Annotated in this window: 45 protein-coding genes and 1 pseudogene (2 of these 46 only partly in view); 17 read left to right on the top strand and 29 right to left on the bottom strand. The window is 65.7% G+C overall.

The features are described 5' to 3' along the window. Positions 1-310, top strand: the 3' portion of a protein-coding gene (gene ubiA / locus G3N59_RS04705; protein ID WP_205981386.1) for a 4-hydroxybenzoate octaprenyltransferase. The gene continues 554 nt to the left of window position 1, outside the view; the window shows 310 of its 864 coding nt (coding positions 555-864); its start codon lies beyond the left edge, outside the window; the stop codon is at positions 308-310. Between the two features lie 91 nt (positions 311-401). Here ubiA and proC read toward each other — a convergent pair whose 3' ends face one another. From proC to G3N59_RS04675, 6 genes are all read right to left on the bottom strand, one after another. Further along, positions 402-1,217 carry a pyrroline-5-carboxylate reductase gene (proC, locus tag G3N59_RS04700; RefSeq protein WP_205981385.1) on the bottom strand — a complete coding sequence of 272 codons (816 nt, stop codon included), beginning with the start codon at positions 1,215-1,217 and terminating at the stop codon, positions 402-404. 22 nt (positions 1,218-1,239) lie between these two features. Then, on the bottom strand, positions 1,240-1,938 hold the full coding sequence (locus tag G3N59_RS04695) for a YggS family pyridoxal phosphate-dependent enzyme (RefSeq protein WP_205981384.1): 699 nt from the start codon (positions 1,936-1,938) through the stop codon (positions 1,240-1,242). Positions 1,939-2,196: 258 nt separating this feature from the next. Beyond that, the gene (gene glcF / locus G3N59_RS04690) at positions 2,197-3,426 is read right to left on the bottom strand and encodes a glycolate oxidase subunit GlcF (protein ID WP_205981383.1); all 1,230 of its coding nucleotides are present in this window, start codon (positions 3,424-3,426) and stop codon (positions 2,197-2,199) included. A gap of 18 nt (positions 3,427-3,444) precedes the next feature. Next, a complete protein-coding gene (gene glcE, locus G3N59_RS04685; RefSeq protein ID WP_205981495.1) occupies positions 3,445-4,533 on the bottom strand; it encodes a glycolate oxidase subunit GlcE in 1,089 nt (362 codons plus the stop codon). Between the two features lie 243 nt (positions 4,534-4,776). After that, complete coding sequence (locus tag G3N59_RS04680) at positions 4,777-6,330, bottom strand: FAD-linked oxidase C-terminal domain-containing protein (protein WP_205981382.1); 1,554 nt, start codon at positions 6,328-6,330, stop codon at positions 4,777-4,779. Between the two features lie 27 nt (positions 6,331-6,357). Further along, a complete protein-coding gene (locus G3N59_RS04675) occupies positions 6,358-7,782 on the bottom strand; it encodes an FAD-linked oxidase C-terminal domain-containing protein (RefSeq protein ID WP_205981381.1) in 1,425 nt (474 codons plus the stop codon). A gap of 205 nt (positions 7,783-7,987) precedes the next feature. Here G3N59_RS04675 and G3N59_RS04670 point away from each other — a divergent pair, with 205 nt between their 5' ends. Then, on the top strand, positions 7,988-8,575 hold the full coding sequence (locus G3N59_RS04670; RefSeq protein WP_205981380.1) for a cob(I)yrinic acid a,c-diamide adenosyltransferase: 588 nt from the start codon (positions 7,988-7,990) through the stop codon (positions 8,573-8,575). A 108-nt stretch (positions 8,576-8,683) separates the two neighbouring features. Next, a complete protein-coding gene (hmpA, locus tag G3N59_RS04665) occupies positions 8,684-9,898 on the top strand; it encodes an NO-inducible flavohemoprotein (protein WP_205981379.1) in 1,215 nt (404 codons plus the stop codon). An 89-nt stretch (positions 9,899-9,987) separates the two neighbouring features. Here the strand turns inward: hmpA and aroG are convergent, their stop codons facing one another. From aroG to G3N59_RS04645, 4 genes are all read right to left on the bottom strand, one after another. Continuing rightward, positions 9,988-11,061 (bottom strand): 3-deoxy-7-phosphoheptulonate synthase AroG, encoded by a 1,074-nt coding sequence (gene aroG / locus G3N59_RS04660; protein ID WP_205981378.1) that lies wholly within the window; start codon positions 11,059-11,061, stop codon positions 9,988-9,990. A 432-nt stretch (positions 11,062-11,493) separates the two neighbouring features. Continuing rightward, on the bottom strand, positions 11,494-12,960 hold the full coding sequence (gene tldD, locus G3N59_RS04655) for a metalloprotease TldD (protein ID WP_205981377.1): 1,467 nt from the start codon (positions 12,958-12,960) through the stop codon (positions 11,494-11,496). Positions 12,961-13,050: 90 nt separating this feature from the next. Further along, the gene (locus tag G3N59_RS04650) at positions 13,051-13,902 is read right to left on the bottom strand and encodes a carbon-nitrogen hydrolase family protein (protein WP_205981376.1); all 852 of its coding nucleotides are present in this window, start codon (positions 13,900-13,902) and stop codon (positions 13,051-13,053) included. Between the two features lie 127 nt (positions 13,903-14,029). Then, positions 14,030-18,415 (bottom strand): AsmA-like C-terminal region-containing protein, encoded by a 4,386-nt coding sequence (locus G3N59_RS04645; RefSeq protein ID WP_205981375.1) that lies wholly within the window; start codon positions 18,413-18,415, stop codon positions 14,030-14,032. Between the two features lie 285 nt (positions 18,416-18,700). Here G3N59_RS04645 and glnE point away from each other — a divergent pair, with 285 nt between their 5' ends. Further along, positions 18,701-21,535 (top strand): bifunctional [glutamate--ammonia ligase]-adenylyl-L-tyrosine phosphorylase/[glutamate--ammonia-ligase] adenylyltransferase, encoded by a 2,835-nt coding sequence (gene glnE / locus G3N59_RS04640; protein ID WP_205981374.1) that lies wholly within the window; start codon positions 18,701-18,703, stop codon positions 21,533-21,535. Between the two features lie 22 nt (positions 21,536-21,557). Here the strand turns inward: glnE and recN are convergent, their stop codons facing one another. Then, positions 21,558-23,240, bottom strand: a complete 1,683-nt coding sequence (recN, locus tag G3N59_RS04635; RefSeq protein ID WP_205981373.1) for a DNA repair protein RecN — start codon at positions 23,238-23,240, stop codon at positions 21,558-21,560. Positions 23,241-23,364: 124 nt separating this feature from the next. Further along, positions 23,365-24,285, bottom strand: coding sequence for an NAD kinase (locus G3N59_RS04630; RefSeq protein ID WP_205981372.1), 921 nt, complete (start codon positions 24,283-24,285; stop codon positions 23,365-23,367). Positions 24,286-24,551: 266 nt separating this feature from the next. On the opposite strand from G3N59_RS04630, the gene hrcA reads away from it, so the two are divergent. From hrcA to G3N59_RS04590, 8 genes are all read left to right on the top strand, one after another. Next, on the top strand, positions 24,552-25,571 hold the full coding sequence (gene hrcA, locus G3N59_RS04625) for a heat-inducible transcriptional repressor HrcA (RefSeq protein ID WP_205981371.1): 1,020 nt from the start codon (positions 24,552-24,554) through the stop codon (positions 25,569-25,571). Positions 25,572-25,785: 214 nt separating this feature from the next. Continuing rightward, positions 25,786-26,853 (top strand): ferrochelatase, encoded by a 1,068-nt coding sequence (gene hemH, locus G3N59_RS04620; protein ID WP_205981370.1) that lies wholly within the window; start codon positions 25,786-25,788, stop codon positions 26,851-26,853. Between the two features lie 53 nt (positions 26,854-26,906). Next, complete coding sequence (locus tag G3N59_RS04615; protein ID WP_205981369.1) at positions 26,907-27,314, top strand: RNA-binding S4 domain-containing protein; 408 nt, start codon at positions 26,907-26,909, stop codon at positions 27,312-27,314. 506 nt (positions 27,315-27,820) lie between these two features. Then, complete coding sequence (grpE, locus tag G3N59_RS04610; RefSeq protein ID WP_205981368.1) at positions 27,821-28,381, top strand: nucleotide exchange factor GrpE; 561 nt, start codon at positions 27,821-27,823, stop codon at positions 28,379-28,381. Positions 28,382-28,725: 344 nt separating this feature from the next. Continuing rightward, positions 28,726-30,678: a molecular chaperone DnaK gene (dnaK, locus tag G3N59_RS04605; protein WP_205981367.1), complete on the top strand. Its 1,953-nt coding sequence runs from the start codon at positions 28,726-28,728 to the stop codon at positions 30,676-30,678. A gap of 277 nt (positions 30,679-30,955) precedes the next feature. Continuing rightward, positions 30,956-32,089: a molecular chaperone DnaJ gene (gene dnaJ / locus G3N59_RS04600; protein ID WP_205981366.1), complete on the top strand. Its 1,134-nt coding sequence runs from the start codon at positions 30,956-30,958 to the stop codon at positions 32,087-32,089. A gap of 51 nt (positions 32,090-32,140) precedes the next feature. After that, positions 32,141-34,081 carry an aminodeoxychorismate synthase component I gene (pabB, locus tag G3N59_RS04595; RefSeq protein WP_205981365.1) on the top strand — a complete coding sequence of 647 codons (1,941 nt, stop codon included), beginning with the start codon at positions 32,141-32,143 and terminating at the stop codon, positions 34,079-34,081. A gap of 160 nt (positions 34,082-34,241) precedes the next feature. Then, positions 34,242-36,047, top strand: coding sequence for a tetratricopeptide repeat protein (locus tag G3N59_RS04590; protein ID WP_205981364.1), 1,806 nt, complete (start codon positions 34,242-34,244; stop codon positions 36,045-36,047). 52 nt (positions 36,048-36,099) lie between these two features. Here G3N59_RS04590 and panB read toward each other — a convergent pair whose 3' ends face one another. From panB to G3N59_RS04555, 7 genes and pseudogenes are all read right to left on the bottom strand, one after another. Next, on the bottom strand, positions 36,100-36,915 hold the full coding sequence (gene panB, locus G3N59_RS04585; RefSeq protein WP_205981363.1) for a 3-methyl-2-oxobutanoate hydroxymethyltransferase: 816 nt from the start codon (positions 36,913-36,915) through the stop codon (positions 36,100-36,102). 73 nt (positions 36,916-36,988) lie between these two features. After that, positions 36,989-37,669, bottom strand: a complete 681-nt coding sequence (locus G3N59_RS04580) for a deoxynucleoside kinase (RefSeq protein ID WP_205981362.1) — start codon at positions 37,667-37,669, stop codon at positions 36,989-36,991. Next, complete coding sequence (gene folK / locus G3N59_RS04575) at positions 37,666-38,253, bottom strand: 2-amino-4-hydroxy-6-hydroxymethyldihydropteridine diphosphokinase (protein WP_205981361.1); 588 nt, start codon at positions 38,251-38,253, stop codon at positions 37,666-37,668. Before folK ends, G3N59_RS04580 begins: the two co-directional genes overlap by 4 nt. A 72-nt stretch (positions 38,254-38,325) precedes the next feature. Beyond that, positions 38,326-39,948 carry a polynucleotide adenylyltransferase PcnB gene (gene pcnB, locus G3N59_RS04570; RefSeq protein ID WP_205981360.1) on the bottom strand — a complete coding sequence of 541 codons (1,623 nt, stop codon included), beginning with the start codon at positions 39,946-39,948 and terminating at the stop codon, positions 38,326-38,328. Next, positions 39,945-40,631, bottom strand: a complete 687-nt coding sequence (locus G3N59_RS04565) for an HAD family hydrolase (RefSeq protein ID WP_205981359.1) — start codon at positions 40,629-40,631, stop codon at positions 39,945-39,947. The genes pcnB and G3N59_RS04565 overlap by 4 nt, the downstream gene beginning before the upstream one ends. A gap of 728 nt (positions 40,632-41,359) precedes the next feature. Then, positions 41,360-42,046, bottom strand: a pseudogene (hda, locus tag G3N59_RS04560) (DnaA regulatory inactivator Hda); the annotation flags it as partial. Between the two features lie 59 nt (positions 42,047-42,105). Continuing rightward, positions 42,106-43,185, bottom strand: a complete 1,080-nt coding sequence (locus tag G3N59_RS04555; protein WP_205981358.1) for an AI-2E family transporter — start codon at positions 43,183-43,185, stop codon at positions 42,106-42,108. A gap of 239 nt (positions 43,186-43,424) precedes the next feature. Here G3N59_RS04555 and purM point away from each other — a divergent pair, with 239 nt between their 5' ends. Then, a complete protein-coding gene (gene purM, locus G3N59_RS04550) occupies positions 43,425-44,486 on the top strand; it encodes a phosphoribosylformylglycinamidine cyclo-ligase (protein ID WP_205981357.1) in 1,062 nt (353 codons plus the stop codon). Between the two features lie 99 nt (positions 44,487-44,585). Here the strand turns inward: purM and kynA are convergent, their stop codons facing one another. From kynA to kynB, 3 genes are all read right to left on the bottom strand, one after another. Next, positions 44,586-45,554, bottom strand: coding sequence for a tryptophan 2,3-dioxygenase (kynA, locus tag G3N59_RS04545; RefSeq protein WP_205981356.1), 969 nt, complete (start codon positions 45,552-45,554; stop codon positions 44,586-44,588). A 10-nt stretch (positions 45,555-45,564) separates the two neighbouring features. Next, entirely contained in the window at positions 45,565-46,815 is a 1,251-nt protein-coding gene (gene kynU, locus G3N59_RS04540; RefSeq protein ID WP_205981355.1) for a kynureninase, read from the bottom strand. Positions 46,816-46,881: 66 nt separating this feature from the next. Next, the gene (gene kynB / locus G3N59_RS04535) at positions 46,882-47,514 is read right to left on the bottom strand and encodes an arylformamidase (RefSeq protein WP_205981354.1); all 633 of its coding nucleotides are present in this window, start codon (positions 47,512-47,514) and stop codon (positions 46,882-46,884) included. 131 nt (positions 47,515-47,645) lie between these two features. Here kynB and G3N59_RS04530 point away from each other — a divergent pair, with 131 nt between their 5' ends. Then, positions 47,646-48,149 carry an Lrp/AsnC family transcriptional regulator gene (locus G3N59_RS04530; RefSeq protein WP_205981353.1) on the top strand — a complete coding sequence of 168 codons (504 nt, stop codon included), beginning with the start codon at positions 47,646-47,648 and terminating at the stop codon, positions 48,147-48,149. Positions 48,150-48,233: 84 nt separating this feature from the next. Here G3N59_RS04530 and G3N59_RS04525 read toward each other — a convergent pair whose 3' ends face one another. Further along, complete coding sequence (locus tag G3N59_RS04525; protein WP_205981352.1) at positions 48,234-48,746, bottom strand: flavin reductase family protein; 513 nt, start codon at positions 48,744-48,746, stop codon at positions 48,234-48,236. 205 nt (positions 48,747-48,951) lie between these two features. Here G3N59_RS04525 and msrA point away from each other — a divergent pair, with 205 nt between their 5' ends. After that, positions 48,952-49,497, top strand: coding sequence for a peptide-methionine (S)-S-oxide reductase MsrA (gene msrA / locus G3N59_RS04520; protein ID WP_205981351.1), 546 nt, complete (start codon positions 48,952-48,954; stop codon positions 49,495-49,497). A 99-nt stretch (positions 49,498-49,596) separates the two neighbouring features. On the opposite strand, the gene G3N59_RS04515 is transcribed toward msrA, so the two are convergent. The 3 genes from G3N59_RS04515 to pdxH all read right to left on the bottom strand — a co-directional run bounded on the left by G3N59_RS04515 (position 49,597) and on the right by pdxH (position 53,114). Continuing rightward, positions 49,597-50,889 (bottom strand): DUF72 domain-containing protein, encoded by a 1,293-nt coding sequence (locus G3N59_RS04515; protein ID WP_205981350.1) that lies wholly within the window; start codon positions 50,887-50,889, stop codon positions 49,597-49,599. Positions 50,890-50,957: 68 nt separating this feature from the next. Continuing rightward, entirely contained in the window at positions 50,958-52,172 is a 1,215-nt protein-coding gene (locus G3N59_RS04510; RefSeq protein ID WP_205981349.1) for a cyclopropane-fatty-acyl-phospholipid synthase family protein, read from the bottom strand. Positions 52,173-52,466: 294 nt separating this feature from the next. Beyond that, complete coding sequence (gene pdxH, locus G3N59_RS04505; protein ID WP_205981348.1) at positions 52,467-53,114, bottom strand: pyridoxamine 5'-phosphate oxidase; 648 nt, start codon at positions 53,112-53,114, stop codon at positions 52,467-52,469. A 194-nt stretch (positions 53,115-53,308) separates the two neighbouring features. Between pdxH and tcdA the strand changes: the two genes are divergently transcribed. Beyond that, positions 53,309-54,202 carry a tRNA cyclic N6-threonylcarbamoyladenosine(37) synthase TcdA gene (tcdA, locus tag G3N59_RS04500; RefSeq protein WP_205981347.1) on the top strand — a complete coding sequence of 298 codons (894 nt, stop codon included), beginning with the start codon at positions 53,309-53,311 and terminating at the stop codon, positions 54,200-54,202. A 132-nt stretch (positions 54,203-54,334) separates the two neighbouring features. Here the strand turns inward: tcdA and trxA are convergent, their stop codons facing one another. Beyond that, positions 54,335-55,183, bottom strand: coding sequence for a thioredoxin (gene trxA, locus G3N59_RS04495; RefSeq protein WP_205981346.1), 849 nt, complete (start codon positions 55,181-55,183; stop codon positions 54,335-54,337). A gap of 99 nt (positions 55,184-55,282) precedes the next feature. After that, a complete protein-coding gene (locus G3N59_RS04490; RefSeq protein ID WP_205981345.1) occupies positions 55,283-56,167 on the bottom strand; it encodes a pirin family protein in 885 nt (294 codons plus the stop codon). Positions 56,168-56,395: 228 nt separating this feature from the next. Here G3N59_RS04490 and G3N59_RS04485 point away from each other — a divergent pair, with 228 nt between their 5' ends. Then, on the top strand, positions 56,396-57,295 hold the full coding sequence (locus G3N59_RS04485; RefSeq protein ID WP_205981344.1) for an EamA family transporter: 900 nt from the start codon (positions 56,396-56,398) through the stop codon (positions 57,293-57,295). 100 nt (positions 57,296-57,395) lie between these two features. On the opposite strand, the gene G3N59_RS04480 is transcribed toward G3N59_RS04485, so the two are convergent. Then, a protein-coding gene (locus tag G3N59_RS04480) for an N-acetylmuramoyl-L-alanine amidase (RefSeq protein ID WP_205981343.1) crosses the window boundary here: on the bottom strand, positions 57,396-57,671 show its 3' portion. 1,254 nt of this gene lie beyond the right edge of the window; the window shows 276 of its 1,530 coding nt (coding positions 1,255-1,530); its start codon lies beyond the right edge, outside the window; its stop codon occupies positions 57,396-57,398.

Genomic DNA, 57,671 nt, shown 5'->3' with positions numbered 1-57,671 from the left:
CGATCGCGACGACGATATCAAGATCGGCATTCGCACTTCGGCGCTGACGTTCGGCCGCTTCGATGTGCTTGCGATCATGCTCTGCTACGCGTTCACGCTGGGCATCTACGTCTGGGTGGGCATCACGCAGCAGTTCGGCGTGCTTTACTGGCTCGGCTGGGCGGCAGCGGTGGGATGCGCGATCTATCACTACACGCTGATCAAGAACCGCGAGCGCATGCCGTGCTTCGCGGCGTTCCGTCACAACAACTGGCTCGGCGGCGCGCTGTTCGTGGGCATCGCGGCGCATTACGTCGCGGCGGGGATGTGAGCGAACCGCTCCGGTTTCAGACGTAAAAAAAGCGCCCATTGGGCGCTTTTTTACTTGAGCATGACGCTTTCTGAGCGGTTTATCGAGCGCCTTACTGCGCGCCGAATTCCTTGCCCATTTCCGTCGCACGCGCGTCGGCCGCGAGCGCGCCGCGCACGATGGCGTCCTTGATGCCCGAAGCGTCGAACGAAGCGAGCGCCGCCGCCGTCGTGCCGCCCTTGGAGGTCACGCGCTCGCGCAGCACGGCGGGTGTTTCGTCCGATTGCAGCGCCAGTTGCGCCGCGCCGGTGAAGGTGGCGATGGCCAGCGCGCGGCCTTGCTGCTCGTCCATGCCGAGCTGACGCGCGGCTTCTTCCAGCGCCTCGATGAAATAGAACACGTAGGCCGGGCCGCTGCCCGAAATCGCGGTGACTGCGTCGATCTTGCTTTCATCGTCGAACCACACCGACTGGCCAACCGCGCCCAGCACGTTCGACGCCAGTTCGCGGCCCGCCGCGTCCACGCCGCTGCTTGCGACCAGACCCGTTGCGCCCATGCCGATCAGCGCGGGCGTGTTCGGCATCGTGCGCACCACGCGCGCATGACCGCCGAGCCAGCGCGACAGATCTTCGATACGGATGCCGGCCATGATGCTGATGACGACCTGATGCGCGCCCAGATGCGGCGCGAGACCTTCGGCGACGGCTTTGGCGATCTGCGGTTTGACGGCGATCAGCACGGCGTCGTAGCCGGCGAGTGCGCCATCCGCCGCTGCGCCCGTGTTCACGCCGAACTGGTCGGCGGTGCGCTTGCGGGCGTCTTCGTTCGGATCGATTGCGTACAGATTCCCGGCCGGGACGCCCTTGCGAATCAGGCCGCCGATGAGTGCAGCGGCCATGTTGCCGCCGCCGATGAAGGCAATTTTCATGGTGTTGGAGTGCGTCAGTGAATCAGTGAGAGTAATCGCGGGCGCCGAAGATCGCGGTGCCGATGCGCACGATGGTGGCGCCTTCGAGCACGGCCGCTTCGAGATCCGCCGACATGCCCATGGAGAGCGTATCGAGTGCGAGGCCGTCGGCGCGCAGCGCGTCGAACAGCTCGCGCAGGCGGCGATGGGGCGCGCGTTGCGCGTCGAGCGTTTGCGCGGGTTCGGGAATCGACATCAGCCCGCGCAGGCGCAGGTTCGGGAGCGCGGCGATCGCGTGGGCGATCTGCACGGCTTCTGCGGGCGCCACGCCGCTCTTGGAGTCTTCGCCGCTCACGTTCACTTGCAGGCAGACGTTGAGCGGCGCCATGTCGGCCGGGCGCTGTTCCGACAGGCGTTGCGCGATCTTCAGGCGGTCGACCGAATGCACCCAGTCGAAACGCTCCGCCACGGGGCGCGTCTTGTTCGATTGCAGCGGCCCGATGAAATGCCATTCGAGGCTCGCGCGCAGGTCTGCCAGTGTCTCGATCTTGTCCACCGATTCCTGCACGTAGTTCTCGCCGAACGCGCGCTGGCCGGCCGCGTGGGCGGCGCGGACGTCTGCGGCCGGGAAGGTTTTCGATACCGCGAGCAGCGCGACGGATTCCGGCGCGCGGTCCGCATTGCGGGCGGCAGCGGCGATGCGCTGATGAACGGCTTCGAGGTGATGAGCGAGATCGGTCATGAGAATTCTGGCCGGCCGCGTCGCGCTGCCCGCGGCCGCGCACTGGGTTAGGCGCACTTGAAACGAACGAGGGCAATTATACGGACTGCGTGGGGCGCCAGACACCCGCCAAAAGTCATAGGCCGAATGGCCGACTGTTGCGGCGCACGGCGAGTCTGTAGGCTGGAAGCGTCACCTGCGAGTGTTACCTGCGCGAGGTGAAAGTGCAACCATGGTTCCACCGAGGTGCAACCCTGGTTTTCGCTCCGTTTCTCTCCGTTAATTGGCCGCCAGCATATGCTCGACCAGCTCGATCCAGTGCGTGACCGGAATCTTCGTGCCGCTTTGCAGATGGGCAATGCAGCCGATATTCGCCGATACGATCAGTTGCGGCTCCAGCGCCTTGAGCCGATCGACCTTCTGGTTGCGCAGCGTGTACGACAGGCGCGGCTGCGTGATGGAGTAGGTGCCGGCGGAACCGCAGCACAGGTGGCTGTCGGCAGGCAGACGCACGTCCAGTCCCAGCGCGCCCAGCACCTTTTCCACGCCGCCGCGCAGTTGCTGGCCGTGCTGCAGCGTGCAGGGCGGGTGGTACGCCACGGTATGGATGCCGCGCCTGCGCGTGGCGGCGGTCAGCGCTTCTTCGAACGCGGGCAGGATTTCGGACAGATCGCGCGTGAGACTGGCGATGCGCCGCGCTTTTTCCGCATAGACCGGATCATTGCGCAGCAAGTGCGCGTATTCCTTGACCGTCGCGCCGCAGCCCGAGGCATTCATCACGATGGCTTCGGCGCCTTGCTCGACGTAGGGCCACCAGGCGTCGATATTCGCGCGCACGTCTTCGAGCGCATCGTCGGTATAGCCCATGTGCAGACGGATCGCGCCGCAGCAACCCGCCTGCGGCGCCACGATGGTTTCGATGCCGATTGCGTCGAGCACGCGCGCCGTCGCCGTGTTGATGTTGGGCATCATCGAAGGCTGCACGCAGCCCGCGAGCATCAGCATCTTGCGCGGATGCTTCGCCGTCGGCCAGGCGAGCGGGCGCTGTCGCACCGGCACCTTGTCGCGCAGGCGGCGCGGCAGCAAGGCGCGCATCTGCTGCGCCGTGCGCATGGCCGGCGAGAACAGCATGCGGCGCGGCAGGAAACCCGCGAGAAAGCGGCGAATCAGGCGCTGGCGCAACGGTCGCGACACGCGTTCCTCCGCCAGCTTGCGGCCCACTTCCACGAGCCGCCCGTATTGCACGCCGGACGGGCAGGTGGTCTCGCAACTGCGGCAGGTGAGGCAGCGGTCCAGATGCGTGAGCGTGCTTTTCGTGACCGGCGCGCCTTCCACCATCTGCTTCATCAGATAGATGCGACCGCGCGGGCCGTCCAGTTCGTCGCCGAGCAACTGGTAGGTCGGGCAGGTCGCGGTGCAGAAGCCGCAATGCACGCATTTGCGCAGGATCGCGTCGGCTTCGTCGCCGTCGGGAGTGTTGCGAATGAAGTCCGCGAGGTTCGTCTGCATCGCCGCGTGGGGTTCTCGTCAGAAGTCGGAATACAGGCGGCCGCGATTGAAAATGCGGGCCGGGTCGAACGCGGCTTTCAGGCCGCGATGGATCTTCATGAGTGGCGTGGGCAACGGTGTGAACACGCCCGCGCTGCGGTCGTAAGCGTGACCGTTGCGGAACAGGGTGGCGTGGCCGCCGGCCTGCTTGGCGGTGATGCGCACGGTCTGCGCATCGGTTTCGGTGATCCACCAGCGCTGCGCGCCGCCCCATTCCATCAGTTGCGTGCCGGGCAATTGCAGCGGCTCGGCGATCGAGGGGAGTGCGAGGCGCCAGAGCGCGGCGTCGGGGGCGATCGAGGCGAAGAACGGATCGGTCTGCTCGCGCAACCCGGCCCAGAAGCGCTCGGCTTCCACGGCATCCACGACTTCGCCGCCCAGCGATGTGCGCGCAGCTTTCACGCCTGCTTCGGCGCCAGCCAGCCGCACGGCGAGCGTGCCGTTGCGCCAGGCGCTGGCGGTCATCGGCAAGGGGCGGCCGCCCCATTCGTTGAGCTTGCGCACGGCGTCGGTGCCGTTCATGTCGAAGCGCAGCGTGGCTTCCGCCTGCGCGACCGGCAGCACTTTCACGGACAGTTCCAGCATCAGCCCAAGCGTGCCGAGCGAACCCGCCAGCAGGCGCGAGACGTCGTAGCCCGCCACATTTTTCACGACCTGACCGCCGAAGTGCAGCACCTCGCCGCGACCGTTCATGATCACGGCGCCCAGCACGAAGTCGCGCGCCGCGCCTGCGCTCGCGCGGCGCGGTCCGGCAAGACCTGCTGCGATGCAGCCGCCGAAGGTCGCCTGCGGGCCGAAGTGAGGCGGCTCGAACGCCAGCATCTGGCCGTGCGCCGCCAGAGCGTGTTCGATTTCGAGAAGCGGTGTGCCGGCGCGCGCCGTGATCACCAGTTCGGCGGGGTCATACGCAATGATGCCGCGATGCGCGCGGGTATCCAGCACCTCGCCTTCGAGCGCCTGGCCATACCAGTCCTTGGTGCCGCCACCACGGATGCGCAGCGGCTTGCCGTCCGCGCTCGCGGCGCGGATGCGCTCCGACCAGTCAGCGACGATGTCGTCCTCTTGCATGCTTCCCATAGCGCGTGTCTTGGCGCGTTTGCTGGCGCGGTTGTCGTTGTGGTTCGCCTGATTGTACTGACGCGTTTCGTGCTGACAACCCGGGGCAGGCCCGCATGGCGGTGCGCGCCGAAACCCGGCGGTGGGCCGCAGCGGAGCGCGATTCGCAGCAGGCTTTGCAGCACACCGCCCGGCGCGCCTCGCGTCCTGCAAAAAATCATGCAAAACGCAACGCGCGTGGCGGGAACGCCTGGATCAGAACCGTGGCAGGTCGGGATGCGGCAGCAGATTGCCGCGCACGTGCATGCGCCCGTACTCGGCGCAGCGCGCGCGCGTGGGAATGCCCTTGTCGGGATTGAGCAGATTGGCGGGGTCGAAGGCGTGCTTCACCGCATGAAAGGCGTCGCGCTCTTCGGGCGAGAACTGTACGCACATCGAATTGATCTTTTCGATGCCCACGCCATGTTCGCCCGTGACCGTGCCGCCCAGTTCGACGCAGGTTTCGAGGATGTCCGAACCGAAGGCCTCGGCGCGATGCCATTCGTCCTGATCGCTGCCGTTGAAGAGAATCAGCGGATGCATATTGCCGTCGCCCGCGTGGAACACGTTGATGCAGCGCAGCCGGTACTGCTGCTCCATCTCGTGGATGCGCGCGAGCAGCGGCCCGATCGCGCGGCGCGGCACGGTGCCGTCCATGCAGTAATAGTCGGGAGATATGCGGCCCGCCGCCGGGAACGCATTCTTGCGGCCCGACCAGAAGCGCAGACGCTCTTCTTCGGTGCGCGAAATCTGGATGCGTGTTGCGCCGTGCTCGCGCAGCACGACGGTCGTGCGGGCGATTTCGTCGGCGACTTCCTCGGGCGTGCCGTCGGACTCGCACAGCAGGATGGCCGCGGCGTCGAGGTCGTAGCCCGCGTTGACGAACTCTTCGACCGCGCGCGTCGCCGGCTTGTCCATCATTTCCAGACCGGCCGGAATGATGCCGGAGGCGATGATCGCGGCCACGGCGTCGCCGCCTTTCACGACATCGTCGAAGCTCGCCATGATCACCTGCGCGGTCTGCGGCCGCGGGATCAGCTTGACGGTGACTTCGGTCACGATCGCGAACATGCCTTCGCTGCCGATCATCACGGCGAGCAGGTCGAGGCCGGGCGCATCGGGCGCGAGCGAGCCGAATTCGACAATCTCGCCGTCCATCGTCACGGCGCGCACGCGCAGCACGTTATGCAGCGTCAAGCCGTACTTGAGGCAGTGCACGCCGCCCGAATTCTCGGAAACGTTGCCGCCGATCGTGCAGGCGATCTGCGAGGACGGATCGGGCGCGTAGTAAAGGCCGTAGGGCGCCGCCGCTTCGGAAACGGCCAGATTGCGCACGCCGGGCTGGACCGTGGCCGTGCGCGCGTACGGATCGACTTCGAGAATGCGCCGAAAGCGCGCGAGCGACAGCACGATGCCATGGCGGATCGGCATCGCGCCGCCGGAAAGGCCGGTGCCCGCGCCACGCGGCACGACGGGCACATCCAGACGCCGGCAGATCTGCACGATGCGCTGCACCTGCGATTCGGTTTCCGGCAGCGCCACCGCGAGCGGCAGGCGGCGATAGGCGGCCAGCCCGTCGCATTCGTAGGCGACCGTGTCTTCCTCGCGATGCAGCAGGCAATGCGCGGGCAGCACAGCCATCAGCGCCTGTACGACTTCGCGCTGGCGCTGCGCGAGCACTTCGGGTGTGAGTTCGAGGGCGTCCGCATGTTTTTGCGCGTTCGTGGGCGCATTGTTCGGCTCAACCAGCTTGGCGTCCGGTCCGTTCATGTCTCCTCCAGGTTCAGTGCGCCCGGATCAGGCGGCCCAGCTAAAGATCTTGCCCGGGTTCATCAGGTTCTGCGGATCGAGCGCGTGTTTGATCGCGCGCATGGTGTCGATGGTATCCGCGCCGTGTTCCTCGATCAGGAAATCCATCTTGTGCAGGCCCACGCCGTGCTCGCCCGTGCAGGTGCCGTCCATGCGGATCGCGCGCTGCACGATGCGGTGATTCAGGCGTTCGGCTTCATCGATTTCCTCGGGCTTGTCCGGGTCGATCAGGATCGCCACGTGGAAGTTGCCGTCGCCCACATGGCCGACGATCGGGCAGGGCAGCGGCGAAGCCTTGAGATCGGCTTCGGTTTCCACCACGCATTCGGCGAGGCGCGAAATCGGCACGCAGACGTCGGTGGTCACGGCGCGGCAGCCGGGCTTGAGTTGCAGCATCGCGAAGTAGGCGCTGTGGCGCGCGTTCCACAGGCGGCTGCGATCTTCCGGGCGCGTGGCCCATTCGAAGCCTTCGCCGCCGTTTTGCGCGGCGATTTCCTGCACCAGTTGCGCCTGCTCGGCCACGCCCGCTTCGGTGCCGTGAAACTCGAAGAACAGCGTGTGCTTTTCGCGCAGCGTCAGGTTCGAATGCTTGTTGATGGCGCGCACCGCAAGCGCGTCGATAAATTCCACGCGGGCGATCGGCACGCCAATCTGGATCGTCTCGATCACGCTGCGCACGGCTTCGGCCATCGACGGAAACGCACAGATGGCCGCCGACACCGCTTCAGGCTGCGGATACAGCTTCACGGTGATTTCGGTGATGACGCCGAGCGTGCCTTCGGAGCCCACGAACAGACGCGTGAGGTCGTAGCCCGCCGACGATTTGCGCGCGCGCGTGCCGGTCTTGATGACGCGGCCGTCCGCCAGCACGGCGCTCAGGCCCAGCACGTTCTCGCGCATCGTGCCGTAGCGCACGGCGTTGGTGCCCGAGGCGCGCGTCGCCGACATGCCGCCGATGCTCGCGTCCGCGCCCGGATCGATCGGGAAGAACAGGCCCGTGTCGCGCAGCGCTTCGTTGAGCTGCTTGCGCGAGATGCCGGGCTCGACGGTGACGGTCAGGTCTTCGGCGTTGATCGAAAGCACGCGGTTCATCTGCGAGAGATCGATCGACACGCCGCCCTGCACGGCCAGCAGATGGCCTTCGAGCGAGGAACCGTTGCCGTAGGGAATGATCGGCACGCCGTATTGCGCGCACAGCTTCACGATCGCCTGGACCTCTTCGGTGCTCTGCGCGTAGACAACGGCGTCGGGCAGTTGCGGATCGAAGCGCGATTCGTCGCGGCCATGATGGGCGCGCACGGCTTCGGAAGTGGAAACGCGCTCGTTGAAGGCGGCGCGCAGGCTGTTAAGGAGATCGGCGGGGAACGGGCGGCGTGCGGGTTGGGCAACGGCCGGCGGCGCGGGATGATTCACGCGGGGTGTCTCCTTGTTGGGCTTGATCTTTGGTGCGATGCTCGTCGGAAATCATTCTACGCTCAACGTTCCGGGCGCAAAGGCGGGGCAGCCCGGAGTTCATGCGCCATGCTGCACTGCATGATCCACGCTGGGCGCGGGCAAGCGACAATCCCGGCTTCGAGCAACAGCTTCAAGCACGTTCACGTTTCTGGAGAGACACATCATGGGCAACCGCCTGAGCAAGATCGCCACGCGCACCGGCGACGACGGCACGACCGGACTCGGCGACGGCAGCCGCGTGCGCAAGGACGATGCGCGTATCGCCGCTATCGGCGACGTCGACGAACTCAATTCGAACATCGGCGTGCTGCTTTGCGAGCCGCTGCCCGACGACGTGCGTGCCGCGCTCATCGCGATCCAGCACGATCTGTTCGACCTGGGCGGCGAGCTGTGCATGCCGGGGCACACGATCGTCACCGATGCGCATCTTGCGCGCCTCGACGCCTGGCTCGCCGATTACAACGCCACGCTGCCGCCGCTCAAGGAGTTCATTTTGCCGGCCGGTTCGCGCGCAGCGTCGCTCGCGCATGTCTGCCGCACGGTCTGTCGGCGCGCGGAACGCTCGATCGTCACGCTGGGCGATGTGCAGGACGCAGAAGCGCAACTCGCGCAGACGCCGCGCCGCTACGTGAACCGGCTATCCGATCTGTTGTTCGTGCTTGCGCGCGTGCTCAATCGCGCGGCGGGCGGCAGTGACGTGCTCTGGCGCCATGATCGCGGCCAATCTGACGTTGCCGCGGATATCGAATAAAGGGCACGATGCGCACCCCGACCTTTTGCTGGGGTGCGACAAAATGACCAGACAGTCCGTGCCGTTAAAGATGTATCTTGTGTACATCTTTAACGAGGAGAAGCCGCAATGACCGCGCTCACCGCCGACCAGATCGCCCGCGTCAAGGCCACCGCGCCCGTGTTTGCCGAACATGGCACGACCATCACGAAGCATTTCTATCAGCGCATGTTCAATGCGCATCCTGAGTTGAAGAACCTCTTCAACCAGACGCATCAGAAGAGCGGCAGCCAGCCCGAAACGCTGGCGCGCGCGGTCTATGCGTACGCGGCGAACATCGACAATCTGGGCGCGCTGAGCGGCGCGGTCACGCATATCGCGCACAAGCACGCGAGCCTGAACATTCGCCCGGAACACTATCCGATCGTCGGGCGCCATCTGCTGGGCGCCGTGGTCGATGTACTCGGCGACGCCGTCGATCAAGCCACGCTCGACGCCTGGGCCGTGGCCTACGCGCAGCTCGCGCAGATCATGATCGGCGCGGAATCGAAGCTCTATGAAGCGGCGCCGTGGAGCGGCTTCCGTCCGTTCAAGGTCGTGCGCAAGCAGGTGGAAAGCGACGAAATCACCTCGTTCTATCTCGCACCCGCGGACGGCGCGCCGGCTGGCGGTTTCGAGCCGGGTCAGTACGTGAGCGTGACGCGCTTCGTCGATCAACTCGGCGTCGATCAGCCGCGTCAATACAGTCTTTCGGATGCGCCGCACGGCCGCTGGCTGCGCATTTCGGTGAAGCGCGAAGCGGGCAACAGCGCCGCCGCAGACGTGCAGCCGGGCCTCGTCTCGAACCTGATGCACGACGGCGTCGAGCAGGGCGCGATTGTCCACGTGAGCGCGCCGATGGGCGAATTCACGCTCGATCGCAACAAGAGCACGCCGGTCGTGCTGATGAGCGGCGGCGTCGGCATTACGCCGATGGCGTCGATGCTCGCCACGCTGCTGGCCGCACGCAGCGAGCGCCAGATCACCTTCGCGCATGCCTGCCGCAACGCTCGCGTGCATGCGTTCAGCGACTGGCTGCGCCGCAGCGCCGCCGAGCATCCGAACCTCAAGCGCGCGGTGTTCTATGAGGCCGTGAGCGCGGACGATCAGCCCGGCAAGGACTATGACTTCGAAGGCCGCATGGACATCGCGCGCATCGAAGCCGACGTCATGCTGCCGGATGCCGATTACTACATCTGCGGCCCGGTCGCCTTCATGCGCGCGCAGCGCGAAGCGCTGTTGGCGCGCGGCGTGGACGCGGCGCGCATCCACACGGAAATCTTCGGCTCGGGCATGCTCGACTGAGCGAACCCGAAGCGATCGACGTAAAAAAGCCCGGCCAGTGATCGACAGAACTGGCCGGGCTGTCCACATCATCGAGCGTCAGCGAACCATCAGTTGCCGCTGCCGCGCGCGATACGGCGCTGCTTGACCGCTTCGGCGAGCCCTTCGAGCACGCCCACGCTTTCGTCCCAGCCGATGCACGCGTCGGTGATGCTCTGGCCGTAGGTCAGCTCGCAGCCCTCCTTCAGATCCTGGCGGCCCGCCACGAGGTGCGATTCCACCATCACGCCGACGATGCGCTCGTCGCCGCCGGCAATCTGGCGGCCGATATCGGCGCAGACCGGAATCTGGTTCTCATGCTTTTTCGAGCTGTTCGCGTGGCTCGCGTCGATCATCAGACGCGCGGCGAGACCCGCCTTGCCGATGTCGTTGCAGGCCGCGTTGACGCTTTCCGCGTCGTAGTTCGGCGTCTTGCCGCCGCGCAGGATCACGTGGCAGTCCTCATTGCCCGCCGTCGAGACGATGGCCGAATGGCCGCCCTTCGTCACCGAGAGGAAATGGTGCGGCTGCGACGCGGCCTTGATCGCATCGACGGCGATCTTCACGTTGCCGTCCGTGCCGTTCTTGAAGCCGACCGGGCAGGAGAGACCCGAAGCCAGTTCGCGGTGCACCTGCGATTCGGTCGTACGCGCGCCGATCGCGCCCCACGAAATCAGATCGGCGATGTACTGCGGGCTGATCATGTCGAGGTATTCGGTGCCCGCCGGCAGGCCGAGTTCGTTGATCGACACGAGCAGTTCGCGCGCGGTGCGCAGGCCGTCGTTGATCTTGAAGCTGTTGTCCATGAACGGGTCGTTGATGAGACCCTTCCAGCCCACCGTCGTGCGCGGCTTTTCGAAGTACACGCGCATGACGATTTCCAGCTCGTTCTTGAAGCGTGAGCGTTGCTCCACGAGCTTCTTCGCGTAGTCGACCGCGGCCTTGGTGTCGTGAATCGAGCACGGCCCGACGATCACGATCAGACGATCATCCATGCCGTGCAGGATGCGGTGCATCGCGCGGCGCGATTCGTAGATCAGCGTGGAAGCGGCTTCCGAGCACGGGAATTCGCGGATCAGGTGTGCGGGCGGCGTGAGTTCCTTGAGTTCGCGGATGCGGACATCGTCGGTGTTGTGCGGGGGCATGTTGTTTTCTCCTGATCCTGTGTAGCGTGCTTCGCGATGCGAAACGTCGGCAATCTGCTAGATGAAAGTGAGGCTCGTATGAGTGGGGGGCCAAAGAAGCCGGGCGAAAAAAAACCGCCAGGCTAGGCTGGCGGTTTTCGTTTGTTCGGGGTCCTGCGCGTACTATCAACCCTCTCGATCCGCCAGCGGTCTGAGATACCAAAAGAAGTAAAAATAAAACTTCGTGGCGAACATGGCGGATTCGGTTCGTTGCGTCGAAAAGGGTGATTGCCTTTATAACCCGGCCTTCTTCAGGCTGGCAAGCGGGTCGCGGCGAAAAAGCGGATGTTCCGCGGAAATTCTCGCTTCAGTGCGGGAAATCCGCATGGCGATGCGGAATTTCCGCATCGCCATGCATGAAGCCTGCGTAGCGGCTTCAGGTCAACAGGGTCGTCAGACCGTGCCGCCGACCGTCATGCGGTCGATGCGCAGCGTCGGCTGGCCCACGCCCACGGGCACGCTCTGGCCCTCCTTGCCGCACACGCCCACGCCCGAATCCAGGCGCATGTCGTTGCCGATCATGCTCACGTACTTGAGCGATTCCGGGCCGCTGCCGATCAGCGTCGCGCCCTTCACCGGGTAGGTGATCTTGCCGTCTTCGATCATGTAGGCCTCGGAGGCCGAGAACACGAACTTGCCGTTGGTGATGTCCACCTGACCGCCGCCGAAGTTCACCGCATACAGGCCGTTCTTCACCGAAGCGAGAATTTCCTGCGGGTCCTTGTCGCCGTTGAGCATGTAGGTGTTGGTCATGCGCGGCATCGGCAGGGCGGCGTAGGATTCGCGGCGCGCGTTGCCGGTCACGGGCATCTTCATCAGGCGCGCGTTGAGCGAATCCTGGATATAGCCCTTGAGAATGCCGTCCTCGATCAGCGTGGTGCACTGCGTCGGGTTGCCTTCGTCGTCGATATTGAGCGAGCCGCGGCGGTTCGGCAGCGTGCCGTCGTCCACCACGGTGACGCCCTTGGCCGCCACGCGCTGGCCGATCTGACCCGCGAACGCCGACGAACCCTTGCGGTTGAAGTCGCCTTCCAGCCCGTGGCCGATCGCTTCGTGCAGCAGCACGCCAGGCCAGCCCGGGCCGAGCACGACGGTCATCGCGCCAGCCGGCGCCGGACGCGCTTCGAGGTTCACGAGCGCCGCATGCACGGCGTCGTCGACGTATTTCGACAGCACGTCGTCGGTGAAATAGCTGTAGTCGTAGCGACCGCCGCCGCCGCCGTTGCCCACTTCGCGACGGCCGTTCTGTTCGGCGATCACGGTGACGGACACGCGCACGAGCGGGCGGATGTCGGCGGCGAGCGCGCCGTCGCTGCGCGCGACCAGCACCACGTCGTACTCGCCCGCGAGCGCCGCCATCACCTGGGTGACGCGCGGATCGCGGCCACGCGCCATCTGCTCGATGCGTTCGAGCAGCTTGACCTTTTCGGTGGCGTCGAGCGAAGTCAGCGGATCGGAAGGCAGATACAGATCGCGGCCCGCGACGCCCTTGAGCGAGGTGGCCACCTGGATTTTCTGCTTGCCGCCGCCAGCCTTGGCGATCGAACGCGTGGCGATGGCCGCCTGGCGGATCGCTTCGGGCGAGAGGTCGTCGGAATAGGCGAACGCGGTGCGCTCGCCGGATACCGCGCGCACGCCCACACCTTGATCGATGCTGAAGCTGCCCGACTTGACGATGCCTTCCTCCAGGCTCCATGCCTCGCTGCGCGTGGCCTGGAAGTAGAGATCGGCGTAGTCGACGCGGTGCGTGAAGATCTCGCCGAGCGTGCGCGTGAGCAGCGCCTCGTCGAGGCCATAGGGCGCGAGGAGCACTTCCTTCGCGGTCGCCAGATTGCGGATGCCGGGTTCGATGATGTTCATGCGCTCAATATGGAAAGTTTCAGATGGCAGATTCGGGCGCGGTACGGCGAAATCAAGACGCCCTGGTCGATGGTTGGCTCGGGAAGCGTGTCAGTTGCAGTCGAGCACGCGATGCCGCCACGCGGGCAGGCTGGCGCGCACGGCCGCGATGCGTTCGAGGTCGATATCGCCGATCACCACGCCGGGATTCTCGTCGAGCACATCGACGATTTCGCCCCACGGATCGATCAGCATGCTGTGGCCCCACGTGCGGCGGCCGTTTTCGTGCGTGCCGCCTTGCGCTGCGGCGAGCACGTAGCACTGGTTTTCGACGGCGCGCGCGCTCAGCAAGGTTCGCCAGTGCGCGCGGCCCGTGGTGTAGGTGAACGCCGATGGCACGACCATCAGCGCGCAGTCGCCCATGCGCCGGTACAGCTCGGGAAAGCGCAGATCGTAGCAGACCGACAGGCCCACCCGGCCGAACGGCGCGTCGAAGGTGCGCACCTGCGTGCCGGGGCGGATCGTGCGCGCTTCGTCGAACGATTCGGCGCCTTTTTCGAAGCTGAACAGATGGATCTTGTCGTAACGCGCGCGCTCGGTGCCGCTCGGATCGAACACGAGCGTGGTGTTGAGCACGCGGTTTTCTTCCTCGGCTTTCAAAGGCAGCGTGCCGCCGATGATCCACACCTTATGACGTTGCGCGGCATCGGCGAGAAAGCGCTGGATCGGGCCGTCGCCGTAGGGCTCGCGCACGCCTAGTTTGTCGATGTCCTTGTGACCCATGAAGCAGAAGTATTCGGGCAGCAGCACGAGTTGTGCGCCCTTCGCGACGGCAGCGGCGATCAGGCGTTCGGCTTCGGCGAGATTGCGGGCGGGCTCGGGCGTGCTGACCATCTGCAAGGCGGCCACGCGGAACGGCGTAACCGGGGCGCTGGATGTTGCGCGGGAGGAAGATTCGCTCATCGACGGCTCTTGTTTGGACAGTGGTCGGGCCCGGAGCGCTGCATGTTGTGCGATTGCGCGTTGCTGGATCGCTGCGAGGCGCGCACGGCGCGTGCCTCGCAGCGATCATCGGCAGACGATGTGGAACTCAATGCGCCGCCGCCGGAACCTGCGCGTCCATCTTACCCTGATCGCCCAGCAGTCGCTCAACGTGCGGTTTGGCCCAGGAACCGGTGATGGCGTAGTTGCGCGCGAAGGTGGTTTCGACCGTGTGCGAGAGCGCGATGTCGCCGAGCAGCGCGCCCAGGCCGAGCAGCGGATTGATCACCGCCGCGACGATCACGCCCGCGCCCGCGCTCACCGTCGGGACCACGTGCACGCGCAGGTCCTGGGTTTCATGCGCGAGATCGACGCTGCCCATCATCTGCGCGCGGCCCGGTGCGGTGACGAGCTTGAAGTCGCTGGTGCGGCCGATGCCGTTCTGAATCTGCGCGCTGCCCGTGACGCTCGTGAACGGCAGACCTTCGCCGATCACATCGCGGAAATCCATGCTCGCGTAGCGCGCGAGACTTTGCAGGCTCAGCACGCCGAGCAGCGTCGCCACGCCTTGATGGATCTTCAGGATTTCGCCGTGGCGCAGGTCGAGCGCGAGGCTGCCGTTGAGCGTCGGATAGTCGAGTTTGCTGGGGCCGCCGCGCCACACGAGGTTGCCGCTGAGCGTGCCCGAACCGCCCTTGATCGCGTGCGCGACGCCCGCGCGCTCGAGCAGGTCGCCTGCATCCTTGATGTCGAGATGGAAGTCGAGCGCGGTGCGGCGCGGCGTCTGCGCGGCGCCGCCTGCGGTATCGGCCGGAGCGGTTTCGTCGCCGATGGCGCGCCAGTTCTCCGTCGCCGTGAAATGACCAGCCGGATTGACGATGTCGAGCGTGTCGAGCTGCCAGACCGGCACGCCGTTTTCGTCGAAGTTGTGCGCGTTGATCTGCAGACGGCCGAAGTCGCGTCCGCGCACGATCAGCTGGTTCACGACGAGGTCGATCGACGGCATGTTCTGCGCGGGCTGCGAGACCGCCTGGCCGAGCAGATCGTTTTCGGTTGCGGCGGGCACGACGAGGCGCGCGAGGCGCGCTTCGAGCGTGCCGGGCGATCCCGGCACCGCGCCCGGTTTCCACGAGACGTGGCCGGAGACCTGATTGGAGGCGACGTTGGCCTGCCACTGGTTGGCGTCGCGCGACGCGCCGACGATCACGTTTTCCCAGTGGCGCTTGAGCAGCGTGAGCGTGCCGACGTGGACCGCGAAACGCGAGGGCACATAAGACGCGAATGCGCCGCCCGGCGCGAGCGATGACGCAGGCGGCGTGGCGGTCGATGTCGCGGTGGACGTTATCGTTTGCGAGGCAGCTTGAGGAGCGCTCGCGGTCGGGCCTGTCTGCGCGGACGCCGCAGCGCTGGCCGGCGTCGCACCCGCAGCGACTGCAGCAACGGCAGGATTGGCCGCCGCCGTCCCACGCAGTTCCTGCACCACACGACGCCACGCATCGGCATCGAACGAGGGCAGGTCGACGGCTGCGGTCACGCCGTCCGACGGCAGATCGGCGGGCTTGTTCATGCCGATCGCGCCGCGCACGACTTGCGGCACATGACCGGGATTGCGCCGCAGCACGTAACGCGCCGCCAGCGGCCCGAGCGTGAGCTCGGCGTGCTGGAACGCGGCGGCGTCGCTGGCCGAAAGCGGGGCGGCCTGCGCGTTGGGATCGTCGCCGGGACCGGGCTGCAAGGCGAAGCGCAGCGGCATCTGCGTGCCCGCCGTCTTGCCGAAAGGCGCGGGCAGGTCGATGGCCAGATCGGTCAGGTCGGAACTGGCCTTCACGTCGGGCAGATGGCCGCGCGTGCCCGTCACCGAAAGCGAGTAGGGCGCCGCGCCCGAGAAGCGGCCGAGCACCGCTGCCGCCGTGCCATGCAAATTGAGCCCGCGCGCCGCATCGACGGCCACATTGCCCGCGACGTTGACGTCATAGTGTCCGTCCTCGCGCATGCCGCCGTTGGCGCGCAGATCGCCGCCGAGGAAACGGCCCGTGAGCCGCTCGACCTGGGCGCTGCGGTTGGTGAAGCGCACGCGGCCGTTCAGGTTCGACAGCGGCGGTACGTTGTGCGCCGAAAGCGTGTTGTTCTCGAAACCGACCGCGCCCGCCACGGCCACCTTCGGCATCGGCTTGCGCGGGATCGTGAGCTTGAGCGCGAGCGTGGCCGGCCCTTGCGCCTCGACCTTCGCGGCCGCGTGCTTCGACATCGCGCCGAGCGCGCTGTTATCGGCGTAATCGAGCAGATCGGCGAGCGGCCCGCGACCCGCGCCTTCGATCACCAGATCGGAACCCTTCACGCCGAGTTCGTCGATACGACCGCTTACGTCATGCAGCACGAAGCGGCGGTAATGACCGTGCGCCACATCGAAACGCAGCTTGTTTTCGGACAGCTTGAACACGCCGTCGATGCCGTCGAACGCCGGCCAGACATTGGGCGCGCCGTTGCGCATCTTCTTCGGCGGGAACGGCGACGGGTCGAAGCGCCCGTTCGCGAACGGCGCGACGATGCGGAACTGGCCCGCGCTCGGGTCGCGCGAGTAGGGGAACTGGGCGAGATCGCCGTGAATCTCGATCGTCGCGCCCTTCGAAAGACCGGCCTGCAAACCGTGGCCCAGATACGTGCGGGTCTTTTCGCTGATGCTGGTGGGCAGATAGCGCGGAATCGCCTTCACCTGCGCCTGATCGAAATGCGCGACGAGATCGAGCGCGCCGCGCCCGTGGCCAGGGTTGCGGTAGTGCGCGGTCATCTTGGCGCGCGCGTCGGCGTTCTGCACGCCGAGTTCGGTCACGTTGACGTCGAAGCCCTTGATCTTGTCGCCAGGCTGGCGCTGCGCGGCCACCGTCCACTTCGCCGCGCCCCACAGGCGGTCGAAGTGCAGACGCGGATCGTCGAATACGCCCGGCAGCGTGATGGCGGCGTCGGCGGTATCGAAGTCGATCGTGCCGTGCGATTCGTCGGCGTCGATGCGCCCCCAGAGGTTTTCGACGCCCGGCAGGCCCGCGCGCGGATGGTTGCGCGGCGTGAGGCCCGGCCCCGGTTCCTGGGCCGCGACGCTGAAGCCCTGCAGATCGCCCTTGAAACGGTAGTGGAGCAACGGCTCGGCGCTGGTGCTGCGCTGCTCGGCGGCGGCTTCGCCCGAATCGGGTTTGCTGCGCTCCATCGCCAGATCGTAGTTGGCGACCAGCCCGCGCGGATTGAAGCGCACGAGCGCGGTCTGCACGCGGCTCGGCAGCGGCAGGCCGCGCATGAATTCGGCGAGGATGCCCAGATCGATGCGGTCGCCCTTCACCGAAATCAGCTGGCCGTTCTGCAACGTCTGCTGGCGAAAACGCGCGTCGAGCGTGGTGAAGGCGAGCGAGCGCGTGAGCGGCGTGCCGTCGTCGAGCGGCGGCTGGCCGAGTTCGGCGCGGAAGTCGCGCAGTTGCAGCGTGTAGTCGCCGGGCGCGAGACCCATGCGCCAGTTGAATTTCGCGATCGGTAGATCGAGACGCGGCTGGGTGGGCTTCACGCGCAGCGCGACATCGTTGCCGTTGAGCACGCCATCGGCGGAAACGATGCGGCCGGCTTCGAAATTCGCCCAGATTGCGTTGTCGATGCGGCCTGCATACGTGGTGATCGGCAGGTTGATATAGCGCGCGAGCGTGGGCAGATCGACGGGGCCGGCCGAGACATAGGCGCTGCCGCTCCAGGCGTTCGGCTTGCCGGCCTGGGCGAAGCGCGCGTGCTTGAACTGGGCGCGGAAGTCGAGCGGGCCGTGCAGCACCGTGCCCTCGGCGGGCGCCTGCAGGGCGAGGTGATGGTCGTAACCGTCGTTAAGAATCGCCAGACGGATGTTGCTGAGCTTGAGTTCGGGCGCGTCGCGCGTGGCGTCGCGCCAGCGCAGCGTGCCGCCGCGCAGCACGATGGCCTGCTGGCGCATCAGCCAGGTCGTGAAGGTGGCGTTGCCGGTGTGGGCGGTCGGCACGGGCACGCCGGCGACGGTGAGCGTGCCGTCGTCTTCGCGGGCGATTGCCACGTCCGGGTTCTCGACGATCACGCTGGAGAGCAGCGGCTCGAACGTCACGAGCGAGCGCCAGGCGACCGAGGCGGTGGCGTGCGGAACATTGAGCGCGAGCTTGCCGTGACGGTCGCGGATCGTCAGATTGGCGACGTCGATGCCCGGCTGGAAGCCCGACCAGTGCGGCGAAAGCTTGCCGATGCGGAAGTCGGCGTGAATCTTGTCGGAGACGAGCTTTTCGATGCGCGGACGGAAATCGTCCACGTGCGGCAGCACGATGTAGCGCAGGCCAAGCAGCAGCGTGGCGACGATAAAGTAAAAGACGAGCGCGATGCACGCCAGCACGCGTAGCGTGTGGCGCAAGACCGGGTGATGATGTTGCGGGCCCGCGTCTGCGCTTTCCCGGCTGACTTGTCCGGTTTGAGGCGAGCCGGCGGGATCGTTACGCTCGGACATGCTGCGGCGGGTGGGGTATGGTAGCGTTGCGTTCTGACGACGAAATGTATCACACAGGGCCGTGGGACCGGCCATCCGGGGAAGCCGGAATGGTAAGCGGCAGAGCGGCGAGCGGCATTTCGGGCACGGAAATTTTGCGTTGCGACCGGCGATATTTAGCCCGGCGCGTCGAATCCATCAGCGCAGGCCGCCGTCGCGTGACTTGCCCGCCATCGCCCTTCCTCGTCATCCACTCTCCGCGCTACACGCAACATTATTAGTCGAATCAGCCGAGCCAGAGCCTTCATGACTGACATTCCTCTCCTGAGTTCCAGTTATTCGCGCTATGCAGCGCGCGTCTACGCCGCCCGTGCCGACCTCGCGCACGAAGTCGCCGCGCTGGCCACATCGCCCATCACGCGCGAGCGCATCGTCGCGCGGCTCGACGCCTTGTGTCTGCAAGCAAGCGGCACGCCCGCCGGTGCCGCCGCTGTTCCCGCCACGGTTCCCCCGCTGACCGACGAGCAACTGAAAAAAGCGCTGCGCCAGTTGCGCGCCGAAGTCATCTGCGCGGTGATGGAGCGCGATCTCGCCCGCAACGCCGATGTCGCCGAAGTCACCGGCACCATGACCGACCTGGCCGAAGTGGCGATCCAGCGTGCGCTGGCAGTCGTGAGCGCCGACCTCGAAACGCTGTTCGGCGAACCGCACGGCCCCAACGGCGAGCGCCTGACGCTGGGCGTGGTCGGCATGGGCAAGCTCGGCGGGCGCGAGCTCAATGTGTCCTCGGATATCGACCTGATCTTCGTCTACGAAGACGATGGCGAAACCACCGGCGGCCAGCGTTCGCCCATCGCCACCCAGGATTTTTTCACGCGCGTGGGCAAGCGGCTGATCGGCGCGCTTTCGGATGTGACGGCGGACGGCTTCGTGTTCCGCGTGGATATGCGCCTGCGGCCGAACGGCGATTCCGGGCCGCTCGTGTGCAGCCTCGGCATGCTCGAAGAATATTTCTACGTGCAGGGCCGCGAGTGGGAGCGCTACGCGTGGATCAAGGGCCGCCTCGTTTCCGAGCGCGAGAGCGAGAGCGCCCTGCGCCTCGCCACGCAACTCGATTCGCTGGTGAAGCCCTTCGTTTATCGGCGTTATCTGGATTTTGGCGTGATCAGCGCGATCCGCTCGCTGCATCTGCAGATTCGTCAGGAAGCGCAGCGCCGCGCCATGATGCGCCCCGATAAAGCCGACGACATCAAGCTCGGGCGCGGCGGCATCCGCGAAATCGAATTCAGCGCCCAGGTGTTCCAGCTGATTCGCGGCGGCCAGGACGCGGGCTTCCGGGTGCGCCCGACGCTCGCCGTGCTTGGCTACGCGGCCGCGCGCGGCCTGATTGCGCCCGAGGTCTGCCACGACCTGACGCTTGCCTACAACTTCCTGCGCGAACTCGAACACCGTCTGCAATATCGCGACGACGCGCAGACGCACGCCATGCCCGTCGACGAAACCGAGCGTGCGGCGCTCGCGCAGACCATGGGTTACGCCGATTACGCCGCGCTGATGGTGGCGCTCGAAGCGCATCGCGAGAAGGTCGAGCAGCAGTTCGACCAGATCTTTTCCGACAAGGTGGGCGGCGAAAGCGGCTGCGGCGCGCCCGACGACGGCGCGGCCGCGTGGGTCTGGAGCGGCGCGCTGGCCGAAGAAAGCGCGGACGGCGACCTGCTCGCGCGCCTCGCCGAACTCGGCATCGACGATCCGGCGCCGCTGCTCGCGCGTTTGCGCGGCTTGTGGCAATCGTCGCGTTACACCGGTTTGCCGGAAAAGAGCCGCGAGCGCTTCGACAGCGTCGCCAAACGCGCGCTCGAAGCCGCGCGCACGCTGGAGCCGCGCGAGCGGCGCGGCGACACGCTCGCGCGCATGTTCGACCTGCTCGAAGCGGTGATCCGGCGCGGCGCCTATCTCGCGCTGCTGACCGAATACCCGGACGCGCTCAACCGCGTGCTCAAGGTGCTGGGCGCGTCGCGCTGGGCGGCGGGCTATCTGATCCGCCATCCGCAACTGCTCGACGAACTGCTCGACGACGAAGCGATTTCCTCGCCGTTCGACTGGCCCGAGTTCTCGCGTCTGCTGCGTGCGCGCATGAGTGCCGCCGCCGATGTCGAGCAGCAGATGGACCTGCTGCGTCACGCGCACCAGGCCGAAGTGTTCCGCATTCTGCTCAACGACCTGGCCGGGCGGCTGTCGGTCGAACACGTGAGCGACCGGCTTTCCGAACTCGCCGATGCGGTGCTCGACGTCACCATCGAAACCGTCTGGAAGCAGTTCTCGAAGCGCCATCGCGACGTGCCGCGCTTTGCGGCGATCGCCTACGGCAAGCTGGGCGGCAAGGAACTGGGCTACGCGTCGGACCTCGACATCATCTTCCTCTACGACGACGAGGACGATCGCGCCGCCGAAATCTACGCGGCCTTCGCGCGCCGCCTGATCACCTGGCTGACCACGGCGACGGGCGCGGGCACGCTGTTCGACATCGATCTGCGGCTGCGGCCCAATGGCGAATCGGGCCTGCTCGTGACCGATCTCGGCTCGTTCCGCCGCTATCAGTTGCGCGAAGGCGATGCGGCCAATACGGCGTGGGTCTGGGAGCATCAGGCGCTGACGCGCGCGCGCTTTTCGGCGGGCGATGCGGCCATCGGCAATGCCTTCGAGGCGATTCGCGTGCAGGTGCTGACGACGCCGCGCGATGCGGCGCCGCTTGCGCAGGAGATCGTCGAGATGCGTCAGCGCGTGCAGGAGGGGCATCCGAATCGCACGGCGCTATTCGATCTCAAGCACGATCGCGGCGGCATGGTCGATATCGAGTTCACGGTGCAGTATTGGGTGCTGCTGCACGCGGCGCAGGACCCGGAGCTGATCCGCAACACCGGCAATATCGCGCTGGTGCGCGAAGTGTCGCGCTTCGGGCTGATGAGCGAGGAAGAAGCCGATACGATCGGCGCGGCGTACCGGCTGTACCGGAAGCTGCAGCATCAACTGCGGCTCGACGGCATGGAGACCGCGCGCGTCGACCCGGCGCGCGTGGAGCGCGAGCGCGAAGTCGTGCTGGCGCTGTGGAAGCGGGTGTTCGGGGAGCGGGGCGGGGAGTGAGGGCGTTGGCGGACGCTGAACCTCAAGCCGCCAGCATCTCCTTCGCATGCCGCCGCGTGGTGGCGGTGATTTCCAGCCCGCCGAGCATGCGGGCGACTTCCTCGACGCGGCCGGTTTTATCGAGCGGCGTGACCGCCGACACCGTGCCGCCATTGCCGTCGCCGGCTTTCGCCACCTGGAAGTGCTGATCGCCGCGCGCGGCCACCTGCGGCAAGTGCGTGACGCACAGCACCTGGCGCGCCTGCCCGAGTTGATGCAGCAGACGCCCGACCACTTCGGCGACGCCGCCGCCAATGCCCGTATCCACTTCGTCGAAGATCAGCGTGGGCGTGGGGCTCGCGGCGCTCGCGATCACGGCGAGCGCAAGGCTGATCCGCGCGAGTTCGCCGCCCGAGGCGATCTTCGCGAGCGGGCGCAGCGGCACGCCCGCGTGGCCCGCGACGCGGAACTCGATCTGCTCCAGACCGTGCGCGCCGCCGACCGGTTCGCCGTTGCCGCTATTGCCGCCGAGCGGCACCAGCGCGACTTCGAAGCTGCCGCCCGCCATCGACAATTCCTGCATGCCTTGCGTGACCGCCGCGCCGAGCGCCTGTGCGGCGCCGGCACGCGCCTTGGACAGCTTGCGTGCTTCGACGAGATAGGCTTCGTTGGCCTTATCGGCGGCTGCGCGCAAGGCGTCGAGATCCGATGCGGCGTCGAGCAGCGCCAGTTGCTGGCGGCGCGAGGCATGTTCGGTGGGCAGCGCTTCCGGCTGCAAACGGAATTTGCGCGATGCCGAATGCAGCGCGTCGAGGCGCTTTTCGACTTGTGCGAGCCGGTTCGGATCGAGTTCGAGCCGCTGCGCGTAATGCGAGAGCGAGTAGGCCGCTTCCTGAAGCTGGATCGTGGCCGGTTCGAGTGCGGCGAGCGCGTCGCCGAGCGCGCCATCGACTTCGGCCAGATCGCGCAGCTTCGAGACGATCGAATTCAACTGCGAAATCATCGCTTCGTCCGATTCCGACAACGCCACCAGCGCGCCTTGCACGCCCTCGATCAGATTCGCCGAATTCGACAGGCGCGTGTGCTCCGCGCTCACTTCTTCCCATTCGCCGGGCTGCGGCGAAAGTTTGTCCAGCTCGGCCAGTTGCCAGGCGAGGCGTTCGCGTTCGAGTTGCAGCTCGCGGTCGCGCGACTGGGCAGTTTGCACCGCGTAGCGCGCGTCGCGGGCATCGCGCCAGACGCGCGTCACGCGCGCAGCCAGTTCGGTCAGGCCCGCGTGCGTGTCGAACAGTTCGCGCTGCGAGTCCGGGCGCATCAACAACTGGTGCGCGTGCTGGCCGTGAATATCGACCAGCCGTTCGCCGATGTCGCGCAGTTGCGCGAGCGTGGCCGGCGTGCCGTTGATGAAAGCGCGCGAGCGGCCGTTGCTGTCGACCACGCGGCGCAGGATCACGCCGTTTTCGCCATCGCTGTTGGCGAGCGCCTGCTCGTCGAGCCAGGCCGCCACGTGCGGCGGCGCGTCGAATTCGGCGGTGATGTCGGCGCGGCTCTCGCCCGTGCGCACGACGCCAGCATCGGCGCGCGCACCGAGCGCGAGCGCCAGGGCGTCGATAAGAATCGACTTGCCCGCGCCGGTTTCGCCGGAAAACACGGTGAAGCCGCTGTCGAATTCGAGGTCGAGCGCGGCGACGATCACGAAGTCGCGAATCGAGAGATGACGGAGCATGGCGTCTTGAATCTGGCGGATGGCGATGGCGCCGGTTCGATGTTCTGGTTGATCGCGGCTGCGCGCACGGTTCGCCGTCATACGCACTACGGCCCGGCGCGCGATCCGCGAATCGGGGAGTGCGTCAGTCCTGCGGCTCGCTCGACAGATTCTGCAGTGCGGGCGGCTCGTTCCAGTGCAGTTTCTGACGCAGCGTCCGGTAATAGCTGTAGCCGACCGGATGCAGGAAGGGCACGGTATGGCGCGAGCGGCGCACTTCGATCACGTCGTTGAGTTCGACGGCCGTGAACGACTGCATGTCGAAGTTCACGTTGACGTCGCGGCCCGCGACGATCTGGATGCTCACCTTGCAGTCGTCGGGCAGCACGATCGGGCGGTTCGAGAGCGCATGCGGCGCGATCGGCACGAGCACGATGCCTTGCAGTTGCGGATGCAGGATCGGCCCCTGCGACGACAGCGCATAGGCCGTCGAGCCCGTGGGCGTGGCGACGATCAGGCCGTCCGAGCGCTGGTTGTACATGAAACGGCCGTCCACATGCACGCGCAGTTCCGCCATGCCCGAAAAGCCGCTGCGGTTCACGACCACGTCGTTGAAGGCGAGCGCGTGGTAGATCGGGTCGCCGTCACGCATGATGCGCGATTCGAGCAGCGAACGCTCCTCGCGCTCGAAGCTGCCCGCGAGCAGTTGCGGCACGACTTCCTGCATGTCGGAGAACGGGATGTCGGTGATAAAGCCCAGCCGCCCGTGGTTGATGCCGATCAGCGGCGTGCGGTAGGGCGCGAGCTGGCGGCCGATGCCGAGCATCGTGCCGTCGCCGCCGAGCACCACGGCGACATCCGCGCGCGCGCCGATTTCGGCGATCTGCAACGCGGGATAGCCTGCGACGCCGATCTCCTGGGCGGTCTGCGCTTCGAACACAACTTCGAAGCCGCGCTGCGAGATGGTCTGGGCGAGCGCCGTCAGCGGCTCGCCGATGCCTTGCGTATTGCTGCGCCCAACGAGCGCAACCGTTTTGAACTGGCTCTGGATCTTCTGGATCTGCATGCCGGCATTACACCATAGTCAGTGCATGAAAAGAACCTGGGAACCGCGCTCCCGCCCAACCGGGGCGGGCCGGCGGCTGATTTTCAGGCGCGCTGCGCATAACGCGGTGACACGGCGTTGACATCCGCATGACCCGCGGATGACGGCGAAGCGCACCGCATCGCTCCTGCAAAAGCCTGCGCGCGCCCCATCCGGCGCCGTCTTGCACGTGAGGGCGTGCACCCCCGACTCGCCGCCAACCCGGCATTAGGCTAGAATTTTCAGTCATGCTAGATCCCCGCGCACAAACCCTCCTCAAAACGCTGATCGAGCGATATATCGCCGAAGGTCAGCCGGTTGGCTCGCGCACGCTGTCGCGATTCTCCGGCCTCGAACTGAGCCCGGCGACGATCCGCAACGTGATGTCGGACCTGGAGGAGCTGGGACTCGTTTCCAGCCCGCACACCTCGGCCGGGCGCGTGCCTACGCCGCGCGGCTATCGTCTGTTCGTCGACACCATGCTCACCGTCGAGCCCTCGGCCGACGAAGACGCCCTCACGCGCGCGGTCAAGACCACGCTGCGCCCCGGCGAGCCGCAGAAGGTGGTGGCGGCGGCGGCCAGCGTGCTGTCGAACCTTTCGCAGTTCGCGGGCGTGGTGCTCACGCCGCGCCGCAGCCACGTGTTCAAGCAGATCGAGTTCATGCGCCTGTCGGACAAGCGCATCCTGCTGATCATCGTCACGCCCGAAGGCGACGTGCAGAACCGCATCATGGCGACGCAGCGCGACTTCACGCCTTCCGAGCTGATCGAAGCTTCGAATTACATCAACGCGCATTTCGCGGGCCTCTCCTTCGACGATGTGCGCCGCCGCCTGCGCGAGGAAATCGACGCCCTGCGCGGCGACATGACCACCCTCATGCACGCGGCCGTGACCGCCAGCACCGAGGACACCGATACCGGCGAGACCGTGCTGATCTCCGGCGAGCGCAACCTGCTCGAAGTGGCCGATCTTTCGTCGGACATGGCGCGCCTGCGCAAGCTGTTCGACGTGTTCGACCAGAAAACCAGCCTGCTGCAACTGCTGGACGTGTCCAGCCACGCGCAAGGCGTGCAGATCTTCATCGGCGGCGAATCCCAACTCGTGCCGATCGAGGAAATGAGCGTGGTGACCGCGCCTTACGAAGTCAACGGCAAGATCGTCGGCACGCTGGGCGTGATCGGGCCGACGCGCATGGCCTACAACCGCGTGATTCCGATTGTGGATATCACCGCGCGGCTGCTTTCGCTCACGCTTAGCCAGAACTGACATACCCGCGCTCCTGTCGCTTCCCGGTTTGCCGTCGCGTTTTTCATCATCGCCTGCCAGCATGATCGCCCGAAGCGGCGCGCCGCGCCATTGGCCGAATGGCCAGCGTGCGGGTTAGCGCTGGAAGCGCGCTCAGTTGGCCATCGGCGTGCCCGCTATAATGCGCACTTGTGCAACCGTTGCCGCGCCCCGCGCGTGGCGTCTCTGATCGCCTATGCGTTTCGACCTGGAGCGGCCCCTGCAGTCCGCTGTTGCGCATCGTGTCGCGGTGCTGCTGATCAATCTGGGCACGCCTGACGCGCCCACGCCGCGCGCCGTGCGCCGCTATCTCGCGCAGTTTCTGTCCGATCCGCGCGTGGTCGAGATTCCTGCGCCCATCTGGCAGGTGATCCTGCGCGCGCTGATTCTGCCGCTGCGCGGCCGTTCGTCGGCGAAGAAATATGCGGCGGTCTGGACGCCCGAAGGCTCGCCGCTGCGCGTGCACACGCAAAAGCAGACCGACGGCCTGCGCCATCTGTTGCACATCAACGATTACACCGTGCTCGTCGATTACGCGATGCGCTACGGCACGCCCGACATCCCCGCGATGCTCAATCAGCTCAAGCTCGCGGGCGCCGAGCGCATCCTGCTCGTGCCGATGTATCCGCAGTATTCGGCGTCGACCACGGCCACCGCTTTCGACGCTGCTTTTGCTGCACTGCGGCGTATGCGCAACCAGCCGGAAATCCGCACGGTGCGCGCGTATCACGACCATCCGGCCTATATCGGCGCGCTGGCGGCTCAGGTGCAGCAGTACTGGCAGGCGCATGGCCGGCCCGATTTCGCGTCCGGCGACCGCCTCGTGCTGAGCTTTCATGGCGTGCCGAGCCGCACGCTCGATCTCGGCGATCCGTATCACGACCAATGCCAGCAGACCGCTTCGCTGCTCATGCATGCGCTGGGTCTCTCGACGGTCGAGTGCCGCGTGACGTTCCAGTCGCGCTTCGGCAAGGCGCAATGGCTGCAGCCCTACACGGCGCCCACGCTCAAGGAATTGGGGCAGGGCGGCGTGCGTCGCGCCGACGTGTTTTGTCCCGGTTTTACGGCCGATTGCCTCGAAACCATCGAGGAAATCGGCATGGAAGTGCGCGACGAATTCTTGCACGGCGGCGGCAAGGAATTCCATCGGATTCCGTGCCTGAACAACTCGCCCGCGTGGATTTCCGCGCTGGGAGAGATCGTTGCGCAGAACCTGCAAGGCTGGCCGGTTCAAGCGCCGGCGCATGCGGGCGCGGCGGCCTGATCGAGTCGCAAGACACCGGGTCCAGCACGAGGATTGTCAGCAGAGCGTCACGTATGAACTACAAGATTTCCACCGAACCCGGCGCGCGTCTGCGCATCGACAAATGGCTGTGGGCGGCGCGCTTTTTCAAGACGCGCTCGCTGGCGACGGATGCCGTCGGCAAGGGCCATGTGCGAATTGGCGGCGAAGCCGTGAAGGCGTCGAAGGACGTGCGCGTGGGCGATCGTGTCGAAATCGAGATCGATCACGTGCGTTGGGAAGTGGATGTGCTGGGAATCTGCGACGTCCGCGGCCCGGCGAGCATCGCGCAGTCGCTTTATGCGGAAACAGAGGAAGGCCGCACGAGGCGCGCGGCCGAACAGGAGAGGCGCAGGATCTTTCGCGAGCCGGCCTCCGCGTTGCACGGCAGGCCGACCAAGCGCGACCGGCGCACTATCGACAAACTTTCGCGTGAGGATTGAAGAGCGCTTCCATGGTTGCGTGCGCGCTCCCGTATTCCGTGGTGTTGTCGTTCACGGCGCCGGACATGCAGATGGTGGTGGTTCCGGCGATGAGTACCAGAGCGACCACCGAGATGGCAAAGGTCAGTTTCACGGTACTCCCCAAGGGATCGCTGCAAAACGGCCAGTCAGATGGCCCGTTGTGGTGCGTGCGGACCGGTTCGGTGGGGTGCTGAAAGCTCCGGGTAAACACCCTTGGAGCAGCACCTGTTCCTGAGTGTAGGTCAGCCGCGCGGCGCACTCAATCCGATTTTTTCCGCGCTGCAGTAATGGTTGTAACGGGCAGTTTCGGCGCTTTGATGTTTGTCTAAAAAAGCGCCGGGAAGCCCTTGAAACAGGCGATCCGGCACCCATGTGCTGTCGCAATGTACGAAGCATCTGTCGCGCTGGCGCAACGTGCCGCGGGCAGCAGGTCCAGATGGTCCGCGCTTCGTTCCCTTTTTTACTATTCAACGACGTTCAGCGACATGGAAAACACGCAAGAGAACCCGACGAGCCAGAACCCCACGCCCGCGGACGAGGCGTCGCAAGCCGCTGCCGCCGCCCAGCAGGAAGGCGCAGCGCCGGCAGCCGAAGGCGCGGACGCCGCGCTGGCCGAAGCGCAGGCAAAGATCGCCGAGCTGCAGGACGCGTTCATGCGCGCCAAGGCCGAGACGGAAAACGTCCGCCGCCGCGCCCAGGAAGACGTCAGCAAGGCGCACAAGTTCGCGATCGAAAGCTTCGCGGAACACCTGCTGCCGGTGGTCGACAGCCTCGAAGCCGCGCTCGCGCACGGCTCGGATGACCTCGCCAAGGTCAACGAAGGCGTCGAACTCACGCTCAAGCAACTGAGCGGCGCGCTGGAGAAGGGCAAGGTCGTCGCGATCAACCCGGTTGGCGAGAAGTTCGATCCGCATCGCCATCAGGCGATTTCGATGGTGCCGTCGGAACAGGACGCCAACACGGTCGTTTCGGTCCTGCAAAAGGGCTACGTGATCGCCGAGCGCGTGCTGCGTCCGGCGCTGGTCACGGTTTCCCAGCCGAAGTAAGCAGGCAGATAAGCAGAAACGCGCAGCACCCTCAATAAAGGGCCCGGTTCGGTCGATAACTGCCGTAACCGGTCGCCCGACCAGCGCTTCGAATTTCGCCTGAAAAGTCGCTGCCAACGGCCTTTATGAAAGGCATTCGAAAGCGAAGGGTGGCGCATTTTCCCGAACATCGCGAAAATGCCTCCCCGATTGAAAAAAAATAACGAACGCATAGCCCAAAGCTCTTGAAAACGCCGTCTCGGCACTTATTTGGGCAGCAGTTCTGAATTTATTGAGGCGTTCACGCCAGCCACAAGATGAGCGGCGGTACGCAACAGCGGATCAAAATTGGAGAATTGAGAAAAATGGGCAAAATCATCGGTATCGACCTCGGCACCACGAACTCGTGCGTGGCGCTGATGGAAGGCAATCAGGTCAAGGTGATCGAGAACTCGGAAGGCGCTCGCACGACGCCGTCGATCATCGCCTACATGGACGACAACGAAGTGCTGGTCGGCGCGCCGGCCAAGCGTCAATCGGTCACGAACCCGCGCAACACGCTGTACGCCGTCAAGCGCCTGATCGGCCGCCGCTTCGACGAAAAGGAAGTGCAGAAGGACATCAACCTGATGCCGTACCAGATCGTCAAGCACGACAACGGCGACGCATGGGTTGCAGCACACGGCCAGAACCTCGCACCGTCGCAGGTGTCGGCTGAAGTTCTGCGCAAGATGAAGAAGACCGCTGAAGACTACCTCGGCGAGCCGGTCACGGAAGCCGTGATCACGGTTCCCGCGTACTTCAACGACAGCCAGCGTCAAGCTACCAAGGACGCAGGCCGCATCGCCGGTCTGGAAGTCAAGCGCATCATCAACGAGCCGACCGCAGCCGCACTGGCATTCGGTCTGGACAAGGCTGAAAAGGGCGACCGCAAGATCGCCGTGTTCGACCTCGGCGGCGGCACGTTCGACATCTCGATCATCGAGATCGCAGATGTGGACGGCGAAATGCAGTTCGAAGTGCTCTCGACGAACGGCGACACGTTCCTCGGCGGCGAAGACTTCGACCAGCGCATCATCGATTACATCATCGGCGAATTCAAGAAAGAGCAGGGCGTCGACCTCTCGAAGGACGTGCTCGCGCTGCAACGCCTGAAGGAAGCCGCTGAAAAGGCCAAGATCGAACTGTCGTCGGGCCAGCAGACCGAAATCAACCTGCCGTACATCACGGCAGACGCATCGGGTCCGAAGCACTTGAACCTGAAGATCACGCGCGCCAAGCTGGAAGCGCTGGTCGAAGACCTGATCGAGCGCACCATCGAGCCGGCTCGCGTCGCGATCAAGGACGCAGGCGTGAAGGTGAGCGACATCGACGACGTGATTCTCGTCGGCGGCCAGACGCGTATGCCGAAGGTGCAGGAGAAGGTCAAGGAATTCTTCGGCAAGGACCCGCGCCGTGACGTGAACCCGGACGAAGCCGTCGCCGTTGGCGCCGCGATTCAAGGCCAGGTTCTGTCGGGCGACCGCAAGGACGTGCTGCTGCTCGACGTCACCCCGCTCTCGCTCGGTATCGAGACGCTCGGCGGCGTGATGACGAAGATGATCAACAAGAACACCACGATCCCGACCAAGCACGCTCAGGTCTACTCGACGGCTGACGACAGCCAGTCGGCCGTGACGATCAAGGTGTTCCAGGGCGAACGCGAAATGGCAGCGGGCAACAAGCTGCTGGGCGAGTTCAACCTCGAAGGCATCCCGCCCGCACCGCGCGGCGTGCCGCAGATCGAAGTGAGCTTCGACATCGACGCGAACGGCATTCTGCACGTCGGCGCGAAGGACAAGGCGACCGGCAAGGAAAACCGCATCACGATCAAGGCGAACTCGGGTCTGTCCGAAGCCGAAATCGAGAAGATGGTGAAGGACGCCGAAGCGAACGCGGAAGAAGATCACCGTCTGCGTGAGCTGGCCGACGCGCGCAACCAGGGCGACGCGCTGGTTCACAGCACGAAGAAGGCCGTGGCCGAGTACGGCGACAAGATCGACGCGTCCGAAAAGGACAAGATCGAAGCCGCGCTGAAGGACCTCGAAGACACGCTGAAGGATTCGTCGGCTGACAAGGCGACGATCGACGCGAAGGTCGAAACGCTGTCCACGGCTTCGCAGAAGCTCGGCGAAAAGATGTACGCCGACATGCAGGCACAGCAGGCAGGTGCTGCTGGCGCGGCCGGCGCTGCAGGTGCAGCCGGTGCCGAACAAGGCGCGCAGAACCAGGCCGACGACGTCGTCGACGCCGAGTTCAAGGAAGTCAAGAAGGACTAAGCGTCCGCATGCCGAGGCCGCAACCGTTTCCGGTTGTGGCCAACGCAACGAGGACGGCAGCGGCCGCATCGGTTACGATGCGCACTGCATTGCAGCGCCTGGCGGGCCTTTACGGCTCTCCGGGCACATTTGTTTTATGGAGGCCGTTCTTTTTCAGGGGCCGCATGCGCGTGAAAAACGCGTGCGCGGGGTTCAAAAAGAGCGGCTAACGGGTCACGAGATCCAGCATTCAAGAGGAGCCGGCGTGCGCGCAGCGTGCGGCCGGCGTTGAACCGATATGGCGAAACGGGATTACTACGAGGTTCTGGGCGTCGCGAAGAACGCGAGCGACGACGAAATCAAGAAGGCGTATCGCAAGCTGGCGATGAAGTACCACCCCGACCGCAATCCGGACAACAAGGATGCGGAAGAGCATTTCAAGGAGGTCAAAGAGGCCTATGAAATGCTGTCGGACTCGCAAAAGCGCGGCGCCTATGACCAGTACGGCCACGCGGGCGTCGATCCCAATATGGGCGGCGCGGGCGCGCAGGGCTTCGGCGGTTTCGCGGACGCTTTCGGCGACATCTTCGGCGATATCTTCGGTCAGGCGGCTGGCGGTCGCGGCGGCCAGCGCAGCGGCCCGCAGGTGTATCGCGGCGCAGACCTGCGCTACAGCATGGAAATCACGCTGGAGCAGGCAGCACACGGCTACGAAACGCAGATCCGCGTGCCGGGCTGGAGCGGCTGCGAAGTCTGTCACGGTTCGGGCGCGAAGCCCGGCACCAAGCCGGAAACCTGCCCGACCTGTCACGGTTCGGGTTCGGTGCGCATGTCGCAGGGCTTCTTCAGCATCCAGCAGACCTGCCCGAAGTGCCACGGCACCGGTTCGTACATTCCTGAGCCCTGCACGGCCTGCCACGGCGCGGGCAAGGTAAAGGAAACCAAGACGCTGGAAGTGAAGATTCCGGCCGGTATCGACGACGGCATGCGTATCCGTTCGGCCGGCAACGGCGAGCCGGGCATCAACGGCGGTCCGTCGGGCGATCTGTACGTCGAAATCCACATCAAGCAGCACGCGGTCTTCGAGCGCGACGGCGACGATCTGCATTGCCAGATGCCGATTCCGTTCTCCACGGCAGCGCTGGGCGGCGAGATCGAAGTGCCGACGCTGGCCGGTCGCGCGACGTTCCCGGTCCCGGAAGGCACGCAATCGGGCAAGACCTTCCGTCTGCGCGGCAAGGGCATCAAGGGCCTGCGTTCGAGCATTGCCGGCGACCTCTACGTGCACGTGCAGGTGGAAACGCCGGTCAAGCTCACCGACCACCAGCGCGAACTGCTCCAGCAGTTCGAGAAGTCGCTCGTGGAAGGCGGTTCGCGTCACAGCCCGCAGAGCAAGAGCTGGTTCGATCGCGTGAAGAGCTTCTTCGATTGATGCGCGGTTTCCCGGCTTTGCGGGACCGCAGGCAGTACAGGTAGTCACACAATGGCAGGTAACTCAGGCGGCGCGGTATTCGCGCTGCTCGACGATGGCGACTCGACGGCCGCAAGCCGTTCGAGCCGTCTCTATACGGGGTTCGCGCGCGAACTTGCGTGCGAACGCCCGGCGGATCTCGACGCGGTGTGCGCGCAGGTGCGCGCGGCGCAGGACGCGGGGCTGCACAGCCTCGTGCTCGGCGACTACGACTTCGGGCGCGCGCTCGTGTTCGACAAGCAGCGCACCGCCCTGACGCGGGCCGCCCTGACGCAGGCAACCCCCTCTGTTGAAACGACCGGAACGCAGCACGGCCACGCCGCGCTGCGTTTTTTATTGTTCGAACGCTGCGAAAAACTCTCGCGCGACGAAGCCGATGCCTGGCTCGCCGCGCAGGAAAACAGCGAGACGCCGCAGCCCGCCGGTATCGCAGGCGTGACGATGGGCGTCGATCGCGAGCGCTTCGAGCACGATATCGGCGCGGTGCAGGACGCGCTGCGCATCGGCGATTCGTATCAGGTCAACTACACCTACCGGCTCGAGTTCGAGGCGTTTGGCACGCCGGTGGCGCTTTATCGGCGTTTGCGCGAGCGTCAGCGCGTGCGTTACGGCGCGCTCATCGCGCTGCCGGGCGATCGCTGGGTGCTGTCGTGCTCGCCCGAGCTGTTCGTCGAGAAGCAGGGCGAAACGCTGCGCGCCAGGCCGATGAAGGGCACCGCCGCGCGCTCGGCCGATCCGCTCGAAGATGCAGCGGCCGCGCGCTTTCTCGCCAACGATCCCAAGAATCGCGCCGAAAACGTGATGATCGTCGATCTGCTGCGCAACGACGTGTCGCGCGTGGCGCAGACGGGCTCGGTGCGCGTGCCGGCACTGTTCAGCGTCGAGCCGTATGCGTCGGTGTGGCAGATGACCTCGACGGTCGAAGCGAAGCTGCGCGAAGGCACGACGTTCGCCGAAGCGATGCGCGCGCTGTTCCCCTGCGGTTCGATCACGGGCGCGCCCAAGCATCGGACGATGGAGTTGATCGATGCGCTCGAGCATGGTCCGCGCGGGCTGTACACGGGCACGATCGGCTGGCTCGATGCGGCGCGCGACGGCGAGGCGTGCGGCGATTTTTGCCTCTCGGTGGTGATCCGCACGTTGACGCTCGAAGCCGGGAATGTGACGAATGCGGCGAATGCAGGTTTGCGCCGCGGCGAAATGGGCGTGGGCGCGGGCATCGTGCTCGACAGCGTGGCCGCCGACGAATACGAGGAGATGCGTTTGAAAGCCCGTTTCCTGACCGAAGCCGATCCCGGCATCGAACTGTTCGAAACGATGTACGCCACGCGCGCGCAGGGCGTGCGTCACCTCGAACGTCATCTGGTGCGTCTCGCGTCGAGCGCGGCGTGGTTCGGTTTTCCGTGCGATGTCGATGGCTTGCGCGCGCGCCTCGCGCAAGCCTGCGCCGAATGGACGGACGACGATGCGCCGCATCGCGTGCGGGTCGCGCTCGCCAAAAGCGGCGAGATCGCGCTGACGCATGCGCCGCTCGCGCCTTTGGCGCACGACACCGTTGGCGTGCTGCTCGCGCCTGATCATGGTTTCGCGCCGGTGGAATCGGCCGATGCGCTGTTGCTGCGCAAATCCACGCGCCGCGCCGACTTCGACCGCGCATGGCGCGAGGCCGAAGCGCAAGGCGGCTTCGACATGCTGTTCTTCAACGAACGCGGCGAGCTGACCGAAGGCGGGCGCTCGAACGTGTTCGTGAAGATCGGCGGTCAATGGTGGACGCCGCCGCTCGCCTCGGGCGTGCTGCCGGGCGTGATGCGCGGCGTGCTGCTCGACGACGAAACCTTCGGCGCACAGGAACGCGTGCTCACACGCAACGATGTGCTCGAAGCCGAAGCGCTGATGCTCACGAATGCGCTGCGTGGCGCGGTGCCGGCAGTCCTGGTCCGGCGAGCGATCTAGCGCGCTTGAACCGCTGATTTCGAGACGAAGGCAGAATCGGTTTAGAGTGGACGGGGCGGCAACGGTGATTCCGTTGCCGCCCCGTCTGCATTGATGGCGCAGACAAACGTCTGCAATCGATACTGCTGGCCGCACCGGTCACGAAATCAGGCGATGGACGATGGAAGCCTTTGAACATGCCTTTGAACAAGCGCTGCAGGCTCACGAGGCCGGCCGTCTCGACGAGGCGCGCGACGGTTATCTGCGTGTGCTGGAAAGTCAGCCGGATCACGCGCAGGCCTGGCATCTGCTCGGGTTGATCGAGTATGCGCAAGGCGCCAACGGCAAGGCGATCGCGCTGATCCGCAAGGCGATTGCGATCAGCGACACGCCCCTGTTTCAAGACAATCTCGGCAGCGTGCTCTCGAGCGAGAACGATCTGGCCGCCGCCGAAGCGGCGTGGTTGCAGGCCATCGAACTCGATTCGAGCTTTACGTCTTCGTACTACAAACTCGGCACCCTATGGATGGGGCAAGGCTATGTCGAAGCGGCGGAGGCCGCGCTGCGCCGGGCGATTGAACTGGACCCGCGCCACGTCGATGCGCACCTGAATCTCGGCATTCTGATGGGTGAGCGCGGCTGGTTCGACGAAGCCCAGGTCAGCCTGCGCCACGCGCTCGCGATCGAACCTGCCAACGCTCGCCTGCACCAGAACCTCGGCTGGTTGCTGGTGAAAGCCCAGCGCTATCGTGAAGCCGAGGCGTGTTATCGCCGGGCGATCGAACTGTTGCCCGGCTCCGCAATGCTGTATTCCGGCCTCGCTTCGACGCTCACTGGCCAGGCGCGTTTCGACGAAGCCGAGTCAGCCTGCGCCCACGGCCTGGCGCTCGATCCGCAATGCGCCGATCTGCACGTCAATCACGGCACCATGCTGCTGCGCGCCGAACGGCGCGACGAGGCGGAAGCCGCATTGCGCCGCGCGCTCGAACTCGATCCCGGCAATCTGCGCGCGCAATTCAATCTCAGCCATATCGAGCTCAAGGACGGTCGCTACGAAGAAGGATGGCGCGGATTCGAAACGCGTACAGCGGTCTTCAAGGAAACCGCCCATCTGCCGCCGTTGACATCGCAATGGCCGCAATGGCAAGGCGAGCCGTTACGCGGCAAGTCGCTTCTGGTGTTGTGCGAACAGGGGCTGGGCGACAGTCTGCAGTTCATCCGCTATTTGCCGATGTTGAAGGCTTACGGGCCGGCGCGGCTCACGGTCCTTTGCCAGCCGCCTTTGAAGCGCCTGTTCGACGGTATCGAGGGCATCGACGTCAGGGCGCAGTCAGACGCAATCGATGCGATACCCCGGCACGACTTCTGGTGTCTCATGATGAGCTTGCCGCTGCGCTTCGGCACCACGCTGGCCACGATTCCCGCCGCGGTGCCTTATCTGCGCGCACCCGCGCCGTTGATCGCGCAATGGCAGGCTCGATTGCCGTCGTCGGGCTTCAAGGTCGGGCTGGTCTGGGCCGGCGATTCACGTCCCCATCTGCCCGATCTGCAGGCGACGGACGCGCGCCGCTCGCTCCATGCGCGTGCGTTCGAGCCGTTGCTGGATACGCCCGGCGTGAGTTTCGTGAGTTTGCAGTTTGGCGCGGCGACGCGGGCGCAACTCGATGAGATCGACGCGCACTGGCGTCCCGTGGACCCGATGGGCGGCGTCACGGATTTCGCCGATACGGCCGCCATCGTCGCCTGTCTCGATCTCGTGATTACCGTCGATACGTCGATGGCGCACCTTGCGGGTGCGCTGAATCGTCCGGTGTGGATATTGTCGCGATTCGACGGCTGCTGGCGCTGGCTCGCCGATCGCGACGATTCGCCGTGGTATCCCTCCGCGCGGCTGTTTCGCCAGCGTCGCCCGGCAGAGTGGGGCGAGGTGATCGAGCGTGTCAGGCAGGCGTTGCAGCTACGCGCACAGGAGGCGGCGCACCCCTGAATGCGGTCGCGATGACCGCGGGGTGCGTGCCCGATGCTTCAATGAGCGTGCTTCAGAATACGTGCTCGGGCCCGGGGAACGTGCCTTCCTTCACGGCCTGCACATAGGCGCGCACGGCCGCTTCGATATTCGGCTGGCCTTCCATGAAATCCTTCACGAAGCGCGGACGTTTGCCGGGGAAAATGCCCAGCATGTCGTGCAACACCAGCACCTGACCCGAGCAATCCAGACCCGCGCCAATGCCGATGGTCGGAATGCGCAACTGCTTCGTGACTTCCGCGCCCAGCGCCGAGGGCACCGCCTCGATCACCACGAGTTGCGCGCCCGCGTCCTGCAGCGCGATGGCGTCGCGCACGAGCTGCGCCGCGGCCGCATCGGTCTTGCCCTGCACCTTGAAACCGCCGAACGCATGCACCGACTGCGGCGTGAGGCCGATATGCGCGCACACCGGCACCGCACGCTCGACCAGCATCTTCACGGTTGGCGCGAGCCATTCGCCGCCTTCGATCTTCACCATCTGCGCGCCCGCGCGCATCAGCTTGACCGAGCTGGCGAAGGCGTCTTCCGGCGTGCCGAAGGTGCCGAACGGCAGATCGGCGATGATCAGCGCCTTGGTCTGCGCACGCGCCACCGAAGCCGTGTGATAGGCGATGTCGTCGAGCGTGACGGGCAGGGTCGTCGTGTGGCCCTGGAGCACATTGCCGAGCGAGTCGCCGATCAGCACGGTATCGACGCCCGCGCGGTCGCACAGCGCGGAGAAGCTGGCGTCGTAGCACGTGAGCATGGCGATCTTTTCGCCCGCGTCGCGCATGGTCTGGAGCTTCGGCACGGTGATCGCGCTGCGGCTCGTTTCCTGCAGGTAAGTCATGGGAAATCCTGGGGTGATCCTTGTGAGATCCGTTAAGGATGGAGAAACCGGTCGGGCGTCGGTCTGACGAGTTTCAGAGCGACGTGCCCTTGACGAACGATTCCTTGCGTCCGCGCATCGTTTCGATACGTTCGGCGATCAGCGCAAGGTCTTCGTCGGAGTCGAGCGGGTTCAGATTCTCGACGCCGACCGTCAGCACCGGCGCGCGGTCGTAATGATAGAAAAATTCGTTGTAGCTGTCGCACAACCCACGCAGGAAGGCGTCGGAGATGTGCTGCTCCACCGGCACCGCGCGCTTCTGGATGCGCGCGAACAGGGCTTCGGGGCTTGCCTGGAGATACACCACGAGATCGGGCGGCGGCGCCTGCACGGGCAGACGCGCGGCGAGCGCGTGGTAGAGCGGCAGTTCTTCCTCGGGCAGCGTGAGACGCGCGAACACGTCGTTGCGCTCGGCGAGGAAGTTGGTCACGAGCGGCGCGCCGGACGTGCGGCGCGCGCTCACTTCATGCGACAGACGCTCGCGCTGCAACGCGACCGCCAGCTGCGCGGCCAGCGCATGGCGCGACGGATCGCGATAGAAGCGCTCGAGAAAGGGATTGTCGATGTGCGATTCGATCAGCGTCTGCATCTGCCAGCGTTCGGCCAGACGCGTGGCCAGCGCGGTCTTGCCCGCGCCGATCGGCCCTTCGATCGCAATGTAGTCGAGCGCGGGCCGGATGGCGCGCGCGGTGACGATCGGCAGCGGTGTGCTCATCGGCAAGTACCGGATTTTTTGCCGGCGTCTTTATTGGCGTCTTTGTCGGCATGGGCAGCCGTGGCGGCTTCAGCGCCTTCGGGCGCGATGCCCAGGCACTGGCACAGCGGCCGCAGCTTCTCGATGCGTTGATCGGCGACGCCCGGCAGGAACGTGCTCACCACGCCCTGGCCGGGAATCACGAGCGCATCGTCGATTTCGGCGAGCGGCGCGAGCACGAAGGCGCGAGCCGTCATGCGCGGATGCGGCACGATCAGGTCGGCTTCGTCGATCATGGCATCGCCGAACAGCAGGATGTCGATGTCGAGCGTGCGCGGCGCGTTGCGAAAGGGGCGTTCGCGGCCGAAATGATGCTCGATGCGCTGGCACAGGGCGAGCAGATCGTGCGCCGTGAGGCACGTTTCGAGCTTCACGACGCAATTGAAATAGTCGTCGCCGCCCGCGTCGATCGGCGCGGTGCGGTACAGACTCGATTTGGCGACCACGGTGATGGTGTGCTGTTGCGCGAGACACACCACCGCGTCTTTGAGGGTCTGGCGCGCATCCCCCAGATTTGCGCCAATTCCCAGCCAGGCAACCGTCATGGCTTCACTTCCTGCGGCTATCGTTGCAAAGGCGCTGCTGCGGCGCCCGCACGGTGCTGCGCCGGCATGGCGTCAGTCTTCGTACGGGCCGTCGTCGTCATGGTGGTGCGCCGAATCCGTTTCCGTGCCTTCGGCGCCGGTCCCGGCTTCGCCCGTTTTGCGGCCCTTCGCGCCACCACGACGGCGGCGCTTGCGCGGCGAACGTTCACGGCTGCCACCAGCGTTGAGCAGCGTTTCACGCGCGGCCGGATCGCCGCTGATGAAGTCGGTCCACCATTGACCGGTTTCCATCTCGAGCTCGCCCGACTCGCAGCGCAGCAGGAGGAAATCATACCCCGCTCTGAAGCGCGGGTGTTCCAGCAGCTTGATCGCACTGCGGCCGCGTTTTTCGAGGCGCAGTTGCAGGCCCCAGATCTCGCGCATATCCGACGAGAAGCGGCGATGGATCGCCAGCTTTTCGGTCTGCACGTCGATCACGTCGTCCATCGCGCGATGCAGCGCCGGCACCGGGAATTCGCCCTCGGCCGTGTATTGCTGAAGACGTTGCTGGACGTCGTGCCAGAGCAGCGTGGCGAACAGGAAGCCCGGCGAAACCGGCTTGCCTGCGCGCACGCGCGCGTCGGTGTTCGACAGCGCGAGCGTGATGAAGCGCTCGCCTTGCGGCTGTTCGAGCACCACGTCGAGCAGCGGCAGCAGGCCGTGATGCAGGCCTTCCTTGCGCAGCCACTTCAGGCATTCGAGCGCGTGGCCCGAAAGCAGCAGCTTGAGCATCTCGTCGAACAGACGCGCCGCCGGCACGTTGTTGATGAGATCGGCCATTTCCTTGATCGGCGCGCGCGTGTGATCTTCGATCTCGAAGCCGAGCTTGGCCGCGAAACGCACCACACGCATCATGCGCACCGGGTCTTCGCGATAACGCGTGGCCGGGTCGCCGATCATGCGCAGCAGACGCGCGCGCATGTCGGCCATGCCGTTGTGGTAGTCCAGCACCGTTTGCGAGGCCGGATCGTAGTACATCGCGTTGATCGTGAAGTCGCGGCGCGTGGCGTCTTCGTGCTGCTCGCCCCAGACGTTGTCGCGCAGCACGCGGCCGCTGGCGTCGACGTGATGGGTCTTGCGGTCGAGTTCGTCGCGGCGCATACGCTTTTGCGGCGCGGCCGGTGCCGCAGCAGGCGGTGCATCCACCAGCGCGCGGAAGGTCGAGACTTCGATGATTTCCTGGCCGAACTGCACGTGCACGATCTGGAAGCGGCGGCCGATGATGCGCGCGCGGCGGAACAGCTTCTGCACCTGTTCGGGCGTGGCGTCGGTGGCGACGTCGAAGTCCTTGGGCGCGACGCCCAGCAGCAGGTCGCGCACCGCGCCGCCGACGATGAACGCGCGGAAGCCCGCCTGTTGCAGACCTTCGGTCACGCGCACGGCGTTACGCGAAATCAGCGACGGGTTGATGCCATGCACGTCGGACGACAGGATCACGGGCGCGGCCGGATCGCGCGCGGCCTTACCGGCGCGCGGCTTCGTTTCCTTCTTGACCGTGACGGTCTTGCGACGCGTGCGGGTGGCGGTGCCGACGGCGGTGTCGCCGTCATGCGAGGCGGCGCGGGTGTCGTCGGCATGGTCGCCATGTTCGCCCTGTTGGCCTTCGAGGGCGGCGTCGTCCTGGCCGAACAGCTTGCGGATGAATTTCTTGATCACGATGCCTGGAACAAATCGAGGATGCGCCAGCCTGCTTTTTGCGCGTGGGCGCGCAGGGTGTCGTCGGGGTTGGTCGCGATCGGGTCGGTGACTTTCTCGAGCAACGGAATGTCGTTGTGCGAGTCGCTGTAGAAGTAGCTGCGCTCGAAATCGGCCCAGCTCTTGCCCATCGAGGCAAGCCAGGCTTCGACGCGGGTGATCTTGCCTTCGCGGAAGCTCGGCGTGCCCGTCGGGCGGCCGGTGAATGCCGAGGCGGGGTGTCCGTCCACGGTTTCGACTTCGCACGCGATCAGCTTGTCCACGCCAAAGGCTTCGCCGATGGGCGCCGTGACGAATTCGTTCGTCGCGGTGACCATGCAGACGAGGTCGCCGGCGTCCTTGTGCTCGCGCACGAGTTCGATCGCCACCGGCAGGATGGCCGGTTTGATGACTTCGTGCATGTACTGGTCGTGCCAGGCCTTGAGTTCCGCGCGCGTATGCTTCGCGAGCGGCGTGAGGGCGGCGACGAGGTACGCGTTGATATCGAGCGTGCCGGCCTTGTACTGGCCGTAGAAGAAGTCGTTCTGCTCGGTGAAGCGCTCGGCGTCCACGAGACCGAGCTTCACCATGAAGCGGCCCCATTCGTGGTCGCTGTCGGTGGGGATCAGCGTGTGATCGAGATCGAAAAGTGCGAGATTAGCCATGGGCGCTCATTTTACTTGAAGCGGGTGAAGCCGTTGCCCGTACCGGCTTGGGCCGGCGCGGCGGGCTGCTGATCGGTTGAGGTGTCGGTCTGGCCGTCGGCGGCGCTGGGCGAGGCCTGCGCGGGCGCGGCGCGCGTGCCTGGGGCGCTGGAATCGGCGGATTCGCTGGATTCGCCAGCGGCGGCAGCATCGGCGGCGGGTGCGGCATCGGCATCGGCATCGGCGGCGGACGGCGGGTTCGGGCCGTGCGGATTAGCGGCGGACGGTTGATCGGCTTGATCTTCCGCTGCGGGCGGATCGAGATCGCCGTTCAGTTCGCCGCTCATTTCGTTGCTGACATCGGCGTTGACTTCGCCTTGCAGGTCGGTGCCCAGTTCGCGATGCACGACGTCGCGGAATTTGACCCCCAGTTCGCCATCGACGTTATCGGTGGGCGGCTGGAACGGCTTTTCGCCGAGCGATTCGAGCGACTCGCGCGCCTGCTGGGCCGGCGGTTTGGGCGCTTCGTAGTCGGGATCGGACGATGCGTGTTCCAGCCCTTCCTGGGGCGGGAACAGTTCGAGTTCGACGCCGGCCGGGGCGCGGGCGGACGCTTCTGCTGCATCGTCCAGTTCCGCGCTGGGATCGGCGGGATCGGCGAGATCGAGCGCGGCGTCCACCTCGGCTTGCGTCGCCAGCGCTACGCCGTCGTTGCCCGCGAGCGCCGCGGGGCTCAGCGGACCTTCGCCGCTTGCCAGCATCGTGCGCAACAGCGGCAGCGTCACCGCGCGCTTTTGCTCCAGCGAGAAGCGGTCGAGCGCGTCGAGCAGGCGCATCAGGCTCGGCATGTCGCGGCGGAAGTGCGTGAGCAGATAGGCGGGCACATCGTCGGCGAGATTGATGCCGCGCTCGCGCGCAGCCTGCTTGAGCACGGCGGCCTTGCCCGCATCCGAGAGCGGCGCGAGATGGAACACCAGCCCCCAGCCCAGACGTGTGCGCAGATCTTCGCGCACCGCGAGCCCCATCGGCGGCGCATTGCCGGTGGCGACCAGCGCCGTGCCGGGGTTCGAGCGCACCTCGTTGAAGAGGTTGAAGAGGGCGATCTGCTGCGCGCCCGTGAGCGAGTCGCAGTCGTCCACGGCGTAGATCGTCACGCGCGCGTCGAAGGTGAAGGCGGCGAGACCGCTTTGCGGCCCGAGATAGCGCACGTGGCCCGGCGGCGCTTCATAGGCCAGCGAGCGCAGCAGATGCGAGCGGCCGTTACCCGGCTCGCCCCAGACGTAGAACGTGCGGTCGGCCTTCGGATCGACGCCCGCGGCGAGCGCGGCATCGAGCCCGCGCAGGCGCGCGACCAGCTCCGCGTTGGCGCCGGTGTGGAAGTTGTCGAAGGTCGATGGCGGCGGAGTGCCGAGATCGAGCGTTAGCTGTCGCTGCACGGTATGTGTGGCCGAAGTCCCGGGTCTCTCTGTGTCTGCTCGTCGTGTGTGCTTGCGGCTCAGTTACGGTAGAGCGCGCTGGCGAGATAGCTGCGGCGCAGTTCGCGCAGGGCGATCGACAGGATCGCGCTGGCCGGCAGCGCGAGCAGCACGCCGAAGAAACCGAACAGTTGCCCGAAGGCGAGCAAGGCGAAAATCACCGCCAGCGGATGCAGGCCGATACGTTCGCCCACCAGCCGCGGCGTGAGGAAAAAGCCTTCGAGGACCTGGCCCACGCCGTAGATCAAGGCGACTGCGCCAAAACCATACCAGCTACCGAATTGCAAAAGTGCGGCAACGAGCGCGAGCACGAGGCCCGTCGCGTATCCGAGATACGGGATCAGCACCGCGAGGCCCGTGAATACGCCCACCGGCAACGCCACTTCGAAGCCCGCAATCGACAGCGTGATCGCGTAGAAGGCCGCGAGAATCGCCATCACCAGCAACTGGCCGCGCAGATATTGCGCGAGCATGCGATCCATTTCGCCCGCCAGTTCCATGGTGCGCGCGAACCAGCGGCGCGGGATGAAGGTCTGCACGCGCGCGAGCATCGCGTTCCAGTCGTACAGCAGATAGAACAGCACGAGCGGCACCAGCACGGCGTTCGAGACCACTTCGAGCGCCACGTTGCTGCTGGTGCGGATCGAGGTCCACGCGTAGAGCGCGATGGTCTGCGCGCTGCCTTCGACGCGGCTCGTGATCATGTCGCGCAGGCTCTGGAAATCGAGCATGTCGTCGCTTACGCCGAGAAACGCGAGCTTGGGCGTGAGCCAGTCGTGCAGATGCGTGATCATCGCGGGCACCTGCTGCTTGAGCTGCGGCCCTTCCTTCTGGATCACGGCGAGCAGCAGCACGACCAGCATCGTCACGACCAGCGCGAAAAACAGCATCATGGTGAGCGCGGCGAGTCCGCGCGGCACGCGCCGGCGCACCAGCCAGGCTACGCCGGGCTGCAGCACGTAAGCCAGCAGGCCGCCGAGCAGGAAGGGCGTGAGCACCGGGCGCAGCAGCCACAGCACGATGCCGAAGGCGAGCGCGAGCGCAGCCCAGATAAAGGCCTGACGCTGGTACGGCGTGAAAATCGGTGTGTTCTGCGACAAAACGTGGTTTTCCGCGTAGTTTTCCGGTTGGTGTGCGGGCTGGCGAAGTCGTAGCCGGACATTTTTTTGCCGGTGTTTCGCCTTGTCTCCTGCCCGTTCTGGCGCGCCGCAGCGCGGCTGCTTTTGCCGCACTCGTGCCGCGCGTCTTACCCTCGTCCCAAAATACTCACCCTGGGCGCGGGGGCGGGGCGCCGTCAATCGGTTAAAATCGCATTTTACCGACCTTCTGGCGCTTCCCCATGAATCAACCGAAATCCGGCCCCGCTAATCAGGAACAAGGCCTCTCCTACGCCGACGCTGGCGTCGACATGGTCGCGGGCGACGCGCTCGTCGACCGCATCAAGCCGTTTGCGAAGAAGACCCTGCGCGAAGGCGTGATGGGCGGCATCGGCGGATTCGGCGCGCTGTTCGAAGTGCCGAAGCGTTACAAGGAACCGGTGCTGGTTTCGGGCACCGACGGCGTGGGCACCAAGCTGCGCCTCGCGTTTCATCTGAACAAACACGACACGGTCGGCCAGGATCTCGTCGCGATGAGCGTCAACGACATCCTCGTGCAGGGCGCCGAGCCGCTGTTCTTCCTCGACTACTTCGCCTGCGGCAAGCTGGACGTCGATACGGCGGCCACGGTCGTGCAGGGCATCGCGCAAGGTTGCGAACTGTCGGGCTGCGCGCTGATCGGCGGTGAAACGGCCGAAATGCCGGGCATGTACCCGGACGGCGAATACGATCTGGCCGGTTTCGCGGTTGGCGCGGTCGAAAAGAGCAAGATCATCGACGGCAGCACCATCACCCCGGGCGACGTGGTGCTGGGTCTGGCTTCGAGCGGCATCCACTCGAACGGTTTCTCGCTGGTGCGCAAGATCATCGAGCGCGCGAACCCGGACCTGAACGCCGACTTCGACGGCCGCACGCTGGGCGACGCGCTGATGGCGCCCACGCGCATCTACGTGAAGCCGCTGCTCAAGCTGATGGAAACCATCACCGTGAAGGGCATGGCGCACATCACCGGCGGTGGTCTGGTCGAAAACATTCCGCGCGTGCTGCGCGAGGGCCTCACGGCTGAGCTCGATCACGCCGCATGGCCGCTGCCGCCGCTGTTCTCGTGGCTGCAGAAGGAAGGCGGTGTCGCCGATGCGGAAATGCATCGCGTGTTCAACTGCGGCATCGGCATGGCCGTGGTCGTGGCGGCCGATCAGGCCGACGCAGCCGCTGCACAGCTGGCAGCAGCGGGCGAGCAGGTCTGGAAGATCGGCTTCGTGCGCGAAAGCCGCGAAGGCGAAGCGCAGACCGTGGTGGTCTAAGGCGACCCCGTCTGAGCCGACCCCGTCCGAGCCGACCCGGTCCTGGCGCAAAAAAGCCCGCCAATCTGGCGGGCTTTTTTCATGGTGCGCGGTAAAGCGTCACAACACCGTGCGCACGTGCCACAACTCCGGGAACAGCACCACATCGAGCATCTTGCGCAGATACGGCGCGCCATTGGTGCCGCCCGTGCCCTGCTTGAAGCCGATGATGCGCTCCACCGTCGTCACGTGGCGGAAGCGCCACTGACGGAACGCGTCCTCCAGATCGACGAGTTCTTCGGCCATCTCGTACAGATCCCAGTGCTTCGAGGGATTGCGATAAATCTCCAGCCACGCGGCCTCGACGCTCTTGTCGTGCTCCGTCGCCTCGCTCCAGTCGCGCGTCAGGCGTTCCGGCGCGATCGCAAAACCGCGCCGCGCGAGCAGGCGGATCACTTCGTCGTAGAACGACGGCGCTTCGAGCGTCGCCTTCACCTGCGCATGAATCTCGGGCCGATGCTCGTGCGGCTTGAGCATCTGCGCGTTCTTGTTGCCGAGCAGAAACTCGATCATCCGGTACTGGTACGACTGGAAGCCCGACGAAGCGCCCAGATACGGCCGCATCGCCGTGTATTCCGAAGGCGTGAGCGTCGAGAGCACGCTCCACGCCTGCACCAGTTGTTCGAGGATGCGCGAGACGCGCGCAAGCTGCTTGAACGCCGGCGGCAACGCGTCGCGATGCACGTTGGCGAGCGCCGCGCGCAGTTCGTACAGCGCGAGCTTCATCCAGAGTTCGCTGGTCTGATGCTGGACGATGAACAGCATCTCGTTGTGATCGGGCGAAAGCGGATGCTGCGCACTGAGCACTGAATCCAGCCCAAGGTAATCGCCGTAGCTCATCGACTTCGAAAAGTCGAGCTGCGCGTCGTGCCAGCCTTCGCCCTGTTCTGCCTCTGCGGCGGCGGCCGAGGGCTGCGTGGCGCTTTGCACCGGCGCAGCACCATGGCCGAACGGACAACCGCCGCGCGGCGCTTCGTTCGGCGTGTTCGCGTCCTCGGGCACGCCCGGAATCTGCATATGGTCGTTCATCGCGCGCTCCTCAGGTCACCGCGCCGCGCGCAGCGAATTCGGGCTTGCGCCAGTATTCGGTCGCGAGCACATCGCGCAGCGTTTCGACGGCGTCCCAGACATCGACGTAACGCACATAGAGCGGCGTGAAGCCAAAGCGCAGCACGCGCGGCTCGCGATAATCGCCGATCACGCCGCGCGCGATCAGCGCCTGCATCACCTCGTAACCGTGCGGATGCTCGAAGCTCACATGCGAGCCGCGCTGCGCGTGTTCGCGCGGCGTGACGAGCGTCAGATCGAGGCCGGCGCAACGCGTTTCCACCAGTTCGATGAAGAGATCGGTGAGCGCGAGCGACTTGGCGCGGATCGCCTGCATATCGGTTTGCAGGAACACGTCGAGACCGCATTCGATGAGCGCCATCGACACGATCGGCTGGGTGCCGCACAGATAGCGGCCGATGCCGTCGTCCGGGCGATAGGTCGGGTTCATTTCGAACGGCGACTTGTGGCCCCACCAGCCCGACAGCGGCTGCGAAAAGCTGTTCTGGTTGCGCTTGGGCACCCACACGAAGCCCGGCGAACCGGGGCCGCCGTTCAGGTATTTGTACGTGCAACCCACGGCGTAGTCGGCGTTCACGCCGTTCAGGTCGACCGGCACCGCGCCCGCCGAATGCGCGAGATCCCACAGCGCCAGCGCGCCTTGTGCGTGGATGTGTTCGGTGAGCGCGCGCATGTCGTGCATCTCGCCGGTGCGATAGTTCACGTGCGTGATCATCGCCACGGCCACGTCGTCGCGGATCGCGGCGGGCAGCTCGGACGGATCGTCCACGAGACGCAGCTCGTAGCCGCGATCGAGCTGCTCGATCAGCCCTTGCGCGATGTACAGATCGCTCGGAAAGTTCGAGCGCTCGGAGACGATCACGCGGCGCTTCGGGTCGCGCTCGTTCTGCACGCGCAGCGCGGCGGACAGCGCCTTGAAGAGGTTGATCGAAATGGTGTCGGTGACCACCACTTCGTTTTCGGCCGCGCCGATCAGCGGGGCGAGCTTGTTGCCCAGACGACGCGGCAGCGCGAACCAGTCGGCGGTGTTCCAGCTGCGGATCAGGCCTTCGCCCCATTCGCCGCCGATCACGGCCTGGGCGCGCGCGGCGCTGGCGCTCGGCGGCACGCCCAGCGAGTTGCCGTCGAGGTAGATGGTTTCGGGGGCGAGCGTGAATTGCTCGCGCAGAGCCGCGAGCGGGTCGGCGCTGTCGGCGGCCAGGGCTTCGTTACGGTCGTTCATATCGATGGCGAATCGTGTAGGTGTCTGTGGGCGATTGCGGGGCAACCGGTTTTCTTTCAGTGCGTTTTATGCGGGCAACGCGCGCAACACGGCGCGCACGGGGCTGGCGTCGAGCGTCGCGAACTTCAGCGGCAGCGCGATCAGCTCGTAGTCGCCGGCCTCGATGTCATCGAGCACGATGCCTTCGAGAATCGCCATGCGATGCGCGCGGATGCGGTGATGCGAGTCCATCGTCTTCGATTCCTGCGGGTCGAGCGAAGGCGTATCGATACCGATCAGACGCGCACCGCGCGCCGCCAGCAGATCGACGGTTTCGGGCGCGACGGCACAGAACGCGCTGTCCCAGCGGTCCTGCGGCGCCTTTGCGTACGTGCGCAGCAACACGCGCGGCGGCAGGTTATCGAGCGCGCCTTCCACGTGTTCGGGCAGCACGAGCGGCGCGGCGCCCATGCAATGAATGACACGGCACGCGCCGATATACACGTCGAGCGGCACTTCGCCGATCGGTGCGCCTTCGGCGTCGTAGTGCAGCGGCGCGTCGGTGTGCGCGCCGGTGTGCGGCGAGAGCGTCACGCGCGCCACATTGACCGGCGAGCCGGCTTCTATGCGCCAGACGCGCTCGACGTTGACGGTCGTGTCGCCCGGCCAGACGGGCGTGGCGGGGTGGATCGGCGGGGAGATATCCCAAAGGTTTTTCATCTTGATGACAGGGTTGTCCGCGTGTTGTTCGAATGATAGGCAACCGCTTGCGAAATGTGCTTGCGAAAAAAACGTCTTACGCTACAGTTCTTGGCACATAATTTGTTACAAGACGGGAAAGGGGACCAAATATGAACGCTATCTCGCTCGACGCCACCGATTGCCGGATTCTTTCCGTGCTGCAGAACGAGGGCCGTATCAGTAACCTCGATCTGGCCGAACGTATTTCACTGTCGCCGTCCGCGTGTCTGCGGCGGCTGCGCCTGCTGGAAGAGCAGGGCGTGGTCGAGCGCTACCGCGCCAGTCTGAACCGGGAGATTCTCGGTTTCGAGATGGAAGCCTTCGTCCAGGTGTCGATGCGCAACGACCAGGAAAGCTGGCACGAGCGCTTTGTCACGGCGCTGCGCGACTGGCCCGAGGTGGTGGGCGCCTACGTGGTGACGGGGGAAACGCACTATCTGCTGCGCGTGCTGGCGCACAACCTCAAGCACTACTCGGATTTCGTGCTCAACAAGCTCTACAAGGCGCCGGGCGTGATGGATATCCGCTCGAACATCGTGCTCACGACGCTCAAGCTGGACGCGGGCGTGCCCGTCGAGCTGATCGCGCAGCGCGGCGAGCCGAAAGCGCCTTGAATGGGTTCTGATGTGTGCTGAGCCGACGCGCAAAAACGCAAAGCCCGGCGCATGGGCCGGGCTTTCGGTGCTGCTGTCTTCGGCCTAGAGCGGCTCGATCTGATGAAAGCCGCCGCCGTGGAATACCAGCGGCGAGGCCTGATCGAGATCCTCGCGCACGCCGCAGCGCTCCACTTCGCCGACGAAGATGACGTGATCGCCTTCGTCGTAGCGGCTGCGGTTATGGCACTCGAACCACGCGATTGCACCGTCCAGCACCGGCATGCCCGAGTCGCCGGCCGCGTGCGAGACGCCTTCGAAACGGTCGCCCTTCACGGTGGCGAAGCGCTTGCAGAGGTCGAGCTGCGACGCCGCGAGCACATTCACCACATAATGGCTGTTGCTGCGGAACACGGGCATCGACGCCGAACGCGTCGCCAGGCTCCAGAGCACCAGCGGCGGATCGAGCGACACCGAGTTGAACGAACTCGCGGTAATGCCGATGAGCTGGCCGTCGGGCGCACGGGTCGTAATGACCGTTACGCCGGTCGCGAACTGGCCGAGCGCGCGGCGAAACGCAGCGACGTCGAAGTTGGGCGGGCTGGCGCGGCGGGTCATCGCGGCGCGCCTTGGGGCAGGACGGGCGCAGCGGGCACGAAGCCGGCGCGCGGAGCGGAAGTCGGAATGAACGTCATGTGGAATTTCGGCGAATTGCCCCAATTTTAGCCAAAAGCAGCGGGCGACTGGGTGTATAGACCCACTCGCGCAGCGGTTACCGCGTATTGCGCGTGGCGCGCCCGCCCTCATCAAAGGAGAGTTGAGCATGAGTCAGACGATCGAAACGGCCACCCTGGGCGGCGGATGTTTCTGGTGTCTCGAAGCGGTCTATCTGCGCGTGGACGGCGTGGAAGCGGTGGAATCGGGCTATGCGGGCGGCCAGACCGTCAATCCGACCTACGAGCAGGTCTGCGACGGCGCCACGGGCCACGCGGAAGTCGTGAAGGTCGATTTCGATCCCGCGAAGATCAGCTATCGCGAGATTCTCGACATTTTCTTTGCGATCCACGATCCGACCCAGTTGAACCGCCAGGGCAACGACGTCGGCACGCAGTATCGCTCGGCGATCTTCACGCACTCGCCGCAACAGGCGGAGATCGCCGGGCAGGCAATCCGCGAACTGGCGGCCGAAGGCATCTACGACGGCAAGATCGTCACGCAGGTGCTGCCGCTCGACGGCAACTACTTCCCGGCCGAGGCGTATCACCAGAACTACTTCGCGCAGCATCCGGATCAGGGTTATTGCGCGTTCGTGGTGGCGCCGAAGGTGGCGAAGTTCCGGCAGAAGTTCGCGCATCGGCTCAAGGCTTGAGCGCGCGTAGCTAAGACACGTTGAGCAAACGCGTCGATCAATTCGGGTAGTTCGCGGCGGCGGGCGCGGTTCGAGGTTTCGGACCGCGCCCGCCGCTTTTTATGGCGCCGATTCGCCGGATTCTGAACGCAATCGCGCCATTTCCTCGCCGATCGCCTGGCCGAGCTTCTGGCACGTCAGCGGCGCCGATCCTTCCGCCTTGTTGTTGGTCGTGATCAGCACCGGCTGGCCCGCGATCGCATAGCGCGCGGCCAGTTCGGCGAGCGCGTCGCGCGTGTGCGGATCTTCGTCGACGAGCTTGTCGAACGGTTCGTAGCGCGCTTTCGCCTGTTCGTACTTGAAGCCGCTATGCAGGCTCCAGCGCACGATCAGCGGCCCGGCGGGCGCTTCGCCGTCCATCAGCGCGAGCGCGGCCGCCTGGCGCAGCGGGTCCGGCATGCGCGCGTGCAGCCCGACGCAGTAGCGCACGCCCGCCGCGCGCAGCATGCGCACGAAACGCGGCGTCAGCAGAATGCCGTCGCGGATCTCGACGGCGTAGCAGGTCGCGTCGCCCGGCGCGGCGTCTTCGGCGGGTGCGGGCAAAGGCGGCAGCGCGGCGAGAAAGGCGCCCAGACGCTCGACGAACACGGTGGGATCGGCGAGCAGTTGATCGGGCAGCGGCGGGAACTGGAACACCAGCGCACCCGCTTTCGCGCCCAGACCGGCGAGGCAAGGCTCGATGAAATCGCGCGCGGCGATTTCGGCGCTCAGAAAGCACGGGTTCGCCGCGACCGGCTCGCCGCGATCGCCGCGCACGCTCGCATCGGTGACGAGCGCGGGCGCCTTGACGATAAAGCGGAAGTGATCCGGCACCTGCTGCGCGTAACGCAGGTAGTCGGTGACGGTGAGCGGCGCGTAGAACGAGCGGTCGATGCTCACCGAGCGCAGCAGCGGATGCGCGCCGTAGGCCGCGAGGCCGTCGCGCGCGAGCTTCGAGTTGCTGTAATCGTCGCCGTAGACGATGCCGTTCCAGCCCGGAAACGACCACGACGATGTGCCCAGACGCACGCTCGCGGGCAGAGCGGCGGCCACGTCCAGCACGTCCGGCGTGGGCTCGGCGGGCAGCACGCCGCGCGCGCGGCGTTTGGGTTTTTCGGGGGCGTCGGTGGGGCGGGGCGGCTTTGCTTCGGCATCGGCATCGACCGACGAAACGCGCGCCGCACGCTTTGGTGGCGGCTCGGGCGGCACGAAGCCGAACAGATCGGTCTGGGTTTCGGCAGGGCGTTCGGCGCTGGCGCTGCGCCGCGTGCGAGGCGCGCCACGCGAGCCGCGCGCATCACCGCCGCCTTGAGGCGCCGATGTCGGTCCATCCTGATCCAGCGCCCCAAAAAGGCCGTCGTCGCGTTCGTTCATGCAGGTTTCAAGGTGGCGAGCGAGGGCGGTCGGTGAAAAAAGCCGCCCGCCTCACTCGCACCGGCGCATCAGAGCGGCTTCTCGTAGATATAGCGGCGCGACCACGGCAGCGTCGCCGCGCTGCGGCCGGCCTTGCGGCAGACGATCTGATAGATCGACACGTCGTCGTGCTCGAACGCGTAGGCGCAGCCCGCCAGATACACGCGCCAGATGCGGAATTTCTCGTCATCGACGAGTTGTTTCGCTTCCTCGGCGCGCGCCTCGAAGTTATCGGCCCACAGGTCGAGCGTGTGCGCATAGTGACGGCGCAGGCTCTCCACGTCAACCGCTTCCAGCCCGCCGCGCTGCGCCGCTTCGAGCGCGAGGCTGATATGCGGCAGCTCGCCGTCCGGGAACACGTAACGGTCGATGAACTCGCCGCCGCCGAGCGCCGTCTCGCCGCTTTCCGCGTCGCTCGAGGTGATGCCGTGATTCATGGCGATGCCATCGTCGGCGAGCAGTTCGCGCACTTTCGTGAAGTAGCCCGGCAGATTCTTGCGCCCGACGTGCTCGAACATGCCCACGCTGGTGATGCGGTCGAACTGGCCCTGAATGTCGCGATAATCCTGCAGACGGATCTCGATGCGATCGCCGAGCCCGGCCGCCTTCACGCGTTCGGTGGCGAGATCGAACTGGTTCTGCGAGAGCGTCACGCCCACGCAGCGCGCGCCGAACTTCTGCGCTGCGCGCAGCACCAGCGCGCCCCAGCCGCAGCCGATATCGAGCAGCGTCTGACCTTCCTGCAGCTGGATCTTGGTGAGGATGTGGTCGATCTTCTTGATCTGCGCGGTAGCGAGATCTTCATCGCCGTTCTCGAAATACGCGCACGAATAGACCATGTTCTCGTCGAGCCAGAGCTTGTAGAACTCGTTCGAGACGTCGTAGTGATACTGGATGGCTTTTTTATCGGTGCTCTTCGAGTGCGTGAAGTAGCGGCGCATGCGCGCGAGCTTGCTGGCGCTCGTGACCGTATTGCGGGCAAGCGAATAGCCGATGTTGATGATATCGGCGACCTTGCCTTCGATATCGATCTTGCCCTTCACGTAGGCCTCGCCGAGATTGTCGAGGCTCGGTTCGAGCAGCAGCGGCAGCGCCGATATCGTGTTGACCTTCAGCGTGACCTGCGGCGCGGCGAAGTGGCCGAAGTCGTATTGCTGGCCGCTCCAGAGCACGAGCCGTGCGGGCAGATTGGCCTTGGTGCGCACATCGTCGACCCACTGTGCGAGTTTTTTCTCCCAGAACATGCGTTTTTCTCCTGTCGTCCCAAGCGGGTTGTTTGCGGCCGGTGAGGGGCGATCGGACGTGATCGCGCGTTTCCAGCCGAAAGACAAAAGCAGTAGGCAATGCGTGCTACGAGGCAAAACTGACTGACGCGGCGCCGGCGTCCAGTGGGCGATGGCGCGCTTGTATCGGGTGATGCGGGTGTTGCAGATGATGCGGCGTTACGGCATTACGGCATTAAGGCGATCGCTTGCGGGTGAAACTCGAGACTCAGCGACGCGCACGGATGGGCGCGCGCCGCTGTCCTGCCGATGCACTCAGGGCGCGAGCCGTTCGATGCGCCACGCGGCGTCTGCCTGCGCGCTATCGCGCGTGTAGCGGATACGGTCATGCAGCCGCGACGGCCGGCCTTGCCAGAATTCGATGGCCGTAGGCACGAGGCGATAGCCGCCCCAGTGCGGCGGACGCGGCGGCGCATCGCCGTACTGTGCGCTGATTTCGCGCTCGCGCGCTTCGAGTTGCGCCCGGTCCTGAATCACCGCGCTTTGCTCCGAGGCCCACGCGCCAATGCGCGAACCGAGCGGGCGCGACTGGTAGTAAGCATCGCTTTCCGCTGCGCTGGTTTTCTCGACGCGTCCTTCGATGCGCACCTGACGCTCGAGTTCGACCCAGTGGAACAGCAGCGCGGCGTTCGGATTGGCCGTGAGTTCGTGGCCCTTGCGGCTGTCGTAATTGGTGAAGAACACGAAGCCGCGCTCGTCCACGCCCTTGATCAGCAGGATGCGCGCGGCCGGACGGCCTTCGGCGTCGACGGTCGCGACGGTCATCGCATTGGGTTCGGGCAATTGCGCGTCGAGCGCCTGGGCGAACCAGGCCTGGAACTGGCGGATCGGATCGGCATCGACGTCGGCGGCATCGAGCGAGCCGAGCGAGTAGTTCTTGCGGAGATCGGCGAGGGAGGTCATTTTTTATGCAGACGCTTCAATGCGGACAAGTATAACCAGAATGCAGGGCCGGATGCCGCGAGCGGCCCGCCGCGCAGGCCGGCAGGAGACCGGCGAGGCAAGGGCAAGCTCGATGAGGCGCGATCAGGCAAAATACGGGTCTTGCCAGGGCCGTGACAGTCGTGCGATCGGTCCGCTTTCGATTTGCTACCGTCATGTCCAGTACACCGCTTTCCGCTTCGGCCACCACGTTCCCACCTGCGGCCGATTCCGCCGATCTTACCGCGCCAGGCGCGGCCGATGTTGCCGACCGGGCGCGCCGCTTCGGCGGCGTGGCGCGGCTTTACGGCGCACCCGCGCTCGAAGCGTTCGAGCGCGCGCACGTTGCCGTGATCGGCATCGGCGGCGTGGGCTCGTGGGTCGCGGAGGCGCTCGCGCGCAGCGCGATCGGCACGCTGACGCTGATCGATCTCGACAATGTCGCCGAGAGCAACACCAATCGCCAGATTCACGCGCTCGACGGTAACTACGGCAAGCCGAAGGTCGAGGCGATGGCCGAGCGCATCAAGCTGATCAACCCGGAATGCGACGTGCGGCTGGTGGAGGATTTCGTCGAGCCGTCGAATTTCGACGCGCTGCTGGGCGGCGGTTTCGACTACGTGGTGGACGCGATCGATAGCGTGCGCACCAAGACGGCGCTGATCGCGTGGTGCGTCGAGCATCGCGTGCCGCTGATCGCCGTGGGCGGCGCGGGCGGCCAGCTGGACCCGACGCGCATCCGTATCGACGATCTCGCGCTGACGATTCAGGACCCGCTGCTGTCCAAGGTGCGCGGGCAGTTGCGCAAGCTGCACGGTTTCCCGCGCGGCCCGAAGGCGCGCTTCAAGGTGAGCGCGGTGTATTCGGACGAGCCGCTGATTTACCCGGAAGCGGCGGTGTGCGATGTCGATAGCGAAGCCGAACACGTGGCGACTTCGCCGGGGCATCAAGGGCCGGTGGGGCTGAACTGCGCGGGCTTCGGTTCGAGCGTGTGCGTGACCGCGAGCTTTGGTTTCGCGGCGGCGGCGTATGTGCTGCGCACGCTCGCGCATCAGGCGAACAAGCGCTGAAGCGGTTGAGGGGATCGGCGGCCTGCGTCGGCAGCTTGCGGCACAAGCGCAAGACACGCCGCGGCCGGGCGCTGCTTTCCCCGCTTCCACAAAAAAAGCCCGCATTTCGCGGGCTTTTTCCTTCCATCTGGTTCAGTTCAGCGTCGCGCTCAGCTTGCGGCGCCATTCGCTGACCAGTTGCGGCTGATGGTCGGCCAGATCGAACACCGACAACATCGTTTTGCGGCCGATATCCTCGCGGAAGGTGCGATCGCGCTTCACGATTTCCAGCAGATGCTCCAGCGCGCCCGCGTATTTGCGGCGCGCAATCAGCGCGCTCGCCAGATCGAAACGCGCTTCCAGATCTTCCGGATGGCTGGCGACGCGCGCTTCCAGCGCATCGGTCGGCGGCAGATCGGCGGAGGCGTCGAGCGCGTCCAGACGCGTCTTGAGCGCATTGAAACGCGCGTCGATGCCCTGCGTGGTCTTGGGCGAGAGCAGGTCGACTTCCTTGTGCGCTTCGTCGGCGCGGTTGTCGGCGAGCAGCAGCTCGATCAGGTCCATGCGCGCTTCGTCGAAGCCCGGGTCGTAGGCCAGCGCCGCCTGCAGCGCTTCATAGGCGTCCTCGCGGCGGCCTTCGGCGAGCGCTTCCTGAGCGGCGATGCGCGCGGCGTCGGCCGAATTCGGGATCAGGCGGTCGAGAAAGGCGCGCAACTGGCCTTCCGGCAGCACGCCGATAAACTGGTCCACGGCCTGGCGATCCGCGAAAGCGACGACGTGCGGAATGCTGCGCACCTGAAAATGCGCCGCCAGCTCCTGGTTTTCGTCGACGTTCACTTTCACGAGCTTCCATTTGCCCGCGTATTCGGCTTCGAGCTTTTCGAGCATCGGGCCGAGCGATTTGCATGGGCCGCACCACGGCGCCCAGAAGTCGACCAGCACGGGCGCGAGCGCCGACGCTTCGATCACGTCCTTTTCAAAAGTGGCCAGAGTGGTATCCATTGCGTCCTCGTTGGGAAAATTCCGTCTTTCGCGAAGATGGGGGCGAAACACCGCGCTTCAATATCGGGCGTTCGCAGGCTTCCGATGGTGTTGGCTGGCTCAGTGCGCCGGCTTTTTCTCGGGCAGCGGAATCCATTCCGTTTCGCCCGGCACCTGCCCCATTTCCTGGCGCGTCCACGCGGCCTTCGCGGCTTCGATCTTCTCGCGCGAACTGGCGACGAAATTCCATTCGATAAAGCGTTCGCCGTCGAGCTTTTCGCCGCCCAGCAACATCACGCGTGCGCCATTGGTGCTGGCGAGCGTGACGGTTTCGCCCGGCGTGAGCACGGCCATGGTGTGCTGTTCGAGCGGCGTGCCGTCGATCGCGAGGTCGCCTTCGACCAGATAGACGCCGCGTTCCTCATGCTCTGAATCGAGCGCGATGGCGCTGCCCGGCGCGAAATCGGCGGCCACGTAGAGCGTGCCGGAGAAGGTCTTGACGGGCGCGGTCGCGCCGAACGCCGTGCCCGCGATCACGCACATCGACACGCCGTTGCGCTCGACCTTCGGCAGCGTGGCGGCTGCGTGGTGGAAGAACGAGGGATCGGTGTCTTCGTGTTCGAGCGGCAGCGCCACCCAGGTCTGGATGCCGTGCATCGTCAGGCCGGTGTTGCGGTCTTCGTCGGGCGTGCGCTCCGAATGGACGATGCCGCGTCCCGCCGTCATCCAGTTGACGTCGCCGGGCAGAATTTTCTGATTCGAGCCGAGGGAGTCGCGGTGCATCAGGGCGCCGTCGTACAGATACGTGACCGTGGCGAGGCCGATATGCGGATGCGGGCGCACATCGACACCGGCGCCGTCGGCGAGTTTGGCCGGGCCCATGTGGTCGAAAAAGATGAACGGGCCGACGAGACGCGCGGCCATCGCGGGCAGCACGCGGCGCACGAACAGATTGCCGATGTCGCGCTGATGGGGCTTGAGGACCGCTTTGATCGATGAGGACATGACGCTTCCTTGATGAACCGGACGGTACGAATGCGAGGTATGGAGAACGCTGGATGCGGCGGTGCGGGCACCGCGCTGACAGGCGCCCATTCTAACGCCCGCTCTGACGGACTGCCGCTAAGCCCGTGTAAGGCTTTGCCCCGAGACCACCCCACCGCGCCCGACGCATGAGCGACGCAACCGTTAAACTTACAGATTCATTTGACAGAACAATAACCGGAGCTGGGGATGTCGCCGAAGGACTTGTTGCTCGCGCTGGTCGTGGTGGTCGCGTGGGGCGTGAATTTTGTCGTGATCAAGGTGGGCCTGCATGGCGTGCCGCCCTTGCTGCTGGGCGCGCTGCGCTTCACGCTGGCCGCGTTCCCGGCCGTGTTGTTCGTGAAGCGCCCGAAGCTGCCGCTGCGCTGGCTGCTCGCCTACGGCGCGACGATCTCGTTCGGCCAGTTCGCGTTTCTGTTCACCGCGATGTACGTGGGCATGCCCGCCGGTCTCGCGTCGGTCGTGCTGCAGGCGCAGGCGTTTTTCACGCTGGTGTTCGCGGCGTTTTTCCTCGGCGAGCGGTTTGGCGCGCAGAACGTCATCGGCCTGTTGATCGCGGCGGGCGGGCTGGCGGTGATCGGGCTGCAATCGACGGCGGGCGGGGCGAGCGCGCAGACCATGACCGTCGCCGGTTTCGTGCTCACGCTCTGCGCGGCCTGCATGTGGGCGCTCGGCAATATCGTCACGAAGAAGGTGGGCAAGGTCGATCTGGTCGGCCTCGTGGTGTGGGCGAGCCTGATTCCGCCGCTGCCGTTCTTCGTGCTCTCGTACTTCATCGAAGGGCCGCAGCGCATCGAAAGCGCGCTCGCGGGCATCGGCATGCCGTCGATCGGGGCGATCGTCTATCTGGCGTTTATCGCGACGATTCTCGGCTACAGCCTCTGGAGCCGTCTGCTGTCGAAGTATCCGGCCAGCCAGGTGGCGCCGTTTTCGCTGCTCGTGCCGATCGTCGGGCTGGCTTCGGCGGCGCTGCTGCTGGGCGAGCGCTTGAGCGCCGCACAAGTGGGCGGCGCGGCGCTGGTGATGGCGGGGCTGATGGTGAACGTGTTCGGCGGCTGGCTGAGACAGCGGCTGGCGGCGCGCACATAAGGCCGCTGCCCGACAAGCCGGGCACACGCCACAACGAAAAACGCCGCGCACCCCGAAGGATGCGCGGCGTTTTTTTCGCGCGATGCACTGACGCGTGCGCTCAGGTCATGCGGTTCTTCGCCAGCGGCGGATTGGCCGCGAAATAGCGCTTGATGCCCTTGAGAATCGCGTTGGCCATCTTCTCGCGATAGGCGTCGTCGTTCAGGCGCGTTTCTTCTTCGGGATTGCTGATGAAGGCCGTTTCCACGAGGATCGACGGAATATCGGGCGCCTTGAGCACCGCGAAGCCGGCCTGTTCGACCGAACCCTTGTGCAGATGGTTGATCTCGCCCACTTCGTTGAGCACGAAGCCGCCGTAGCGCAGCGAATCGCGAAT

It is taken from the genome of Paraburkholderia sp. Ac-20340 (assembly GCF_017104965.1).
Taxonomy (GTDB): domain Bacteria; phylum Pseudomonadota; class Gammaproteobacteria; order Burkholderiales; family Burkholderiaceae; genus Paraburkholderia.
This window is presented reverse-complemented; position numbering and strand designations above follow the sequence as displayed.

Coding starts and splice junctions, on each gene's coding strand:
- pabB (WP_205981365.1), top strand. CDS start 32,141: ATGGCAGGTAACTCAGGCGGCGCGGTATTCGCGCTGCTCGACGATGGC.
- G3N59_RS04615 (WP_205981369.1), top strand. CDS start 26,907: ATGAACTACAAGATTTCCACCGAACCCGGCGCGCGTCTGCGCATCGAC.
- G3N59_RS04485 (WP_205981344.1), top strand. CDS start 56,396: ATGTCGCCGAAGGACTTGTTGCTCGCGCTGGTCGTGGTGGTCGCGTGG.
- G3N59_RS04525 (WP_205981352.1), bottom strand. CDS start 48,746: ATGACCCGCCGCGCCAGCCCGCCCAACTTCGACGTCGCTGCGTTTCGC.
- aroG (WP_205981378.1), bottom strand. CDS start 11,061: ATGCCCCCGCACAACACCGACGATGTCCGCATCCGCGAACTCAAGGAA.
- G3N59_RS04650 (WP_205981376.1), bottom strand. CDS start 13,902: ATGAGCGAATCTTCCTCCCGCGCAACATCCAGCGCCCCGGTTACGCCG.
- G3N59_RS04645 (WP_205981375.1), bottom strand. CDS start 18,415: ATGTCCGAGCGTAACGATCCCGCCGGCTCGCCTCAAACCGGACAAGTC.
- grpE (WP_205981368.1), top strand. CDS start 27,821: ATGGAAAACACGCAAGAGAACCCGACGAGCCAGAACCCCACGCCCGCG.
- glcE (WP_205981495.1), bottom strand. CDS start 4,533: ATGCAAGAGGACGACATCGTCGCTGACTGGTCGGAGCGCATCCGCGCC.
- G3N59_RS04580 (WP_205981362.1), bottom strand. CDS start 37,669: ATGAGCACACCGCTGCCGATCGTCACCGCGCGCGCCATCCGGCCCGCG.
- recN (WP_205981373.1), bottom strand. CDS start 23,240: ATGCTCCGTCATCTCTCGATTCGCGACTTCGTGATCGTCGCCGCGCTC.
- pdxH (WP_205981348.1), bottom strand. CDS start 53,114: ATGACCTCCCTCGCCGATCTCCGCAAGAACTACTCGCTCGGCTCGCTC.
- hrcA (WP_205981371.1), top strand. CDS start 24,552: ATGCTAGATCCCCGCGCACAAACCCTCCTCAAAACGCTGATCGAGCGA.
- G3N59_RS04695 (WP_205981384.1), bottom strand. CDS start 1,938: ATGACCGATCTCGCTCATCACCTCGAAGCCGTTCATCAGCGCATCGCC.
- dnaJ (WP_205981366.1), top strand. CDS start 30,956: ATGGCGAAACGGGATTACTACGAGGTTCTGGGCGTCGCGAAGAACGCG.
- tldD (WP_205981377.1), bottom strand. CDS start 12,960: ATGAACATCATCGAACCCGGCATCCGCAATCTGGCGACCGCGAAGGAA.
- glcF (WP_205981383.1), bottom strand. CDS start 3,426: ATGCAGACGAACCTCGCGGACTTCATTCGCAACACTCCCGACGGCGAC.
- trxA (WP_205981346.1), bottom strand. CDS start 55,183: ATGGATACCACTCTGGCCACTTTTGAAAAGGACGTGATCGAAGCGTCG.
- panB (WP_205981363.1), bottom strand. CDS start 36,915: ATGACTTACCTGCAGGAAACGAGCCGCAGCGCGATCACCGTGCCGAAG.
- G3N59_RS04490 (WP_205981345.1), bottom strand. CDS start 56,167: ATGTCCTCATCGATCAAAGCGGTCCTCAAGCCCCATCAGCGCGACATC.
- G3N59_RS04515 (WP_205981350.1), bottom strand. CDS start 50,889: ATGAACGAACGCGACGACGGCCTTTTTGGGGCGCTGGATCAGGATGGA.
- G3N59_RS04510 (WP_205981349.1), bottom strand. CDS start 52,172: ATGTTCTGGGAGAAAAAACTCGCACAGTGGGTCGACGATGTGCGCACC.
- G3N59_RS04630 (WP_205981372.1), bottom strand. CDS start 24,285: ATGCAGATCCAGAAGATCCAGAGCCAGTTCAAAACGGTTGCGCTCGTT.
- proC (WP_205981385.1), bottom strand. CDS start 1,217: ATGAAAATTGCCTTCATCGGCGGCGGCAACATGGCCGCTGCACTCATC.
- msrA (WP_205981351.1), top strand. CDS start 48,952: ATGAGTCAGACGATCGAAACGGCCACCCTGGGCGGCGGATGTTTCTGG.
- hmpA (WP_205981379.1), top strand. CDS start 8,684: ATGACCGCGCTCACCGCCGACCAGATCGCCCGCGTCAAGGCCACCGCG.
- dnaK (WP_205981367.1), top strand. CDS start 28,726: ATGGGCAAAATCATCGGTATCGACCTCGGCACCACGAACTCGTGCGTG.
- G3N59_RS04680 (WP_205981382.1), bottom strand. CDS start 6,330: ATGAACGGACCGGACGCCAAGCTGGTTGAGCCGAACAATGCGCCCACG.
- G3N59_RS04590 (WP_205981364.1), top strand. CDS start 34,242: ATGGAAGCCTTTGAACATGCCTTTGAACAAGCGCTGCAGGCTCACGAG.
- purM (WP_205981357.1), top strand. CDS start 43,425: ATGAATCAACCGAAATCCGGCCCCGCTAATCAGGAACAAGGCCTCTCC.
- G3N59_RS04565 (WP_205981359.1), bottom strand. CDS start 40,631: ATGGCTAATCTCGCACTTTTCGATCTCGATCACACGCTGATCCCCACC.
- G3N59_RS04670 (WP_205981380.1), top strand. CDS start 7,988: ATGGGCAACCGCCTGAGCAAGATCGCCACGCGCACCGGCGACGACGGC.
- G3N59_RS04530 (WP_205981353.1), top strand. CDS start 47,646: ATGAACGCTATCTCGCTCGACGCCACCGATTGCCGGATTCTTTCCGTG.
- folK (WP_205981361.1), bottom strand. CDS start 38,253: ATGACGGTTGCCTGGCTGGGAATTGGCGCAAATCTGGGGGATGCGCGC.
- kynA (WP_205981356.1), bottom strand. CDS start 45,554: ATGAACGACCATATGCAGATTCCGGGCGTGCCCGAGGACGCGAACACG.
- kynU (WP_205981355.1), bottom strand. CDS start 46,815: ATGAACGACCGTAACGAAGCCCTGGCCGCCGACAGCGCCGACCCGCTC.
- hemH (WP_205981370.1), top strand. CDS start 25,786: ATGCGTTTCGACCTGGAGCGGCCCCTGCAGTCCGCTGTTGCGCATCGT.
- tcdA (WP_205981347.1), top strand. CDS start 53,309: ATGTCCAGTACACCGCTTTCCGCTTCGGCCACCACGTTCCCACCTGCG.
- glnE (WP_205981374.1), top strand. CDS start 18,701: ATGACTGACATTCCTCTCCTGAGTTCCAGTTATTCGCGCTATGCAGCG.
- kynB (WP_205981354.1), bottom strand. CDS start 47,514: ATGAAAAACCTTTGGGATATCTCCCCGCCGATCCACCCCGCCACGCCC.